Annotated in this window: 47 protein-coding genes and 1 pseudogene; 24 read left to right on the top strand and 24 right to left on the bottom strand. The window is 68.4% G+C overall.

Annotated elements, in window-relative coordinates; genetic code table 11:
- Positions 1-235: 235 nt before the first annotated feature.
- The 5 genes from ACZ3HL_RS43735 to ACZ3HL_RS43715 form a co-directional block, all read right to left on the bottom strand.
- The gene (locus tag ACZ3HL_RS43735) at positions 236-1,567 is read right to left on the bottom strand and encodes a GH1 family beta-glucosidase (protein ID WP_465537824.1); all 1,332 of its coding nucleotides are present in this window, start codon (positions 1,565-1,567) and stop codon (positions 236-238) included.
- Positions 1,568-1,599: 32 nt separating this feature from the next.
- The gene (locus tag ACZ3HL_RS43730; RefSeq protein ID WP_465411516.1) at positions 1,600-2,439 is read right to left on the bottom strand and encodes a carbohydrate ABC transporter permease; all 840 of its coding nucleotides are present in this window, start codon (positions 2,437-2,439) and stop codon (positions 1,600-1,602) included.
- Positions 2,432-3,388, bottom strand: coding sequence for a carbohydrate ABC transporter permease (locus tag ACZ3HL_RS43725; protein ID WP_465537822.1), 957 nt, complete (start codon positions 3,386-3,388; stop codon positions 2,432-2,434). The genes ACZ3HL_RS43730 and ACZ3HL_RS43725 overlap by 8 nt, the downstream gene beginning before the upstream one ends.
- Positions 3,388-4,698, bottom strand: a complete 1,311-nt coding sequence (locus ACZ3HL_RS43720) for a sugar ABC transporter substrate-binding protein (RefSeq protein ID WP_465537821.1) — start codon at positions 4,696-4,698, stop codon at positions 3,388-3,390. Before ACZ3HL_RS43720 ends, ACZ3HL_RS43725 begins: the two co-directional genes overlap by 1 nt.
- Positions 4,699-4,830: 132 nt before the next feature.
- On the bottom strand, positions 4,831-5,487 hold the full coding sequence (locus ACZ3HL_RS43715) for a GntR family transcriptional regulator (protein ID WP_465537819.1): 657 nt from the start codon (positions 5,485-5,487) through the stop codon (positions 4,831-4,833).
- Positions 5,488-5,589: 102 nt separating this feature from the next.
- Here ACZ3HL_RS43715 and ACZ3HL_RS43710 point away from each other — a divergent pair, with 102 nt between their 5' ends.
- Both ACZ3HL_RS43710 and ACZ3HL_RS43705 read left to right on the top strand, forming a co-directional pair.
- The gene (locus ACZ3HL_RS43710; protein WP_465537817.1) at positions 5,590-6,021 is read left to right on the top strand and encodes a VOC family protein; all 432 of its coding nucleotides are present in this window, start codon (positions 5,590-5,592) and stop codon (positions 6,019-6,021) included.
- A gap of 179 nt (positions 6,022-6,200) precedes the next feature.
- Positions 6,201-6,680, top strand: a complete 480-nt coding sequence (locus tag ACZ3HL_RS43705; RefSeq protein ID WP_125695168.1) for a cupin domain-containing protein — start codon at positions 6,201-6,203, stop codon at positions 6,678-6,680.
- A 4-nt stretch (positions 6,681-6,684) separates the two neighbouring features.
- Here ACZ3HL_RS43705 and ACZ3HL_RS43700 read toward each other — a convergent pair whose 3' ends face one another.
- A complete protein-coding gene (locus ACZ3HL_RS43700; RefSeq protein WP_465537815.1) occupies positions 6,685-7,092 on the bottom strand; it encodes a RidA family protein in 408 nt (135 codons plus the stop codon).
- Positions 7,093-7,190: 98 nt separating this feature from the next.
- Between ACZ3HL_RS43700 and ACZ3HL_RS43695 the strand changes: the two genes are divergently transcribed.
- The 3 genes from ACZ3HL_RS43695 to ACZ3HL_RS43685 all read left to right on the top strand — a co-directional run bounded on the left by ACZ3HL_RS43695 (position 7,191) and on the right by ACZ3HL_RS43685 (position 10,470).
- Entirely contained in the window at positions 7,191-7,580 is a 390-nt protein-coding gene (locus tag ACZ3HL_RS43695) for a winged helix-turn-helix transcriptional regulator (RefSeq protein WP_465411522.1), read from the top strand.
- 59 nt (positions 7,581-7,639) lie between these two features.
- Positions 7,640-8,569: a helix-turn-helix domain-containing protein gene (locus ACZ3HL_RS43690; protein ID WP_465411523.1), complete on the top strand. Its 930-nt coding sequence runs from the start codon at positions 7,640-7,642 to the stop codon at positions 8,567-8,569.
- A gap of 122 nt (positions 8,570-8,691) precedes the next feature.
- Positions 8,692-10,470 carry a fibronectin type III domain-containing protein gene (locus ACZ3HL_RS43685; RefSeq protein WP_465537813.1) on the top strand — a complete coding sequence of 593 codons (1,779 nt, stop codon included), beginning with the start codon at positions 8,692-8,694 and terminating at the stop codon, positions 10,468-10,470.
- A gap of 139 nt (positions 10,471-10,609) precedes the next feature.
- Here ACZ3HL_RS43685 and ACZ3HL_RS43680 read toward each other — a convergent pair whose 3' ends face one another.
- Entirely contained in the window at positions 10,610-11,461 is an 852-nt protein-coding gene (locus ACZ3HL_RS43680) for a maleylpyruvate isomerase N-terminal domain-containing protein (RefSeq protein ID WP_465537811.1), read from the bottom strand.
- A gap of 208 nt (positions 11,462-11,669) precedes the next feature.
- Here ACZ3HL_RS43680 and ACZ3HL_RS43675 point away from each other — a divergent pair, with 208 nt between their 5' ends.
- Entirely contained in the window at positions 11,670-13,118 is a 1,449-nt protein-coding gene (locus ACZ3HL_RS43675; protein WP_465411526.1) for a DHA2 family efflux MFS transporter permease subunit, read from the top strand.
- 117 nt (positions 13,119-13,235) lie between these two features.
- Here the strand turns inward: ACZ3HL_RS43675 and ACZ3HL_RS43670 are convergent.
- The 3 genes and pseudogenes from ACZ3HL_RS43670 to ACZ3HL_RS43660 all read right to left on the bottom strand — a co-directional run.
- Positions 13,236-14,249, bottom strand: a pseudogene (locus ACZ3HL_RS43670) (acyltransferase family protein); the annotation flags it as partial.
- 57 nt (positions 14,250-14,306) lie between these two features.
- On the bottom strand, positions 14,307-15,701 hold the full coding sequence (locus ACZ3HL_RS43665) for a sensor histidine kinase (protein ID WP_465537809.1): 1,395 nt from the start codon (positions 15,699-15,701) through the stop codon (positions 14,307-14,309).
- Positions 15,694-16,371 carry a response regulator transcription factor gene (locus ACZ3HL_RS43660; protein WP_465537807.1) on the bottom strand — a complete coding sequence of 226 codons (678 nt, stop codon included), beginning with the start codon at positions 16,369-16,371 and terminating at the stop codon, positions 15,694-15,696. Before ACZ3HL_RS43660 ends, ACZ3HL_RS43665 begins: the two co-directional genes overlap by 8 nt.
- Positions 16,372-16,573: 202 nt before the next feature.
- Between ACZ3HL_RS43660 and ACZ3HL_RS43655 the strand changes: the two genes are divergently transcribed.
- Positions 16,574-18,298, top strand: coding sequence for a glycoside hydrolase family 6 protein (locus tag ACZ3HL_RS43655; RefSeq protein ID WP_465537806.1), 1,725 nt, complete (start codon positions 16,574-16,576; stop codon positions 18,296-18,298).
- Between the two features lie 48 nt (positions 18,299-18,346).
- Here the strand turns inward: ACZ3HL_RS43655 and ACZ3HL_RS43650 are convergent, their stop codons facing one another.
- Positions 18,347-19,807, bottom strand: coding sequence for an SDR family oxidoreductase (locus tag ACZ3HL_RS43650; protein WP_465537804.1), 1,461 nt, complete (start codon positions 19,805-19,807; stop codon positions 18,347-18,349).
- 12 nt (positions 19,808-19,819) lie between these two features.
- Entirely contained in the window at positions 19,820-20,293 is a 474-nt protein-coding gene (locus tag ACZ3HL_RS43645; RefSeq protein ID WP_465537802.1) for a MarR family winged helix-turn-helix transcriptional regulator, read from the bottom strand.
- 106 nt (positions 20,294-20,399) lie between these two features.
- Between ACZ3HL_RS43645 and ACZ3HL_RS43640 the strand changes: the two genes are divergently transcribed.
- The 5 genes from ACZ3HL_RS43640 to ACZ3HL_RS43620 all read left to right on the top strand — a co-directional run bounded on the left by ACZ3HL_RS43640 (position 20,400) and on the right by ACZ3HL_RS43620 (position 24,955).
- Positions 20,400-22,442 carry an MMPL family transporter gene (locus ACZ3HL_RS43640; RefSeq protein ID WP_465537800.1) on the top strand — a complete coding sequence of 681 codons (2,043 nt, stop codon included), beginning with the start codon at positions 20,400-20,402 and terminating at the stop codon, positions 22,440-22,442.
- Positions 22,443-22,520: 78 nt separating this feature from the next.
- Entirely contained in the window at positions 22,521-23,744 is a 1,224-nt protein-coding gene (locus tag ACZ3HL_RS43635) for a cytochrome P450 (RefSeq protein ID WP_465537798.1), read from the top strand.
- A 5-nt stretch (positions 23,745-23,749) separates the two neighbouring features.
- Complete coding sequence (locus ACZ3HL_RS43630; protein ID WP_465537796.1) at positions 23,750-24,424, top strand: TetR/AcrR family transcriptional regulator; 675 nt, start codon at positions 23,750-23,752, stop codon at positions 24,422-24,424.
- Positions 24,421-24,636, top strand: coding sequence for a ferredoxin (locus ACZ3HL_RS43625; RefSeq protein ID WP_465537794.1), 216 nt, complete (start codon positions 24,421-24,423; stop codon positions 24,634-24,636). Before ACZ3HL_RS43630 ends, ACZ3HL_RS43625 begins: the two co-directional genes overlap by 4 nt.
- An 85-nt stretch (positions 24,637-24,721) precedes the next feature.
- A complete protein-coding gene (locus tag ACZ3HL_RS43620) occupies positions 24,722-24,955 on the top strand; it encodes a hypothetical protein (protein ID WP_465537792.1) in 234 nt (77 codons plus the stop codon).
- Here the strand turns inward: ACZ3HL_RS43620 and ACZ3HL_RS43615 are convergent.
- Positions 24,924-26,189 (bottom strand): MFS transporter, encoded by a 1,266-nt coding sequence (locus ACZ3HL_RS43615; protein ID WP_465537790.1) that lies wholly within the window; start codon positions 26,187-26,189, stop codon positions 24,924-24,926. The two genes, ACZ3HL_RS43620 and ACZ3HL_RS43615, sit on opposite strands and share 32 nt — an antisense overlap.
- Before the next feature lie 66 nt (positions 26,190-26,255).
- On the opposite strand from ACZ3HL_RS43615, the gene ACZ3HL_RS43610 reads away from it, so the two are divergent.
- Positions 26,256-27,236: an ArsR/SmtB family transcription factor gene (locus tag ACZ3HL_RS43610; protein WP_465537789.1), complete on the top strand. Its 981-nt coding sequence runs from the start codon at positions 26,256-26,258 to the stop codon at positions 27,234-27,236.
- 4 nt (positions 27,237-27,240) lie between these two features.
- On the opposite strand, the gene ACZ3HL_RS43605 is transcribed toward ACZ3HL_RS43610, so the two are convergent.
- The 5 genes from ACZ3HL_RS43605 to ACZ3HL_RS43585 form a co-directional block, all read right to left on the bottom strand.
- Positions 27,241-27,543 (bottom strand): DUF1905 domain-containing protein, encoded by a 303-nt coding sequence (locus tag ACZ3HL_RS43605; RefSeq protein ID WP_378442664.1) that lies wholly within the window; start codon positions 27,541-27,543, stop codon positions 27,241-27,243.
- Between the two features lie 238 nt (positions 27,544-27,781).
- Positions 27,782-28,408 (bottom strand): TetR/AcrR family transcriptional regulator, encoded by a 627-nt coding sequence (locus tag ACZ3HL_RS43600; protein WP_465537787.1) that lies wholly within the window; start codon positions 28,406-28,408, stop codon positions 27,782-27,784.
- A 1-nt stretch (position 28,409) separates the two neighbouring features.
- The gene (locus ACZ3HL_RS43595; RefSeq protein ID WP_465537785.1) at positions 28,410-29,618 is read right to left on the bottom strand and encodes an NAD(P)/FAD-dependent oxidoreductase; all 1,209 of its coding nucleotides are present in this window, start codon (positions 29,616-29,618) and stop codon (positions 28,410-28,412) included.
- 2 nt (positions 29,619-29,620) lie between these two features.
- The gene (locus ACZ3HL_RS43590; protein WP_125782839.1) at positions 29,621-29,815 is read right to left on the bottom strand and encodes a ferredoxin; all 195 of its coding nucleotides are present in this window, start codon (positions 29,813-29,815) and stop codon (positions 29,621-29,623) included.
- Positions 29,812-31,212 carry a fatty acid desaturase gene (locus ACZ3HL_RS43585; protein WP_465411541.1) on the bottom strand — a complete coding sequence of 467 codons (1,401 nt, stop codon included), beginning with the start codon at positions 31,210-31,212 and terminating at the stop codon, positions 29,812-29,814. The genes ACZ3HL_RS43590 and ACZ3HL_RS43585 overlap by 4 nt, the downstream gene beginning before the upstream one ends.
- A 192-nt stretch (positions 31,213-31,404) precedes the next feature.
- Between ACZ3HL_RS43585 and ACZ3HL_RS43580 the strand changes: the two genes are divergently transcribed.
- The 3 genes from ACZ3HL_RS43580 (at position 31,405) to ACZ3HL_RS43570 (ending at position 33,856) form a co-directional block, all read left to right on the top strand.
- Complete coding sequence (locus tag ACZ3HL_RS43580) at positions 31,405-32,415, top strand: SdiA-regulated/phytase-like domain-containing protein (protein WP_465537783.1); 1,011 nt, start codon at positions 31,405-31,407, stop codon at positions 32,413-32,415.
- A gap of 92 nt (positions 32,416-32,507) precedes the next feature.
- A complete protein-coding gene (locus tag ACZ3HL_RS43575) occupies positions 32,508-33,404 on the top strand; it encodes a hypothetical protein (RefSeq protein ID WP_465537781.1) in 897 nt (298 codons plus the stop codon).
- A complete protein-coding gene (locus tag ACZ3HL_RS43570) occupies positions 33,401-33,856 on the top strand; it encodes an ester cyclase (protein WP_465537780.1) in 456 nt (151 codons plus the stop codon). The genes ACZ3HL_RS43575 and ACZ3HL_RS43570 overlap by 4 nt, the downstream gene beginning before the upstream one ends.
- Before the next feature lie 101 nt (positions 33,857-33,957).
- Here the strand turns inward: ACZ3HL_RS43570 and katG are convergent, their stop codons facing one another.
- From katG to ACZ3HL_RS43550, 4 genes are all read right to left on the bottom strand, one after another.
- The gene (gene katG / locus ACZ3HL_RS43565; RefSeq protein WP_465537778.1) at positions 33,958-36,192 is read right to left on the bottom strand and encodes a catalase/peroxidase HPI; all 2,235 of its coding nucleotides are present in this window, start codon (positions 36,190-36,192) and stop codon (positions 33,958-33,960) included.
- 32 nt (positions 36,193-36,224) lie between these two features.
- Positions 36,225-36,656 carry a Fur family transcriptional regulator gene (locus ACZ3HL_RS43560; RefSeq protein WP_465411546.1) on the bottom strand — a complete coding sequence of 144 codons (432 nt, stop codon included), beginning with the start codon at positions 36,654-36,656 and terminating at the stop codon, positions 36,225-36,227.
- A gap of 127 nt (positions 36,657-36,783) precedes the next feature.
- Entirely contained in the window at positions 36,784-38,241 is a 1,458-nt protein-coding gene (gene hpaB, locus ACZ3HL_RS43555; RefSeq protein ID WP_465537776.1) for a 4-hydroxyphenylacetate 3-monooxygenase, oxygenase component, read from the bottom strand.
- A 31-nt stretch (positions 38,242-38,272) separates the two neighbouring features.
- Entirely contained in the window at positions 38,273-38,803 is a 531-nt protein-coding gene (locus ACZ3HL_RS43550) for a flavin reductase family protein (RefSeq protein ID WP_465537774.1), read from the bottom strand.
- A gap of 62 nt (positions 38,804-38,865) precedes the next feature.
- On the opposite strand from ACZ3HL_RS43550, the gene ACZ3HL_RS43545 reads away from it, so the two are divergent.
- Positions 38,866-39,555 carry an IclR family transcriptional regulator gene (locus tag ACZ3HL_RS43545; protein WP_465411549.1) on the top strand — a complete coding sequence of 230 codons (690 nt, stop codon included), beginning with the start codon at positions 38,866-38,868 and terminating at the stop codon, positions 39,553-39,555.
- A 212-nt stretch (positions 39,556-39,767) separates the two neighbouring features.
- Here the strand turns inward: ACZ3HL_RS43545 and ACZ3HL_RS43540 are convergent, their stop codons facing one another.
- The gene (locus ACZ3HL_RS43540; protein WP_465537772.1) at positions 39,768-41,141 is read right to left on the bottom strand and encodes an MFS transporter; all 1,374 of its coding nucleotides are present in this window, start codon (positions 41,139-41,141) and stop codon (positions 39,768-39,770) included.
- Positions 41,142-41,290: 149 nt separating this feature from the next.
- Here ACZ3HL_RS43540 and ACZ3HL_RS43535 point away from each other — a divergent pair, with 149 nt between their 5' ends.
- From ACZ3HL_RS43535 to ACZ3HL_RS43505, 7 genes are all read left to right on the top strand, one after another.
- Positions 41,291-42,772 (top strand): fumarylacetoacetate hydrolase family protein, encoded by a 1,482-nt coding sequence (locus tag ACZ3HL_RS43535; RefSeq protein ID WP_465537771.1) that lies wholly within the window; start codon positions 41,291-41,293, stop codon positions 42,770-42,772.
- Entirely contained in the window at positions 42,754-43,425 is a 672-nt protein-coding gene (locus ACZ3HL_RS43530) for a GntR family transcriptional regulator (protein WP_465411552.1), read from the top strand. The genes ACZ3HL_RS43535 and ACZ3HL_RS43530 overlap by 19 nt, the downstream gene beginning before the upstream one ends.
- A 13-nt stretch (positions 43,426-43,438) precedes the next feature.
- On the top strand, positions 43,439-44,944 hold the full coding sequence (hpaE, locus tag ACZ3HL_RS43525) for a 5-carboxymethyl-2-hydroxymuconate semialdehyde dehydrogenase (protein WP_465411553.1): 1,506 nt from the start codon (positions 43,439-43,441) through the stop codon (positions 44,942-44,944).
- A 32-nt stretch (positions 44,945-44,976) separates the two neighbouring features.
- On the top strand, positions 44,977-46,071 hold the full coding sequence (gene hpaD / locus ACZ3HL_RS43520) for a 3,4-dihydroxyphenylacetate 2,3-dioxygenase (RefSeq protein WP_465537769.1): 1,095 nt from the start codon (positions 44,977-44,979) through the stop codon (positions 46,069-46,071).
- A gap of 100 nt (positions 46,072-46,171) precedes the next feature.
- Complete coding sequence (gene hpaH, locus ACZ3HL_RS43515) at positions 46,172-46,957, top strand: 2-oxo-hept-4-ene-1,7-dioate hydratase (protein WP_465537767.1); 786 nt, start codon at positions 46,172-46,174, stop codon at positions 46,955-46,957.
- Positions 46,942-47,709, top strand: a complete 768-nt coding sequence (locus ACZ3HL_RS43510; RefSeq protein WP_465537765.1) for an HpcH/HpaI aldolase family protein — start codon at positions 46,942-46,944, stop codon at positions 47,707-47,709. The genes hpaH and ACZ3HL_RS43510 overlap by 16 nt, the downstream gene beginning before the upstream one ends.
- Positions 47,710-47,718: 9 nt before the next feature.
- Complete coding sequence (locus ACZ3HL_RS43505) at positions 47,719-48,657, top strand: prenyltransferase/squalene oxidase repeat-containing protein (RefSeq protein WP_465537763.1); 939 nt, start codon at positions 47,719-47,721, stop codon at positions 48,655-48,657.
- Between the two features lie 201 nt (positions 48,658-48,858).
- Here ACZ3HL_RS43505 and ACZ3HL_RS43500 read toward each other — a convergent pair.
- Positions 48,859-50,000 (bottom strand): HNH endonuclease signature motif containing protein (locus ACZ3HL_RS43500; protein ID WP_465537761.1); only part of this gene is annotated, 1,142 nt, incomplete at its 5' end.

Raw genomic sequence — 50,000 nt, 5'->3', positions numbered from 1 at the left:
CCGGCCGCCCTGATGCCGGGCCCGGCCACGGCCGACGTTGCGAAAGCCACTTTCGCAACGTTGAAGGTTGCGAAAGTGGCTTTCGCAACCCGCCGCCCCAAGCCCAGCACCCAGCAGAACCCCGGTACCGAGTGGGGCACGTCTCGTGAGTGTTTAGGACGGTTAGAACCGTCCTAAACACTCACGAGCCCGCTGGCGGTCCGGGCCCGCGGAGCCACGTCGCGAAGGACCGGCGTCAGCGACCGCGGTGCTCGGCGATGATCTCCGCGTACCGGTGCCCGCTCGCCTTGACCGTGCGGACCTGCGTCTCGTAGTCGACTCGCACGAGCCCGAACCGCTTGCTCAGCCCGCTGTCCCATTCGAAGTTGTCGAGCAGCGACCAGGCGAAGTAGCCCTTCACCGGAGCGCCCGCTTCGGCGGCGCCCGCCACAGCACCCAGATGTTCTTCCAGGTAGGCGATGCGGTCCACGTCGTGGATCGATCCGTCCTCGCCGACCTTGTCGTCGAAGGCGGCGCCGCTCTCGGTGACGTAGATGGCGCGGGCGCCGTAGTCGTTGGCGAGCCGGTGGATCAGGTCCGCCAGCCCCTGCCCGTGGATCTCCCAGCCCATCGCGGTGGTGGCCGCCCCCTCGACCGGCACCTGCCGGGCACGCGGGACCGGACCGTCCGGATCGTCCTCGACGATCTGCCGGAAGTAGTAGTTCAGCCCGTGGAAGCCGACCGGCGCCGAGATCACCTCCAGGTCGTCCCCGACCACCGGCGGTTCGACGCCGTAGACCTCGATCATGTCCGCGGGGTAGCCGCGGCCGTTCGACGGGTCGAGCCACCAGCGGTTGACGTGACCGTCCATCCGCGCCGCCGCCTCGACGTCCGCGGTGGAGTCCGACGCCGGCTCGATCCCGCTGAGATTGACCACCAGGCCGACGTTGGCGGGCTGGACGGCGTTCGCGGTGATCGCCTGTACGCCGAGGCCGTGCGCGAGCAGGAGATGGTGTGACGCGTGGACGGCCTGCTTGAGATCCTTGACGCCGGGGGCGAAGCGACCTTCGAGGTAACCGAGCCAGGCCGAGCACAGCGGTTCGTTGACCGTGTTCCAGTCCTTCACCCGGTCCCCCAGCCGGGCCGCCACGACGGCGGCGTAGTCGGCGTAGGCGTACGCCGTGTCACGCTCGGGCCAGCCGCCCTTCAACGCGGAAGGCAAGTCCCAGTGGAACAGCGTGGCGAACGGCCGGATCCCGGCTTCGAGCAACGCGTCGACCAGCCGGTCGTAGAAGTCGAGACCGGCCGCGTTGACCGCGCCCCGCCCGGTCGGGATCACCCGCGGCCACGCGACCGAAAAGCGGTAGGCGTCCAGGCCCAGCCGCTTCATGATGGCGAGATCCTCCGGCCAGCGCCGGTAGTGGTCACACGCGACGTCGGCGGTGTCGCCGTTCAGGACGGCACCCGGGACCCGGACGAAGTCGTCCCAGATGGACGGGAGGCGGCCGTCGGCGTCGACGGCGCCTTCGACCTGGTACGCGGCGGTGGCCGCACCCCACAGGAAATCGGCGGGCAGGTGCAGATTCAAGGCGGACCTCTCTGTACGGAGCGGCGGGCGGGTCATTTCACGGCACCGGCGGTGAGCCCGGCGACGAGATACCGCTGGAGCAGCAGGAATCCGGCGACGACCGGGACGGAGACGATCAGGGACGCGGCCATGACCTGGTTCCAGTACACCTGGACCTGGGTGGAGTACTCCTGGAGGCCGACCGCGAGGGTCCGGGTGCCCGAATCGGTCATCACCGACGCGAACAGGACCTCGCCCCAGGCCGTCATGAACGAGTAGATCCCCACCGCGACGATGCCCGGCATGGCCGCGGGGATGACCACCCTGATCAGCGCGCCGAGCGGCCCGGTGCCGTCGACCATCGCGGCCTCGTCGAGTTCCTTGGGGATCGAGTCGATGTAACCGGCGAGCATCCAGATCGCGAATGGCAGCGAGAAGGTCAGGTAGGTGATGATCAGCCCGAGCCGCGAGCCGTACAGGACGATGCCGGTGGTGTTGCCGATGTTGACGAAGATGAGGAACAGCGGCAGCAGGAACAGGATGCCGGGGAACATCTGCGTGGACAGCACGGTCATCTTGAAGAAGTTCTTGCCCCGGAACCGGAAGCGGCTCAGCGCGTACGCCGCGAAGATCGCGATCACCACCGAGAGGATCGCCGCCGAGCCGGAGATGACCAGGCTGTTCACGAAGTATTCGGCGAGCGGGATGGTCTCCCAGATGTCGAAGAACGGCTGGATGGTCAGTGTCGTCGGTATCCATTCCCAGGTGCCCTGCACGTCCCCGAGCGGCTTCAACGACGACGAAACCATCGCGTACAACGGCACCAGCGTGAACAGGGCGAGGAAGCCGAGGACGAATCGGCGGGCCCACGGGACCCAGCGGGGCTCAGACAACGGCGTTCCTCCTCCGCGCGGTCAGTCCCAAGTAGACGGTGCTGACGATGAGCAGGAACAGCAGCAACAGCACCGACATCGCCGAGCCGAGGCCGAAGTTCCAGGTCACGAAGGAACTCTGGTAGATGTGGATCGAGATCAGCGACGCCTCCTTCGGCGCGGACGCTCCGAAAAGGACATACGGCGTGTTGAAATCGTTGAAGGTCCACAGGAACAGCACCAGCAGCAGCACCTGGTTGACCGGCCGCAGCATCGGCTGGGTGATCGCCTGGAACTGCCGCCACCAGCCCGCGCCGTCGATGGCCGCCGCTTCGTACAGTTCGCCGGGGATGTTCTGCAGCCCGGCCATCACGATCAGGAACGCGAACGGCCAGTTCCGCCAGACCGAGACCACCACCAGCGACCAGAAGCTGTTGTCCCCGATGAGCCAGAAGGAATCGGTGCCCAGCAGGTCGTTCACCAGGCCGGTGTCCTTCTGGAACATGAACGACCAGGTGATGACCGCGGCGTACATCGGCAGCGCGTACGGCACCAGGAACAGCGTCCTCAGCAGGCCGCGTCCCCGGAAGTTCTTCTGCATCAGCACGGCGGCCGACGTTCCGAAGAGCCAGCAGCACCCCACCGAGAGAACGGTGTAGAGGACGGTGATCCAGAACGAGCCGAGCAGCGACATCCCCGCCGCCGAATCGAAGTCCAGGACGAACTTGTAGTTGTCCAGCCCGGCCGCCGGGGCGGACGAGAAGTCCCGGATATAGAACTGCGTCAGCTTGAAGAAGCTCATCACGAGCCCGGCGAGCATCGGGATCAGGTGGACGAGCAGTTCGAGCAGGATCGCGGGCAGCAGGAGCAGATACGGCAGCGCGACCATCCGCCGTTTGCGCCGGACACGCCGCGGCCGGGGCGCCCCGGCCGCCTTCACGGCCGGGGCGTCGTCGAGAGCGGTCGGCATCAACTACCGGCCGCGATCTGCTGGTCCGCCTGGTTCAGCTGGTCACGGATCTTGGCCCCGTCGACCGGCTTGCCCGCGGCGACGTCGGCGAACATCGCCTTCATCGCGGTGCCGATCAGGGTCTCGAACTGCGACTCCTGCGGGACCTGCGGCATCGGCTCGGCCGAATTCGCGAGCACGTTCTGGAAGACCTTGACGTCCTCGGTCTGGAACGCCGCGTCGCTGTAGGCGTCCTGGACGGTCGGCAGCGAGCCGTAGGTCTTGTTGAGCAGCGCCTGCTCGGGCGCCGAGACCATGAACTTCACGAAGTCCAACGCCGCGTCGCGGTTCTTGGTGTTCTTGAAGACCGCCATGTTGATGCCCGCGACGAAGCTGGTGACCTTGCGGCCGTTCGGCGGCGCGGCGGCGGGCAGCGGGATCGGCGCGACGCCGAGGTTCGCCATGTCCATCCCGATGTTCTTGAACGACCCCGCGGAGGCCTGGTTCATGAACATCGCGGCCTTGCCGTCCGACAGGTCCTTGAGGGATTTGGCGGTGTCGGCGTACTCGGCGTTGGCCGGATCGACGATCTTGTCCTTCTGCATCAGGTCGACGAACTGCTGCACGGCCGCGACCGACGGGTCCGAGGCCAGCTGCGGTTTGCCCTCGGACGTGAAGAACTGCGCACCGTGCTGGGCGCCGAGGATCGCCGCGTGGTGGCTGTTCTCGGTGACCTGACCCGCCTGGAGCGAGAGCCCCCACTGGCCCTTGTCGGGTTTCGTGAGCTTCTTGCCGTCCTCGACGAGTTCCTCCCAGGTGGCGGGCGGCTTGGTGATGCCAGCCTCCGAGAAGAGCTTCTTGTTGTAGTACAGGCCGTACGCCTGGCCGTAGAGCGGTACGCCGACCGGCGGCTGCCCGCTCGCCCCGGTGGCCGCAAGTGACGGGCCGAGGAAGCGCGACTTGCCGCCGACCTTGTCCAGCGCGGCGTCGTCGAACGGCAGGAACGCCCCGGTCGCCTGCAACGAGGCCGACCAGGTGTTGCCGATGTTGAGCACGTCCGGCCCCTTGCCGGAGGTGGTGGCGGCGAGGATCCGGTTGAGCAGATCCGTCCACGGGACGACTTCGAGCTTGACCTTGATCCCGGAGGCCTTCTCGAACTTGTCCAGTTCGGGCTGCAGGACGGCTTTGTCGTTGTCGAGACTGGTGCCCTGGTTGGATGCCCAGTACACGAGCTCCTTGGGAGCACTGGACGACGTGTCGCCGCCGCACGCTGTCGTGGCGGCGGCCGCCAGCGCCAGGACGAGCGCGGGAGCGATCTTTCCGATTCGCATCGATGGTCCTCGGGGTGAGTGGCCAAGCCGCGCCCGGAGCCTGTGACCCGGGACACGTCTTATTTCAGGGCTTGAGTTAAGCCTTGGCCAACCTTGCCGTCAAGACCTTGGACGCCAATTCGTCCGGCTCGTTCACTCCCCCGTCAGAACGGCGAAGGCCTCGCCGCGGTGGACGGCGAACAGTTCGAGCGCCTTCTCGCCGTCACGGGCACGAAGGGCGGCCGCAAGCCGGCGATGCTCGGCCGGGATGCTCGCGAGATAGCCGTCGGAGCTCACGCCGATCCGGGTCAGCAGGAACAGGTGCACCTGCGACCGGATCGCCTGCCACGCCTCGACGAGCCGCCGATGACCGGACGCCGCGTAGACCGCGTCGTGGAAGTCGATGTCACAGCGGACCATCTCGTGCTCGTCGCGCGCCCGGTCCATCCGGTCGACGACCTCGTCGATCACGGCCAGGTCCGCTTCCGGCGCGTTCGCGACCACGAGCCGGACGGCCAGCTGCTCCAGCGCCGACCGCAGGCTGTCGAGTTCCGCGACGTCCACATCGGACAGCGTGGTGACGATCGCGCCGCGATGCCATTCGCTGCGGACCAGCCCCTCCCGCTCCAGTTTCAGCAGCGCTTCGCGCACCGGGCCGCGGCTGACGCCGAGCGCCTCCGAAAGCTCGACCTCGCGCAACTGCGCACCAGGCGGATAGGCGCCGCCGAAGATGGCGTCCCTGACCCTGTCGGCGACCTCGTCCGCCAGCCCGCGACGACGTGCCGGCACCACCCTGCCGGGTTCGCTCATCCTCATCCTTCCGACCGGAACGCCCGATACTAGCGACCCCGCACTTTGTCCTAATGTTAACATTGCGACAACTGTAGTCCCGCCGGAAAGGATCCACTGGGCATGACCGTCCTCGACTCCCCCATCCCCCGCTTCCATCTGGCCATGCCGGTCGACGACCTCGCCGCCGCGCGCACCTTCTACGGCGAAGTCCTCGGCCTCGAACAGGGCCGCAGCTCCGGCACGTGGATCGACTGGAACCTCCACGGCCACCAGTTCGTCACGCATCTCGCGCCGGAGCGGCCCCGGCAGATCCACAACCCCGTCGACGGGCACGAGGTCCCCGTGCCCCACTTCGGCTTGATCCTCACCGTGCCGGAGTTCCGGAAGCTCGCGGACCGGCTGCGCGCGGCGAACACCTCGTTCGTCATCGAGCCTTACGTCCGCTTCGAGGGCCAGACCGGGGAGCAGTGGACGATGTTCCTGCTGGACCCCGCGGGCAATGCCTTGGAGTTCAAGGCTTTCGCCGACGACTCGCAGGTCTTCGCCGCCTGATCGCCACCGAAGTCCGTGAAGGCCTCCTTGAGGGACCCTGGGTCCCTGAAGGAGGCCTTCACGGACAACTGATCGATAACCTGGAGATTATCGATCAGTGCGGCTTTCCGCATTGATCAAGACCTGGCGCCAGGAGAGAGTGGTCCTGTCAGATCACGAAGGACCAAGGAGATGCCGCCATGTTCGACCCCATCCTGCTCCGAGCCGCCGACGCCGAGATCGTCAGCGACGCGCCGGGCAGCGAAATCACGCTGCTGGCCGACTCGGACACCACCGACGGGGGCTTCACCGCGAACCGCGCGACCTTGAAAGACGGCGTCTTCGGCACCCCGGCGCACTTCCACACCCGCGCGACCGAATTCTTCTTCGTGCTCGAAGGGAAACTCCAGGTCCTCGTCGAGGAAACCTTGCACACGCTGGAGAAGGGCGACTTCCTCGCCGTGCCGCCCAAGGTGCCGCACGCGTTCGGGCCCGCCGCCGGATCGGACGCCGACGTCCTGGTCACCTTCACCCCGGGGATGGCCCGCTTCGACTACTACCGGCTCCTCGACCGGGTCGCGCGCGGTGAAGCCGACCCGGCGGAGATCGCCGCGTCCTCGAAGCAGTACGACAACCACTACGTCGACAGCCCGGTCTGGCGCGCCGCGCGCGGTCAGTGAGCGCTCAGCCGACGACCGCGGTCGCCTCCACCTCGACGAGGTGCTCGGGCACGTCGAGGGCCGCGACCCCGATCAGTGTTCCCGGCGGGGCCGGGGTGCCGCCCAGCTTGGCGGCCGCCCGGTCCACGCCTTCGAGGAACAGCGCGAGTTTGTCCGGCGTCCAGTCGACGACGTAGACGGTCATCTTCGCGACGTCGTCGAAGGTGGCGCCGACCTCGGCGAGCGCGGTGCCGATGTTCAGGTAGCACTGTTCGACCTGTGCGGCGAGGTCACCCTCGCCGACAAGGACACCGTCGGCGTCCCAGGACACCTGCCCCGCGACGAAGACCAGCTTCGACCCGGTCGCGATCGAAACCTGCCGGTAGGCGGGGATCTCCGGCAGCCCCGCGGGATTCACCAGGGTGATGCTCATCCGTGCTCCTCGTTCATGGTCACTTGTGGTTACCCAGGAACTGTAGGAGAGTGTGCGACGACCTGGAAGAACGCACTTTTTCGTGACTGGGGAACCTCATGGTGACCAAGCAGCTCGACGGTTCGGACGACGCCGACGTGATGCGGGCCGACTCGCTGGCGCGGGAGATCTTCTCCGACGTCGCCAACAAATGGGCGCTCCTGATCATCGAGACGATCGGTGACCACACCCGGCGGTTCACCGAGCTGCGGAACGACATCGAGGGCATCAGCCACAAGATGCTCACCCAGAATCTGCGCATGCTGGAGCGCAACGGCCTGATCGAGCGAACGGTGCACCCGACGGTGCCACCGCGCGTCGACTACACCCTCACCGAGGCGGGGCACGGCCTGCGCGCGACCGTCGACGCGATGTGCGACTGGACTCATCGGTTCCTCGGCGACATCGAAGACTCGCGACGGCGGTTCGACGCACCTGTTAACGGTTAACGGCCTGGTCAGGGTTTCGCCCCGTTCATTTCGCCGAGGTACGGACCTATGCTCGTCGCGTGACGTCCGGCGAAGCGGCTCCCGGGCTCGAGCGGTTGCTCCGTGACGGGCCCTTCGCCGACGCGCTGCGCGAGGCGATCCGGGCACGCGGCCTCAGCCTGGAACGCCTGCGCGACCACCTGCGCGCTCGCGGTGTTTCGATAACGGCGGCGACGCTCAGCTATTGGCAGTCCGGGCGAAGCCGCCCGCAACGCCGGGATTCGGTACTCGGACTCCGCCACCTCGAACAGGTACTCGAGGTGGCACCGGGCAGTTTGACCGCGCTGCTCGGCCCACCGCGGGCACGAGGCCGGTGGTCCGCCCGGGCCGACGGGCTGCCGGAGATCGGCCGGTACTGGCCGGACCGGACGCCGATCGACGCGGCCGTCAGTGAGGTCGACACCCGGTGGGACGAACGGCTGACCAGGATCAGCCAGCACGATGTCGTCTCCGTCGGCCCTGGCAAGGAGGAACTCTCGTTCCGGTCGCGGCAGGTGCTCCGCGCCGAAGCCGACGGCCCGGACCGGTGGGTGGTGATCGTCCACATCGACGAACACGACCGTCCGTTGCCCGAGGTGACCTCGCTGCGGGGCTGCCACCCCGGCCGGAGCGTGCACCGGCCCGAAGACGGCCTTCTCGTGATGGAACTGCTCTTCGAACGGCCGCTCGCGAAGGGCGAAACCGTCATCACCGAGCACACGCTGGTGAACAGCGCACCGTTCCCGCAGGCGACGAACTACGAACGCAAATTCCGGCTGCCCACCCGGGAATACGTCCTCGAGATCCGATTCTCGCCCGGCGTTCTTCCGACCCGGTGCGGCCGTTGTTCCGAACAGGACGGACAACCCGCCCAGTGGACGGAAGTCCTGCCTTGCGGCGACTCCGTGCACGGCGTCGCGTTGAGTTTCGGCCCCGGCAGGTTCGGCTTCGAGTGGGACTGGGACTCTTAATTGTTAACGACTCGCGGGCCTACGATTCCGCGAGGCGCGGGAATTACCGTCGGCGCATCTGCTTTTCGATTCGAGGAGTACGCATGCGACGACATCGCAGAATGCTTTCCTGCCTCAGTGTCATGGCATTGGCCACGGCGGGATTCACCCCGGTGGCACAAGCCGCTTCACCACCGGCTCCCGTCCACCCCGACGCCGAGGTGAACGGCGTGGCCGCCGCGTTCGGTCTGACCGTGTCCCAAGCGAAATCCCAGCTGGCCGCGCAGGACGAGGCCCACCGGCTGGCCGCGTCACTCCCCGCCGGGCTGCGCACCCGGTCCGCCGGGCACTGGTTCGACGCTGCCACGGGCAAGCTGGCCCTGGCCGTCACCACCGCGGCGGACGCCGACGCGGCACGGACCGCCGGCGCGGAACCGCGGCTGGTTTCCCGGTCCCAGGCGGAACTGGACCGGATCGCCGACGACGTCCGCGCGCTCGTCGGCGACGGCGTTCCCGGCGTGTTCGGCTGGGGTGTCGACGTCCGGAACAACGAGGTCGGCGTCTCGGTCGACAACTCCCGCAAAACCGCCGAGACCGAGAGTTTTCTTTCCCGGGCAAGAGCTCTCGGCGTGCGGATCACCGAAACCGGGTCCTCGCCGCGACAGCAGGCCGGCACGGTCCAGACCGGGAACCCGTGGTGGCCGGGCGGGGAGAGCAACTGTTCGGTCGGTTTCGGCGCGACGGATTCCACCGGCGCCAAGCACTTTCTCACCGCCGGCCACTGCACGAACGATCGGGACCAGGCCGCCTACGGCGCGCAAGGCCAGCAGAATCGGATCGGCACTTCGAACGTCGGCGGGACCCGCAGCGTCAACGCCCGCGAGGGCGACATGGGTGTGGTGGCGGTGACGCAGCCCGGCTGGGAGCTCTCCGCCGCCGTCAACACGTGGGGCGAGCCCGCCATCACCGTCACCGGCGCGGCCGAGGCCATGGTCGGCGACCGGGTCTGTCACTCCGGCAACACCTCGAAGTGGAAATGCGGCGAAGTGAAGTACACGCACAAGGCCGTCGACTACGGCGGCGGGCTGATCATCGAGGACCTGACCTGGACGACGGCGTGCTCGCTCGGCGGCGACTCGGGCGGAGGCTGGCTGCTCGGCACCAAGGCGGTCGGCCTGCACGACGGCGGCCCGTCGCAGTGCGTGGAGAACCCCGACGACGGGGAAATGTCCATCTTCCAGCCGGTGATCGAGGCACTGACCAAGTGGAACCTCACGCTGGTGACCGGCGGCGGCGACACCACCGCGCCGAGCGCGCCCGGAAACGCGCGGTCCACCGGCACGACGCCGGACAGTGTCTCGCTGGCTTGGGACGCGGCCACGGACAACGTGGGCGTCGCCGGTTACGACATCTACAACGGTTCGACACTGGCGACGTCCGCGACGGGAACGAGTGTGACCGTGACCGGCCTCAGCCCGGACACCTCGTACGGTTTCACCGTGAAGGCCCGCGACGCGGCGGGCAACGTCTCGCCGGCGAGCGGGGTCGTGTCCGCCAGGACACAGCCCGGCACCGGCGGCCGGACGCTGAGCAACGGCACCGACTTCGCGATCCACGACTACCGGCAGGTGTTCAGCCCCGTGACCTCGGCCTTCACCGGACGGGCCGCGGCGACGCTCGGGATTTCCGTGACGATCCGGCACACCTGTGCCGAAGACCTCGGCGTGACGGTCCTGGACCCGAACGGCAAGGCGTATCCGCTCAAGTACAGCGGCGGTTCGGCGTGCACCGCGTGGAGCGGCGCCCGGACGTTCTCGGTGCCCGGCGCGTCGTCCCCGGCGGGCGGGAAATGGCAGCTCCGTGTCACCGACTACGGGCCCGGTGACACGGGAGTGCTCGACACCTGGTCGCTGACGCTTTAAGAGCCGGTGATCTTGCCCGCCAAGTCCGTGAAGGCCTCCTTGACGGTCCATCCATGCCCCCGCCACCACCCTCAACGGGGGCGCTCCGCGCCGCAGCGCAGATTCAAGTCCCTCAAGGAGGCCTTCACGGACCGGGGCCCTACGGCAAACGCACGACCCGCAGGAAGGCGGGCAACAGCCACGGTCGCGGACCGCCGACGACGATCTTGCGCGTCAACGCGGAACGCACCTTGCCGACCCGGTGGAACAGCATCAGGTTCAGCGTCGGCGGGTCGAAGGAGATCCGCACGTCGACCGGCCCGCCGGGCTCCTCGACCGTCACCCGTCCCCGGTGCAGCGCCAGCACGACCGGGGACGTGTACGCCGACCGGAACGCCACGGCGATCCGCCGATCCCGCGGCGGCTCGTCGGTGTCGAGAAGGTGCCCGACGTCGTAGCTCAACACGCCCACCAGGAACAGGTCGAAGAACAACGCGGCGTCACCCGGGTCGATCGTCCACGGCAGCTTCAGCGCCTTGGCGATGTCCCAGCCGTGGATCTGCAGTTCGTCGACGAGGTGCGCGAGGACGCCGGCCAGCGGAACCTTCGAGTCTCCGAGCCAGTCCACCGGGGCGCCCGGATCCGCGTCCTCGGTCACCCGTAGTACTTCCTCGATGTCCGCGAGTAGTCCGGTGACGAGCACCTGGGTGTCGCGTTCGGGAAAATCGCGCAACACCAAGGTGTTCAGCACGGAAACGGTGTCCACAGTGGTCTTCTCGACCTGGTTCTGCCCGCGGGCGTCCAAAATCGACGCACCGTCCGGCCGGACCAGGGAGGTGTACATCTTCGCGATCATCGCGACGTGGGCGACCGTTTCGGCCACCGTCCACTCCGCGGTGACCATCGCGTCCGGATCCGGAGCGCGGGCGACGAGTTCCGCGAATCGCGCGCCCGTCACCCGATAGGCTCGCCGCACCGAACGCCATCGATCCGCCGTGATCGCTCTGGTCACCCGCCGATTTTATCGTGCTGCCACCGGAAACCGTTCCGCTCGCGTGCGGTCCGGCACTGCCAGGAAGCGCAGTGACCGTACTCACTACGGAAATTCACGTGACACACATCGACCAGCACAGGCAGACTGGACGAAAGACTCAGCCTCGCCTTCGCTGTCACCGAAGGCGGCCAACGCGGACCCGCGCCCTTCCAGGAGCCCTTCACTGATGACCGAGACCCTGCCCGAAACCACCCACGACCAGCAAAAGGCACCGGCGAAAGCCGGGCTCTTGATCGGGGTCCTGGTCCTTTCCGCGTTCGTGATGATCCTCAACGAGACCATCCTGAGCGTCGCGCTGCGCGACCTGACCGTCGACCTCCAGGTCCCGACCACCACCGTCCAGTGGTTGACCAGCGGCTTCCTGCTCACCATGGCGGTCGTCATCCCGACCACCGGGTTCCTGCTCGAGCGGTTCACGCCGCGCCAGGTGTTCCTCGCCTCGCTCACCCTGTTCAGCACCGGCACCCTGGTCAGCGCGCTCGCCCCGGGCTTCGCCCTCCTGCTGACCGGCCGGGTCATCCAGGCCTGCGGTACCGCGGTGATGCTGCCGCTGCTGATGACCACGGTGATGCGCCTGGTCCCGGTCGAGAAGCGCGGCGCCACGATGGGCACGATCACCATCGTCATCGCGGTCGCCCCGGCGATCGGCCCGACCATCGGCGGCGCCGTGCTGTCGTCGCTGGGCTGGCGCTGGATGTTCTGGATCGTGCTGCCGCTCTCGCTCGCCGCCCTGGTGGTCGGCATGCTGCAACTGCGGCTGGACAGCGACACCCGCAAGGTGCCGCTCGACGTGCTGTCGGTGGTCCTGTCCGCGCTCGGTTTCGGTGGCGTGCTGTACGGCCTGTCGGTGTCCGGCGAATCCGCCGGCGGGCATCAGCCCGTGCCGCCGTGGGCGCCGATCGCCGTCGGTGCCGTGGCGCTCGTGGTGTTCACCTGGCGCCAGTTGCGCCTCCAGAAGGAAGACCGCGCGCTGCTGGACCTGCGTCCGTTCACCCATCGCAGTTTCGTCGTCTCCCTGGTGCTGACGGCCCTGCTGTTCATGTGCCTGCTCGGCGCCGCGGCGATCCTGCTCCCGCTGTACCTGCAGACCGTCCTGCACACCACCACGTTCGTCAGCGGGCTCGCGGTGCTTCCCGGCGGCCTGGCCCTCGGGCTGCTCGGCCGCCCGGTCGGCGCGCTGTACGACCGCTTCGGCCCCCGGCCCTTGGTCATCCCCGGCGCGGCCGCGATGGCGATCTCGCTGTGGCTGTTCGCCCTGCTCGGCCCGGGATCACCCCTGATCGCGGTCATCGCCATCCACGTCCTGCTGATGGGCGGGCTCGGCCTCATGATGACGCCGCTGATGACCGAGTCCCTCGGCTCGCTGCCCGAACACCTCTATTCACACGGCAGCGCGATCCTCGCCACCCTTCAGCAGCTCGCCGGCGCGCTCGGCACCGCCATGTTCATCGCGGTGGCCACGGCCGGCACGACCACGGCCGGGGCGGTCAGCCCCGACGCGGGCGGTATCCGCACGACGTTCATGGTCGCCGGTTGCGTCGGCCTCGCCGCGTTCGTCGGGTCGCTCTTCGTCAAGAAGAGCGCCGGCACCGGCGCGGTGGCCGCGCACCACTGATGTTCGCCTCGCGCCCGCCGTCGCCTCCGCCGGAGGTACGGCGGGCGCGCGTCGTCCGATCACCTTCCGGCCGTAGGCGATGGCGGGCTGTTCGACCCAGCGGCGCAGCGCGCAGGCGAACACCAACGCGACGCCGGTGGTCGCGGCGGCCTTGGCGAGCCCGCTGGGCAGCAGCCATCCCGTGACGCCGGCCGCGCCGGTCTGGGCGAGGTAGAGCGCGTACGAACGGTCTCCGACGAAGGTCAGCGGCCTGCTCGAGAGCAGCGTCCGAACCGGACCCGGCGACACGACGGCCACGAGCAGCAGTGCCGAGCCCGCCGCGTAGACCGGCACCACGGATTGCCAGTGTCCGCCGAGCGCCTTCGCCAGCGGGCCGACGGAGAACTGCAGCACGACGAACCCGCAGCCGATCGCCGTGGCGACGGCCGGGCTGGTCAGCGGCCGGACGAGGGCGAACCCGCGCGGATGGTGGAGCGTCATCGCCAGCAGGCAGCCGATGACCAGCGAGCAGTAGTGCACCGAAAGGCTCGCCCACGTGTGCGAGGGCGCCAGCGGCAGGGCGAACAGCACGACACCCAGGACGGCCGAGACGCCCAGCAGCAGGCGTAGCGCCGTCTTCCCGCTTCGCGCGAACGAAGTCAGCACCAGCAGGGCGGGCCAGACCAGGTAGAACTTCTCCTCCACCCCCAGTGACCACGACGTCGGATAGGGCGTGTTGAAGTCGACGAGTTCGTTGCCGAAGACGAGGTAGTAAGGCATGGCGTCGGCGAGCCTGCTGCTCTGGTACGTCCCGCCGAGCAGGACCGCGACCGTGGTCAGCGCCAGGAGCAGGAAGTACACCGGCATGATCCGGAAAACCCGGCGAAGGTAGAACCCGCGCAGCGAGATCCGGCCGTCACGGTCTTCCTCGCGCAGGGCCAGTGTCGTGATGAGGAAGCCGGACAACACGAAGAACAGCTGCACGGCGATCCAGCCTTGGAGACGGTCGACGACCGGGCCTCCGTAGTGGAAGAACACGACGGCCACGGCGGCGAGCGCGCGTACGCCGGTGAGGCCGGGGAACCACGACGAGGCCAGGTAGTCGGCGTGGCCGAGCGGGCGCCACCAGAAGCGGCGTGCAAGAGCGAACATGCCCCGGAGGTTCGCGCGCGGACGCTGAACCGAAGCTTAAGGAAGCTGAAGACGTCTTCAGCTTCGCGGTTTCGCCAAGGGCAGGCGGACGACGAGCCGGGCACCGCCGACGTGGTCGGCGACTTCGACGGTGCCGCCGTGTGCTTGCGCGATCTCGGCGACGATCGCCAGCCCCAGACCCGCGCCGCCGTCGTCGCGCGCTCGTCCGTCGTCGAGACGCACGAAGCGATCGAACACCCGCTCACGGTCCGCGACGGGAATGCCCGGCCCGTCGTCGGTCACCGCGAGCACGGCGAATCCATCCACAGTGGACACCCTCACTTCGACACCGGTGCGGGTATGGCGTTGCGCGTTGTCCACCAGGTTGCGCAGCAACCGCTCCAGCCTGCCGCGGTCGCCGAGGACCAGCGGATCCTCGTCGAGCCCGGCCCGGACACCCTGCCGCCCGGAGAGACAGGATTCGACCACTTCGGACAGCCGCACCGGTGTGGCTCGTTCCGGTTCCGCGTTGTCCAGCTTGCCGAGCAGCACGAGGTCGCCGACGAGGTCCTGCAGCCGGGTGATGTCGAGGAGCGCGTTGCGGCAGGCGTCGCGCCAGTCCAGCCGGTCCGGATGCGCGAGCAGCACTTCCAGCTGGGTCCGCAGGGAGGCGAGCGGGGTGCGCAGTTCGTGTGACGCGTCCGAGGTGAAGCGGCTTTGCCGGGTGACCGCCGTGTCCAGGCGGGCGAGCATCGTGTTCATCGTTTCGGCGAGCTTCGCGATCTCGTCGGCGCTGTCCGGGGCCGGGACCCGGCGGGAGAGGTCGTGCGCGCCGATCTCCGCGACCTCCGAGCGGATCGCCTCGACCGGCCGCAGCGAACGGCGTACGGCGAGCCACGCGACCGCCCCGATCAGCAGCGCGATCACCGGGACACCCACCAGTAGCGTCACACGCACCGCGTCGAGCGCCGCCTGTCCCGACTCGTCGACCACGGCGGCGCCGTAGATCCGGTATTTGCTGTCGCCGCTCGTCTCGGCCGCGACGTGCACGCGGGTCTCGGTGGTCTCGACATCCCGCCCGAGCACTCCCCGGCAGCCGACCGATCCCGCCATCGACTCGTCGACCGCACCCGCATCGAGAACCGACACGGAATCACCGCGCTGATAATCGTCCGCCTGGACCAGCAGACCGTGCCGCAGACCAGGGCAGCCGACGACACGCCGGCCGGACTGGTCGACCACCTCGTAGGCCGAATCCCGGACGAGCAGGAGCAGATCGGCCGGTGCGGCGCCGGTGTTCAGCAGCTGCACGATCGCCGCCGCACGCGCCCTGGCCACCTGCGCCGCTCCCTGCCCCAGCCGGTTCTCGGCGTCGACCACGAGCCAGGCGGAAACGACGCCGAGCGCGAGGAGTGACGTCACGAACGACGTCAGCGCGACCCGGAAACGGGTCGTCCGCAGGAACTCACGCACCGGAGCCCACCACGTGATAGCCGGCGCCGCGCACCGTGCGGATCGTCTCGACCCCGAACGGCAGATCGATCTTGCGCCGCAGCGCGCTCACGTGGACCTCGACGAGGTTCACGGTCGCCGACGCGGCGAAATCCCAGAGGTTCTCCAGCAGTTCGGCCTTGGTGACCACCTCGCCCTGCCGTTTCACCAGATACGCCAGCAGAGCGAACTCCTTGGTGGTCAACGGGATCTCGGCCGTGCCGCGACGGCAGACGCGGCTCGCCTGGTCGAGTTCGAGGTCACCGAGCCGCAGCGTGCCCGGCCGGGTCGCTCCCCCGCGCCGGATCAGCGCCCGGAGCCGGGAGAGCAGGACGCCGTAGGAGAACGGCTTCGGGAGGAAGTCGTCGGCGCCGGTGTCCAGCGCCTCGATCTCGTCGTCCTCGCCGTCCTTCGCGGTCAGCATGAGGATCGGCGTGGTGTCGCCCCGTTCGCGCAGCCTCCGGCAAACGCGGTAGCCGTTGAGCCCCGGCAGCATGATGTCGAGGATCATCGCGGAGTAGGGGTGTTCGGCGGCGTACCACAAGGCGTCGCGGCCGTTGTGCGCGACGTCCACGGCGTAGCCCTCGGCACTCAGGCCGGCGCGCAGCGATTCGGCCAGCCGTCGCTCGTCCTCCACGAGCAAGATCCTCATCCGCTCACGATCCCATACGGCCCGGCCACATCCGGTCACCGCCCGACCGCTGTCCGGGTGAAGGCTTCGCCGCCGTCAGGACGTATTCCGGGAGCGATCCAGGGTTTCGGATCGCCCGGCCTTGTCACGACCCGGCCGCCCCTTTACGGTCCTCGATGGGAGCGCTCCCATAAATCGGATTCCGGTCGCAAGGAGGCGACGTATGAGATTCCGCAGAAAGGGTGTTTCGGCACCATCGGCCGTCTGCGCGGTACTCGCGATGGTGGCGGTGCCGGTGGTGCTGGGCTCGAGCGCCGAAGCGGCGCCGGGCTGCAAGGTCGACTACACGATCACCAACCAATGGGACACCGGTTTCGGGGCCACCGTCACCGTCACCAACCTCGGCGACCCGATCAGCGGCGGCTGGACGCTGAGCTGGGACTTTCCAGGAAACCAGCAGGTGCAACAGGGCTGGAACGGCACCTTCGGCCAACAGGGCACCCGGGTGACGGTGCGAGACGCGGGATGGAACGGCTCGCTCGGCACCGGCGCCACCGCTTCCCCCGGCTTCAACGGCAGCTACTCCGGCACCAACGCCGAACCCACCGTCTTCACCTTGAACGGCACCACCTGCACCGGTTCCACCGTCCCCACGACCACCACGCCGACCACCACAACGACACCCGGCCCCGGCGGCCCCAAGGCGGACAACCCCTACGCCGGCGCCGGGGTGTACGTGAACCCGGAATGGTCGGCGAAGGCCGCGGCCGAACCGGGCGGCGCCCGGATCGCGAACCAGCCGACCGGCGTCTGGCTCGACCGGATCGCCGCCATCGAGGGCACGGGCACGAGCCGCGGGCTGCGCGCCCATCTCGACGGAGCGCTCCAGCAGGCCGCCGGGAAACCGCTGGTCGTCCAGCTGGTGATCTACAACCTGCCCGGCCGTGACTGTGCCGCCCTCGCGTCGAACGGCGAGCTCAAGGCGGACGAACTCCCGCGCTACCAAGCCGAGTACATCGACCCGATCGCCACGATCCTCGCCGATCCGAAGTACGCCGCGCTACGGGTGGTGACCGTGATCGAGATCGACTCCCTGCCGAACCTCGTCACCAACGTGACACCCCGGCCGACGGCCACACCCCAATGCGACGTCATGAAGGCCAACGGGAACTACGTCGCCGGTGTCGGCTACGCGCTGGCGAAGCTCGGCGCGATCCCCAACGTGTACAACTACATCGACGCCGGGCACCACGGCTGGCTCGGCTGGGACGACAACCTCGGCCCGTCCGCCGCGCTGTTCGCGCAGGCCGCGAAGAGTTCCGGCAGCACACTGGCCAATGTGCACGGCTTCATCGCGAACACCGCGAACTACGGGGCGCTCAAGGAGCCGTACTTCACCGTGAACGACAGTGTCGGCGGCACTTCGGTGCGGACGTCGAAGTGGGTGGACTGGAACCGCTACGTCGACGAACTGTCCTACGCGCAGGCGTTCCGGCAGGAGGCCGTCCGGGCGGGCTTCCCGGCCGGCGTCGGCATGCTCATCGACACCTCCCGCAACGGCTGGGGCGGCACCGCGCGGCCGGCCGGGCCCGGGCCGTCCACCACGGTCGACGCCTACGTGAACGGGAGCAGGACGGATCGCCGCATCCATCTCGGGAACTGGTGCAACCAGGCGGGCGCGGGACTCGGCGAACGCCCCAAGGCGGCGCCGGAAGCCGGGATCGACGCCTACGTCTGGATCAAGCCGCCGGGGGAATCCGACGGCGCCAGCAAGGAGATCCCGAACACCGAGGGCAAGGGATTCGACCGGATGTGCGACCCGACGTACACCGGCAACCCGCGGAACCAGAACAACATGTCCGGCGCGCTGCCCGACGCGCCGCTCTCCGGGCACTGGTTCTCCGCCCAGTTCCAGGAGTTGCTGAAGAACGCTTACCCGGCTCTGTAGGTCGTCGGTCTCGTGAGTGGTAAGGACGGTTCTAACCGTCCTTACCACTCACGAAGCTTCTCCTTGCGCAGCACCGGTGATGTTGCGGACCATGCCACCGAAGACGACACCGTGGAACGGCGCGATCCCCTTCCAGTACGCGTGCCCCGCCAGCCCGTGCGGCTCGAACACCGCCCGCTGCCGGTACACGGTCCGGCCGTCCTCATCGGACTCGACGCCGAGTTCGAGCCAGGCGCGTCCCGGCAGTTTCATCTCCGCCCGCAGCCGCAGGAGGCGCGGCCGGTCGAGATGTTCGACGCGCCACCAGTCCAGTGCCTCGCCGAGATGCAGCCGCCGCGGGTCCCGCCGTCCGCGCCGCAACCCGACGCCGCCGACGAGCCGGTCGGCCCAGCCGCGGACCGACCAGGCCAGCGGGAACGAGTACCACCCGTGTTCCCCGCCGATGGATTCGATGACATCCCACAGCGCTTCCGGCGAGGCGTCGGTCCGCTGCGCCCGCTCGTCCTCGTAGACGGTCCCGCCCGCCCACTCCGGATCACTCGGCAGCGGGTCCGAAGGCGCCGCGGCGCTCGACGCGTCCGACCAGCGGGTCGGCACGTCGGCGTTGCGGATCCGGGTCAGCGCCAGTTCGACGGCGTGCTCGTAGTGCGTCAGGCCTGCGTCGGGGTCGGGGATGTGCTCGGCGATCGAGTGGTCGTGGCAGACCACCTCGTGCACCAGCGATTCGATCAACGGTACGGCGATCGACTTCGGCACGGGTGTGACCAGGTTGACCCATTGCGCGGACAGCCACGGAGTGAGCACCGGAACCGGTACGACGGCGCGCCTCGGCAGACCGGCGACGACGGCGTACCGGCGCATCATGTCCAAATAGGTCAGCACATCGGGCCCGCCGATGTCGAAGGCGCCGTTCACCTCGGACGGCAGATCGGCCGCGTGCACGAGATAGTGCAGCACGTCCCGGATCGCGATCGGCTGGATGCGGTTGCGCACCCAGCGCGGGGTCACCATCGCCGGGAGCCGCTCGGTCAGGTAGCGCAGCATCTCGAAGCTCGCCGAACCCGAACCGATGATCACCGCGGCCTGCAGGACGACGGCGGGCACCCCGGACTCCAGCAGGACCCGGCCCACTTCGGCACGGGACGCCAGGTGCGGCGACAACTCCTCGTCATCCGGCACGATGCCGCCCAGGTACACCAGCCGCCGCGCGCCCGCCGCCTTGGCCGCCTCGGCGACCGTCCGCGCCCCTTCCCGGTCTACGTCGACGAAGTCCTTGCGCGCCAACGAATGCACCAGGTAATAGACGACCTCACAGTCGGTCAGCGCCGTTTTGATGGAGGCCGGATCGGTGACATCGCCGCGTTCGACCTCGACGCGGTCACGCCACGGCTCCTCGGCGACCTTCTCCGGCGAGCGCGCCACCACGCGCACCTCGTGCCCCGCGTCCAGCAGTTGCGGTACCAGCCGTCCGCCGACATACCCCGTCGCTCCCAGCACCACACATCTCATGTCCCCGAGTGTTCACGGTGCCAGGCGACCGCGCACTTCGACGGTCGCGGCGATACTGCCCCGGAGAAACCGGGCGACCGTCCGCCGCTCTTCCTCTCCCATGTCCCGCCACGCTTCGGCGTAGCGCCGCCCGAGGGGCTGGAAGAATTCGGAGCCGATCTCCCGCGCCTTCTCGTGCATCCGCAGTTCGACCTTGCGCCGGTCGGTCGCGCTCCGGTCCCGGTAGAGATGCCCGGCCCGCTCCAGCCGGTCCAGCACCGCCGTCGTCGCCGACGCGCTGAGGTGCAGGGCGTTCGCGAGTCTGCTCGGGCTCATCGGGTCCCCCATGCGGGCGGCGTCCATGATCACCGCGAGCGCGTTGAGGTCGGTCCGGTGCAGGCCGTGTGCCTCGCCGAACATCTCCGCGAACCGGTCCGACTCGACCGTCAGCTGTCGCAGCAGGAGAACGAGCAAGTCGTCCGTGACGGGCTCCGTGTCCTCAGCCACGCCCGGAACCTCCCCTCACGCTGCCCCGTCCGGATGACCACTCTACTATTTCGATGGTCAAACTATTCACTCGTCGAAGTAGCGCTGTCACGGGAGCCATCCGTCCATGATCTCGGAAGTCGAACGCCCCGCCCGCACGCGGTCACGTCTGCGGTGGCTGCTCCCCGCCCTGATCGCGGTCGCATGGCTGATCTTCGGCGCGTTCAGCGGCCCGTACGCGGGCAAGCTGAGCCAAGTCACGGAGAACGACAGCAGCAGTTTCCTGCCGGCGTCCGCCGAGGCGACCGAGGTCGCTGAACTCCAGAAGCGGTTCTCCAGCGGCGCCGTCATCCCGGCGATCGTCGTCGCCGAACGACCCTCCGGCCTGACCGAGGGCGACAAGCGGTTCCTCGCCGACCGGACCTCGAACGCCCGGCTCGTCCCGGCTCCGCGGAGCGACGCGGGCGCGCAGGTCGTCGTGCTCCTGGACGCCACGGGTGACCCCGGGGACGGCGTCGAGGCGCTCCGAGAGGCGCTCGCCCGTGACACCCCGGACGGGTTGAAAGTGCTCGTCACCGGCCCTGCCGCACAGGTCGCCGATCTGAAGGAGGCGTTCGGCGGGATCGACGGCCTGCTGCTCCTGGTCGCGGGCGCGGTGGTCGCGGTCATCCTGGTCGTCGTCTACCGGAGCCCGCTGCTTCCCCTGCTCGTCCTGCTGTCGGCCGTCTTCGCGCTGGGAACGGCGAGTCTCGCGGTGTACCTGCTCGCGGATCACGACGTGCTGGCGCTGAACGGACAGAGCCAGGGCATCCTGTTCATCCTCGTCTTCGGCGCCGCCACCGACTACGCGCTCCTGATGGTCTCGCGGTATCGCGAAGAACTCAGGACGACCGACGACGCGCGCCTCGCGCTCCGCACGGCCTGGCGCTCGACCATCGAACCGATCGCGGCGTCGGCCGGGACCGTGATCCTCGGCGTGCTCTGCCTGCTGTTCAGCGATCTGAACTCCAACAAGGGACTCGGCCCGGTCGCCGCCATCGGCATCGGCGCCGCCTTCCTCACGACGATCACGTTCCTTCCCGCGGTGCTGGCCTTGTGCGGCCGCAACGCCTTCTGGCCCTTCCGGCCGACGGTGACCCGGCCGCGCGAAGAGACCGGCGGGATTTGGGCACGTGTGTCGAGCTGGGTCGCCAGGGCTCCGCGCACGATCTGGATCGTCACCACGGTCGTCCTGCTCGCGGGCGGCGCGTTCCTCCCTCAGCTCAAGGCCTCCGGAACCGCGCAGTCCGACGTCTTCCTCACGCCGGTCGATTCCGTGGCGGGACAGGAAGTCCTCTCGCGGTACTACCCCGGCGGCTCCGGTTCACCCACGGTGATCATCACCCCGGCCGGCCAGGCCCCAGCGGTCACCGCGTTGGCGCGCGTCCCCGGCGTTTCGGACATCCGTCACAGCGGCGATGCGGGCGGACTCGCGAAGATCGACGCGGTCCTCGCGGATCCCCCGGACTCCGACGCGGCCGTCGCGACGGTCCAGCGGATCCGCGAAGCCGTGCACACCGTCGACGGCACGAAGGTCGGCGGCCCCACCGCCACCCTGCTCGACACGAGGGAGACCTCCGAGCACGACCGGTTGCTGATCATCCCGATCGTCCTGGTCGTGATCTTCCTCGTGCTCGCCCTCCTGCTGCGGTCGCTTCTCGCACCGCTGCTGCTGATCGGCACGGTGGTGCTGTCCTTCGCCGCGACGATGGGCGTCTCGGCGCTGGTGTTCAACCACGTCTTCGACTTCCCCGGCGCCGATCCGGTCGTCCCGCTGTTCGGCTTCGTCTTCCTTGTCGCACTGGGGATCGACTACAACATCTTCCTGATGACCAGGGTCCGCGAAGAGGCGGGCGGGATCGGCACGCGGGACGGGACGCTGCGCGGCCTCCGCGTCACCGGCGGCGTGATCACGTCCGCGGGAGTCGTGCTCGCCGCCACCTTCGCCGCACTGGCCGTCCTGCCGATTCTCTTCCTGGCTCAGCTGGCGTTCATCGTCGCGTTCGGCGTCCTGCTCGACACGCTCCTGGTGCGCTCACTGCTGGTACCTGCTCTGGCGGTGGACGTCGGACGGAAGATCTGGTGGCCGTCGAAGCTGGCGAAGCCCGGCTCCGCGAGATCAGCGGGATGACCAGTGCCAGAACTTAAGTCAGTCGATTGACTTATGCCAACGAGCCGGGCACTGTGTGAATCACCGAACCCCGCCACGATGAAGGAGCCTTCGATGACGGAGCGTCCGCCGAGCTTCCCGTTCCCGACCGAGGCCGCCCTGGCACCGCCCGCCGAATGGGCCGAATTCCGCGCGAAGTGCCCGGTCGCCAAGGTCTCTCTCGCGAGCGGTGACGAGGCGACGCTGATCACCCGCTACGACGACGTCAAACGTGTCCTTTCCGACCCCCGGTTCACCAGGCCGACTCCCGCCGACAAGGCGGCGCGGGTCGCGGACACCGAATCGGGCGGGGTCTTCAACAGCGAGATGGCGGGCGTGATCCCGCAACACGGCGAAGCGCACCTGAAATGGCGCCGGATGCTCGGGAAATGGTTCACCGCCAAGCGGATGAACGCCCTGCGGCCGGGGATGGAGGCGATGGCAGTCCAGCTGATCGACGAGATGGTCGCGAAGGGCGGGCCCGCGGACCTCAAGGCCGGGCTGGCCTTCCCGCTTCCGGTCTGGGTCATCTGCGACATGCTCGGCGTCCCGGACACCGACCGGGAACGATTCGCCCACTGGTCCGACGTCATGCTCAGCATGACCCGCTACACCCAGGCCGAATTCGACGTCGCGCAGGCGGAGTTCGGCCGGTACATGGGCGGGCACATCGCGGCCAAGCGGGCGGAGCCGGGCGAAGACATCCTGAGCGCGCTCATCACCGACACCGACGTCGACGGCGAGCACTGGTCGGACGCGCTGCTCGTCGCGACCGGGATCGGCCTGCTCATCGCCGGGCACGAGACCACCGCGAACATGATCGCGAAGATGGTGGCGATGCTGCTGGAGGACCGGAGCCGCTGGGAAGCGCTGCTCGCGGACCGGTCGCTGATCCGCACCGCCGTCGAGGAATCCCTGCGCATGGACGCCAACGCGGGTATCGGCATGTCGCGCTACCTCACCGAGGATTTCGAGGTCGGCGGGACGATCCTGCCGCCGGGCACCACCGCGATGTGCAGCATGGCCGCGGCGAATCGCGACGAGAGCGCGTTCGAGGGCGCCGCCGACATGACGCTCGACCGCAGCCCGAACCCGCATCTGGCGTTCGGCGCCGGAGCGCACGCGTGCTTGGGACAGCCACTCGCCCGTACCGAACTTCAGGTCGTCCTCGGTGTCCTGCTGGAGAAACTGCCCACGCTGGAACTCGCCGTGGCGGCGGCGGACCTGCGCAAGGTCGAAGGGCTCGCCGTCGGCGGACTGCGGGAACTGCCCGTGCGATGGTGATGCCCATGACGAGTGAGATCACCGGTGCCCGCGCCGAACGGGCGCACGCGACGCGGGAACTGATCCTGACCGCGGCGGAGCGGCTGTTCGCCGAACACGGCGTGTTCGCGGTGTCCAACCGCCAGGTCAGCGAAGCGGCGGGGCAGGGCAACAACACCGCGGTCGGCTACCACTTCGGCACCAAGGCCGATCTGGTGCGCGCCATCGCCCGGCGGCATTCGGGGCAGATCGAACAGATCCGCCGCCGGATGCTCGCCGATATCGGCGAGAGCCCGGAGCTGCGGGACTGGATCGGTTGCCTGGTCACGCCGGTGGCCGAGCATCTGGCCACGCTCGGGAGCCCGACCTGGTTCGCGAGGTTCGGCGCGCAGGTGATGACCGACCCCGCGCTCCGCCCGATCATGGTCGAGGAATCGCTGACCTCGCCGTCGCTGGTGCGAATCGTCGAAGGGCTCCACCGGTGCCTGCCCGATCTGCCGGCCGAAGTCCGCGCCGAACGCGGCGACATGGCCCGCCAGCTGCTGGTCCACATGGTCGCCGAACGCGAACGCGCCCTCGCCGAGGGCACCCCCACTCCCCGGTCCACCTGGCACGACGCCGCGACCGGGCTCATCGACGCACTCGCCGGGATCTGGCTCGCACCGGTCACCCCCGGCCCGGACGAAGGAAAGGGACCATGAAGATCACCGTCGACCAGGACAGGTGCTGCGGCGCCGGAACCTGCGTGCTGCTCGCTCCCGACGTGTTCGACCAGCGGGAGGAGGACGGCATCGTGCTCCTTCTCCAGGAAACTCCCGGCCCCGGCTCCCATGACATCGTCCGCGAGGCCGCCGGTGTCTGCCCCGGCGCCGCGATCACAGTGCTGGGCGCGGAGCGCGCATCTCCCCTATGACCGGCCCTCACTGTCCAAAAAGGTCCTTTCCGGACAGTGGGAACCTGCTCGAACCCAGCTCCGTCCCACCGAACGTTTGTCCACCTTGGACACCGAGTTCCTGCTCGGGCACGGCGACGAGCGGCCCTGCAACCCGGTCCCCTGCTTCTGGACCGACCAGTTCGTCACCAAGATCCACGTCCACGGCACCCTGTGCTCGGACGCCGAAGTGTCCCTTGTGGAGGGTTCGGTGACCGGTGTCCTCGGCTGGAACATGCCCAAATATGCCCGCCTGCGCCGTCCAGTACTCACCGGGGCTCTCGTTGGAGGAAAGCCCTGACCGCCACACCGTCGTTTCCCGCCGCCAGGGCGGCGAGCTGCCCCTTCGACCCGCCTCCGGCCATCCGGCTCGCCGGAATCAGCACCGGAAGCGCGGCCAAGAGCGCGAGGCCTCGCACGACTCCCGCGACGGGATAGGGAACGCGAAGCCCGAACCTGTGCGCGAGCAGTCCGCCGGTCAGCGCGCCGAGCGGCATCAGCCCCCAGCCGAGCAGCCGGTACACGCTGTTGACACGGCCGAGCAGCGACGCGGGTACCACTCGCTGCCGGACGCTGACCGTGACTACGTTCCAGATCGTCGTCACGAAACCGCTCATCGCCAGGAGCCCGCCGAGCACGGTGACGTTCGGGCTGAACCCCATACCGACGAAGATGACGGCGTTCAGAGCGAGCGAGACGAGGAGCGCGCGAAGCTCGCCGAGCCGAGCGACCAGCCGCGCGATCAGCAGCCCTCCCGCGACTCCGCCGACCGCCGCGCCGGCGAGCAGCAGTCCGAACACCCCCGCGCCGAGATGCAGCACGTCGGTCACGAACAACACTAGAGTCGCGTTCCCGAACTGACCGCAGAACGTATTGACACCCAGCAACAAAGCAAGAGTACGAAGTAAGCGGTGTTTGCTCAGCCAGCGAAGTCCGTCGAGAACCTTCACTCGTTCCGAGGGCGCAGGTCGCCGTTTGGGCAGCCCAGCAAGAAGCAGGGCGGCGAGGACGAAGGACGCGGCGTCGACGGCGAACGGGAGCGTCCAGGCGAGCGCGAAGAACAGGCTCCCCAGAGGCGGGCCCACGAACTGCCTGCCGACGACCAGCGCCACCTGCTGGCTGCCGTTCGCCTGGTGCAGCAGGCTTTCCGGGACGAGGTAAGGGAGCGCCGTCTGGGCCGCGTTGTCGTAGAAGACGTCGCACGACCCCAGAGCGAACGCGAGTACGACAAGCACCGGCACGGTGACGGCGTCGGCCGCGACGAGCGCGGTGAGCACGCCGACGATCACGGCTTGGAGCACCTGTGTTCGCCACATGAGGGTGGTCCGGTCGACCCTGTCGACGACGGAGCCGGCGGTGAGGGACAGCAGAAGCCACGGCAGGTACGTCGCGGCGGAGACCAGGGCCATGTCCCTCGCGTCATGGCTCACCGTCACGGTCAGCATGGGCAGCGCCGCGGTGAAGACACCGTTTCCGAGACTGTCGATCCCGGTGGCCCACCAGAGTCGCCGGTAGGCGCGGGGCAGCTTGGGCATGATCGGATCGTGGCGTCGTCCGGCGTTCCCGAGACACCATTTAGCTCGTGCCTACATACTCGGACGATGCCGATGACCCTCGAACTCGGGGTGGCCGAACTGGCCGCGACCCGGTTCGCGATCTCGCCGCTGTCCGAAACCGTGGCCGGCGTGCAGCAGCTCGCCGGGATCGACCGGAACGCGGTCAACCTGCCGTGGCTTCGGTGGGCGCGCGAAGAACTCGATCGCGAGCCACTCGACCTTTCGCGGACCTGGCCGTTGCTCGTGACCGGCAGGCTCGGCTGGCCGGAGTTCCTCGTCCCCGCTCCCCGTGACTCAGGAGCCTCCCTCGACAACGACCTGGACGCGCTACGGCGGACCCCCGAAGCTCGGGTGCGAGCGAGTCTCGGCCGGATCTTCGGGGCAAGGCTTCCCAACAACGTCGCGGCACTCGCCGACGACCCCACGTCCGGTCTGCGAGAGATCGCCGACGAACTACGGGAAGCGCACGACCGCCTCGTCGCACCGCATTGGCCGCGGATCCGGGCGGTACTGGACGCCGATGTCGGGTACCACGCCCGTGCGCTGACCGCGGGCGGTGCCGAGCGGCTGTTCGCGGACCTGCATCCGGATCTGCGCTGGCACGACGACCGGGTGATTCTGGCCGGCGAGCGGTGGCGCGATCAGCATCGTGTCGTCGCGCGCGGGCCGGGTGGTCTCGTGCTGATACCGGTCGTCCTCGGGTCGGCGTATGTCCTGATCAAGGAGAACACCTCGACCCAGACCACGATCCGCTATCCGGCGCGAGGAACCGGCACCCTGTGGACCGCCGGAACCCGGTCGCCCGGATCCGCCACGGTCCGGCTGCTGGGCCGGACGCGGGCCGACCTCCTCTCGGCGCTGTCCTCCCCCGCGACCACGACCGATCTGGCCCGGGCGCTCGGCGTGACACCGAGCGCCGTTTCCCAGCACCTCAAGGTCCTGCGGGACAGCGGCCTGGTCGCACGGGAACGCTCCGGCCGCAGCGTTCTCTATCTCACGACACCGCTCGGTGAACGCCTGCTCTGACGGGTCAGAGGTCGATCAGCTCGACGGTCACCTTCGCCACATCACCCTCCTCGATCCCCTCGGCTTTACGGACCGCTTTCTTCACCGGCAGCACGTACGCGCCTCGTTTGGCGTCCGGGAAGATCGACGTCTTCCATTTGCTGCCACCGATACCGACCTGCACCCGGACCGCGCCGAACCCCCGGCGCGGTCCGTCGGTGATCTCGCGGATCTCCTCGGAGATGTCCTGGGGCAGGCTGACGAAGGTCCAGGTCTCCCCGCGGCGGGCGTCCCAGACCCAGAGCTCGGCATCGAACACGACGATCATCGGTGGAGCCTCGCACACGGGTCCGACAATTCCCGCGCCGTGACCCCTGTGCCTGTCCACAAGAGACAGCAGACGTGGTTGCAGCGCCCGATTTGCCCACTTTGTACGATCTTGCACTTGAGTCGTGAGTGGCAAAGAGGGTTAGAACGACCATTACCGGACTTCGGATACCGGCCGTCGCTGAAGGAATTGGGGCACTCGACGTCCCAATTCCTTCATCAACGCCAACCGGCGGGCCCTAATCCTGCGAAGGATGCCTCAGTGAGCGAGCCTTCGTTGCGCCCAGCAGACGCGAAGCCATCCACGCCAGCGCGTCGGCCGTGCGCGCCGGAGTGTCCGACGGCTGCATGACGTGGCTCAGCACGGTCCGGACGACGACGTCGATCGCCACATCGAGCTGCTCTGCGTCCAGCGGTGGGCAGTAGGCGCGGACACGGCCACGCAGCATGACCGTCGCTTCGCTCAGAAGGCTCCCGGCCCGCGACGTCAGCAGCGGCAGCAACTCGGTGTCGGCGCCGTGTGTCGCCGAAACGATGGCGCGCAGGAGGAGGTTGTCGTCGGCGAGTTCGAGGACGCCGCGGACGGCGTCGTGGATCGCCTCGACGAGGTCGTCGGGGTGCCGCTCGAACGCATCACGGACCACCGAGAGGAACCGGGCGAGCTCGTGCGAGATCATCGCTTCGGCCAGCCGGCTCTTCGAGCCGAGTTCGTTGTAGACCGTCTGACGGCTGACGCCGACGATCTCCGCGAGTTTGCTCATCGTCACCGAGGACCAGCCGGAACGCACGGTCAGCTCGATCGCCGCCGCGACGATCGGTTGACGGTACGGACCTCCCGTGACCGGCGCCTCACTCATGATCGTCATTCTAGGCGGCCGTTCCCGCTGCGAACGCCAGCGCCTCGGGCCACGGCGCCCGTCCCGCGATATGGCGGCGGTACTTCATGATCTCGCGCGGCCGGTCGATCGTCAGTGCCCCGACGACCCGGTCCCCGCGCCGGTACAGCGCGGTGAATCCGCCGGCCTCCGGGACGGCGGCCACCACCTCGTCCGCCCGCGGGGTGCCGACGAATTGGATCCGGTGGTCGTACCAGTCCGACCAGAAATACGGCACCGGCGCCAGCGCGCGGGCCGACTCCGGGTCGAGCGCGTGACGAGCGGCCGCGGCACCCTGCTCCGCGGCGTTCGTCCAGTGTTCCAGCCGCATCAGCTCGCCGTCGAACAACGGATTCGAGGCGTGCGCGACGTCCCCGGCGGCGTACACACCGGGGATCCCGGTCCAAAGCGTCGCATCGCACACCACACCACCGTCGTGCTCGTGCAGCGGGACGCCGCTCCCCGCCAGCCAGCCGGTGGCCGGAACGACGCCGATGCCGGTGACCACCAGATCCGCGGGCAGCACCTCACCGGTCGAGAGCCGGACGCCGGTCACCGCACGGCCGTCCGATTCCAGGCCGGTGACCGTCGTGGACAACCGCAGTTCCGTACCCGCGTCGCGGTGCAGTGAAGCGCACACCGCACCCGCCTCGGCCCCGACGGCACGGACGAGCGGGACGTCGAGCGCCTCGACGATCGTCGACGACAGCCCGCGTTTCCGGGCCGCGGCGGCGACCTCCGAGCCGATGAAACCCGCCCCGACAACGACCGTGCGCGCGCCGTCGTCGAGTGCGGCACGGACGGCGAGGGCGTCCTCGGCGGTCCGCAGCGGGTGAACCCCGGCGATCCCGTCGCTGCCGGGGAGCCGCCGCGCGGTGGCGCCGGTCGCGATCACCAGTGCGTCGTAGGGAACCGTCCTCCCGCCGACCGACACCTCGCGGGTGGCGGTGTCGAGGCCGTCCGCCGGCGCGCCCAGCAACAGCTCGACGCCGAACTCCTCGCGCAGCGCGGCCTCGGTGTGGAAGGGGTCGACCCGCCCGGGACCGTCTGCGGCCAGGAAGGACTTCGACAGCGGGAGCCGGTCGTAGGGCGGGTGCTCCTCCGCGCCGATCAGCACGATCCGTCCCCGGTACCCGTTCCGGCGCGCGGCCTCGACCGCCCGCAGACCGGCCAGCGACGCTCCCACGACGACCAGTGTCATGGTCAGTCCCGCAGCTTCAGGGCGAGGACCGGGCAGGCGTCGACGGCGGCCGACAGGTCCTGGCGGTATTCCTCACCGGGCCGCTCGTCGAGTACGACGACCGTCCCGTCGTCGCCCACCTCGAAGAAGTCGGGCGCCATCGCCTCGCACATGCCGAGCCCGTCGCATTTCGCGCGGTCCGCCTCGATCTTCATCATGCTCCGACCCTTCCCGGTGCCACGAAATCGACCTTCTCCCGCACCCCGCAGTCCGGACAGCACCACGAATCCGGGATCGCCGACCACGGGGTTCCGGCAGGGAAGCCCTCCCGCGGGTCGCCGAGTTCCTCGTCGTAGACGTAGCCGCAGCCCGGGCACATCCCGCCTTCGGTCGCGTCGCCGTGCGTGTCGGCGACGACCCGGGAGTGCGTGGTGACGCGCGTTCCGTAGCGCGCCAGGACCTTGGCCCGCTTCGACGGCTGGATGTTGGCGCGCGAGATGTCGCCGTCGAAATGCGCGAGGACCCGCGGATCCATCACGCGGCGCCACACCGGCGGGAACAGTGCCAGCACGATCATCCCGGCGTAGCCCGTCGGCAGAACCGGCGATTCCGCGAAATCACGCAGCGTCTGGTAGCGGCGGGTCGGGTTGGCGTGGTGATCACTGTGCCGTTGCAGGTGGTAGAGCAGCACGTTGGTGGCGATGTTGTTGGAGTTCCAGCTGTGGCTGGGATCCACCCGTTCGTAGCGGCGCCGGTTCGGCGGGCCGACCTTCTGCCGCCGCATGCCGTAGTGCTCCATGTAGTTCACGACCTCCAGCAGCGAGAAGCCGATCACGGCCTGGATCACCAGATACGGCAGGATCCCCGGCCCCAGCCACACTGTCATCGCGGCCCACAGCACCGCCGACATCAGCCAGGCGTTGAGCACGTCGTTGCCGATGCGGAACGGATGCCGGTCGCGGCGGGCGTACCGCTTGCGCTCCAGGCCCCACGCCGATTTCAGCGAGCCGAAGACCGTGCGCGGCCAGAACCGGTAGAAGCTCTCCCCCACGCGGCTGCTGGCCGGATCCTCCGGAGTCGCCACCCGGACGTGGTGGCCACGGTTGTGTTCGATGTAGAAGTGGCCGTAGAAGCTCTGCGCCAGCGCGATCTTCGACAGCCAGCGCTCGTGGCTCTCCTTCTTGTGCCCGAGTTCGTGCGCGGTGTTGATGCCGATACCGCCGATGCAGCCGATCGAGATGGCCAGCCCGATCTTGTCCGCCACCGAAAGATCGCCGCGGGCGATGAGCCAGAACGCGACCACGAAACCCGCGTACTGGATGGGCAGGAAGGCGAAGGTGATCCACCGGTAGTAGCGGTCCTGCTCCAGCCGTTCGATCACGTCGTCCGGCGGATTGCTGCGGTCCAGCCCGGCGAGCAGGTCGATCAGCGGCACGATCACCAGGATCACGATCGGCCCGATCCAGAACCACACCCCCCATCCGGTGGCCGCGTGCAGCCCGATGGCCAGGAAGGCGAGCGAGGGGACCACCAGTCCGATCAGCCAGAGATACCGCTTGCGGTCGGTCCACCGTTCGGTCGAGCCCGCCGGGATCGTGCCCGTCATCTCGCTCATCGCACCCTCCTCCGTTGGCTGGGTTTACAAAACTGTAGGTGATGTACACCGGGTTTGACAAGTGGACACTATTTGTAAATCCCGTGTTGCTTCATTTCGTGAGAATCTGGCGATATCTTGTATTCGTAAGGAAACTTACTTAACTTGTGTCCACACGCCGCGACCCACTTCGTCCGCCCCGAAGGAGCGCGAATGCCCCGAACACCCCGCCGGATCCGGCCCGCCGCCGCGGCCACCGTCGCCACCGCCCTGCTGGTCCTGCCCGCCACGACCGCCGCCGCGAGCACGGTGGCGAACAGCCCTTGGCCGGGCGCTTCGGCCGTCGCGAACGCCGACGGCTCGGACGTCCTCGGCGGCAACATGAGCGGCCTTTCGTTCGGTGGCCCGGACGTCCTCTGGGCGGTCAAGAACGGCCCCGGCACGCTGTACCGCCTCGTGCGCAACGGCTCGAAGTGGCAGCCGGACACCGCCAACGGCTGGTCGTCGGGCAAGCAGTTGCGCTACCGCGACGGCAAGGGCGACCCCGACGCCGAAGCCGTCGTCGCCACCCCGGACGGCGTGGTCGCGGCCACCGAACGCGACGGCGACAACAGCAAGACGAGCGCCCTCAAAGTGCTCCGGTACGACGTCTCCGGTTCGGCCAAGACCCTCAGCGCCAAGGCCGAATGGAACCTGACGGCGGACCTGCCGAAGGTTTCGGCGAACGACGGCCTCGAAGCCGTCTCGTGGATCCCGGACAGCGCCCTCACCGCCAAGGGGTTCGTGGACCAGCGCACGAAGGCGCCGTACAACCCGAGCAGCTATCCCGGCCACGGAACCGGCCTCTACCTCGTCGGCCTCGAAAGCAACGGGATGATCTACGCGTACGCGCTCGACCAGGCGGGCGGGAAGTACACCCGGGTCGCCAGTTTCGCGAGCGGGCTCGGCTCGATCATGGAACTCGAATACGAGGCTTCGACCGGCAAGCTGTGGGCGGTCTGCGACGACACCTGTGGCGGTGACTCGACGACACTGACCGTCGGCGCGCAGGGCAAGTTCGCCGTCACGGCCACCTACGACCGTCCGGCCGGAATGCCGGACTACAACAACGAAGGGTTCGCGATTTCGGCGACGTGCGCCTCCGGGAGCAAGCAGGTCGTCTGGGCCGACGACGGCAACGAAGACGGCCACGCGCTCCGTGCCGGCACCCTGTCCTGCGGCTGAACCGGTACTCCATTCCGGCGCGAATCCGTGCCGGAATGGAGTGCACCGATTCCAGCCTTTCTCCCGCCTGCTTCTTCAACTAGCTTGTCGGCATGAAATTCGCCTACTTCGCGATTCTTCCCGCATTGACCATTCCCCTGCTCCTGCCGTCCGCCGCACTGGCGGACGACGGCTGGCAGTCCATCGGCGCCGGTATGACGTCCGGCGCCAGCGGCATCGCCGTCCTCGACCGGGACGACGACCGGATCGACGCACTTGTCCTACGGGACAACAAGAAGCCCGGAGAGAATCGGGCGGTCCGGGTCCGCGTCGACCACGGCAAGGTGTCCAAGGTGGACTCCGTCGACTGGCCGGGCGAGCTCCCGGTCGATCTCGAAGCGGCGGAACCCGTGCCGGGGAAGAAAGGCGAATTCATCGCACTGTCCAGCGACGGCAAAGGCTTCCACTTCACACTGAAGGACCGGCGCCTGAAAGTCCTCGGCACTTTCCAGGTGCCGAAAGGCGACCCGGACGACAATTACGAGGGTTTCGCGCTGAAAAAGGTGAATGACCGCTTGTTCGCGGTCTGGGCGGACCGCGGCCAGGACGCCCGTCCGGCCACGCTCTACTCCGCGGAGTTCTCGGTCTCGAAGCTCTCCTTCAAGAAGCCGAAGTCGGTCCCGTTCCGGGTCACGTACCCGGCCACCCACGTCCGGCACACCTCGGACGTCGAGATCACCGCGGACGACCGCGTCCTGGTGTCGGCCGCCTCCGATCCCGGCGACGAAGGACCCTTCGATTCGGCCGTGTACGAGGCGGGCGCCCTCCGTTCCGACGGTTCGATCGCCCTCTTCCCCGTCCCGGTGAAGATCGGCGACTTCCCCGGCCACAAGATCGAGGCCATGACCTGCCTGTCACGCTCCTGCGGCAGCCTGCTCTACGGAACCGACGACGAGGCCGCGGGCGGTAGCCTCCGGATCGCGACCAGGAACGAACCGGAGGGCCAGTGATCAGCGAAGACCTGCGCGAACGCCGCCTCAAGATCATCGAAGAGCACATGGACACCGAGGTGGCCCACGAGTTCGACCGCACGCTGGGCACCTTCAACGGCCATCCGCGCTACGAGATCATGGCGACCGGGCAGATCTTCGACGGCGACGAAGAGGTCATGGCGTACTACCGCATGACCCGGACGGCGTTCCCGGACCAGCGGCACGACAACGTGCGGTACCACTTCGCCGACGAGTCGGTCATCGTCGAATTCGACCTGCTCGGCACCAATCTCGGCGAGTTCTACGGCCGCCCGCCCACCGGCAAGGCATTCCGGGTGCCGATCATCGCGGTCTTCTTCTTCGACGAGGACAGGATCACCAACGAGCGCATCTACTTCGACGCCGCCAGCCTGATCACCCAGGCCGGGCACGCCGAACTGCTGACCCTCCTGGCGTCCGGCGAGGCCTGAACCGACGCCGGCCGAGGCTCATCCCGGAACCAGGCATGCGGCACCGGTGAAAACGTCCGGGCCCGCCGCGGTCGCGACGGACCCGGACGTCCGAATCAGCTTCAGACCAGGTCGAACCGGTCGAGGTTCATGACCTTGTCCCACGCGGAGACGAAGTCACGGACGAACTTCTCCTTGGCGTCGTCGCTGGCGTAGACCTCCGCCACCGCGCGAAGCTCGGAGTTGGACCCGAACACGAGGTCGGCACGGGTACCGGTCCACTTCACCTCGCCGGTCGCGGAATCGCGGCCCTCGAAGGTCTCCGCGTCCTCCGACGTGGCGGTCCACTGGACCCCCATGTCGAGCAGGTTCACGAAGAAGTCGTTGGTCAGCGACCCCGGCTTCTCGGTGAACACGCCGTGCTTGGACTGCTGGGCGTTGGCGCCAAGGACACGCAGACCGCCGACGAGGACGGTCATCTCGGGCGCGCTCAGGTTCAGCAGGTTCGCGCGGTCGAGGAGCAGGTACTCCGTCGGGAGACGGTGTCCCTTGCCACGGTAGTTGCGGAACCCGTCGACGGTCGGCTCCAGCGGGGCGAACGACTCGGCGTCGGTCTGCTCCTCCGTCGCGTCGGTGCGGCCCGGGGTGAACGGCACGGTGACCTCGAAGCCGCCTTCCTTCGCGGCCTGCTCGACGGCGGCGACGCCGCCCAGCACGATCAGATCGGCGAGCGAGACCTTCTTGCCACCGGTCTGCGCGCCGTTGAACGCCTCCTGGACACCCTCGAGGGTCCGCAACACCTGGGACAGCGTCTGCGGGTCGTTGACCTCCCAGTCGCGCTGCGGCTCGAGGCGGATGCGGGCACCGTTCGCGCCACCGCGCTTGTCGCTGCCGCGGAAGGTCGAGGCCGACGCCCAAGCGGTGGAGACCAGCTGCGAGACCGAAAGGCCCGAAGCGAGCAGCTTCTCCTTGAGGGAGGCGATGTCCGCGTCGTCGATCAGCTCGTGGTCGACGGCGGGCACCGGGTCCTGCCAGATCAGCGTCTCCTGCGGCACCAGCGGGCCGAGGTAGCGCTGGATCGGGCCCATGTCACGGTGGGTCAGCTTGAACCAGGCGCGGGCGAAGGCGTCCGCGAACTGGTCCGGGTTCTCGTAGAACCGGCGCGAGATCTGCTCGTAGACCGGGTCGAAACGCAGCGCCAGGTCGGTGGTGAGCATGCCGGGCGCGCGGTTGAGCTTGCCGTCCTCGGGGTCCGGCACGGTGTTCTTCGCCTTGCCGTCCTTCGGAGTCCACTGGTGGGCGCCCGCCGGGCTCTTGGTCAGCTCCCACTCGTACTCGAAGAGGTTGTGGAAGAACCAGTTGCTCCACTGGGTCGGGGTCGGCGTCCAGGTGACCTCGAGACCACTGGTGATCGCGTCGCGGCCCTTGCCGCTGCCGAAGGTGTTCTTCCAGCCCAGGCCCTGCTCCTCGATCGAGGCGCCTTCGGGCTCGGGGCCGACGTACTTGTCCGGGTCGGCCGCGCCGTGCGTCTTGCCGAAGCTGTGGCCACCGGCGATCAGCGCGACGGTCTCCTCGTCGTTCATCGCCATCCGGCCGAAGGTCTCGCGGATGTCGCGTGCCGCGGCCAGCGGGTCCGGGTTGCCGTTCGGGCCTTCCGGGTTCACGTAGATGAGACCCATCTGCACGGCGGCGAGCGGGTTCTCCAGCTCACGGTCACCGGTGTAGCGCTCGTCGCCGAGCCACGTGCGCTCGGGACCCCAGTACACGTCCTCGTCCGGCTCCCAGACGTCCGCGCGGCCACCGGCGAAGCCGAAGGTCTTGAAACCCATGGTCTCCAGGGCGCGGTTGCCGGTGAAGATCATCAGGTCGGCCCACGAGATCTTGCGGCCGTACTTCTTCTTGACCGGCCAGAGCAGGCGGCGGGCCTTGTCCAGGTTGCCGTTGTCCGGCCAGCTGTTGAGCGGGGCGAACCGCTGCATGCCCGCGCCCGCGCCGCCGCGGCCGTCCTCGATGCGGTAGGTGCCCGCGCTGTGCCACGCCATGCGGATCATGAAGCCGCCGTAGTGGCCGAAGTCCGCGGGCCACCAGTCCTGCGACGTCGTGAGAACCGCGTCGACGTCCTTGGCGAGCTCGGTGAGGTCGACGGTCTTGAACTCGGCGGCGTAGTCGAACCCGGCGTCCATCGGGTCGGAAGCGGCCGAGTGCTTCCGGAGGATCTTCAGGTTGAGCTGGTTCGGCCACCAGTCGCGGTTGCCCGCGCCTTCGGTGGGGTGATTGCGGCGGCCCGACGAGACGGGGCAGCCGCCCGCGCTCTCTTCGTTCATTTCGCCGATGACGGCGTCCGGGCTGTCAGACACGGGAATCCTTCCGGGAATCAGAACTGCAGGGCTCAGGAACGGGGTTCATTGGCACAGTCGGGACACAGGCCCCAGTAGATGACCTCGGCCTCTTCGATCACGAAGCCTTGGTCGTTCGACGCGGTCAAACAGGGTGCGGGACCGACGGCGCAGTCGACGTCGGCGATGGCACCACAGGTCCGGCACACGACGTGGTGGTGGTTGTCCCCTACCCGGGACTCGTACCGTGCCACGGACCCCGACGGCTGGATCCGCCGCACGAGACCCGCGGCGGTCAGTGCCCGCAACACGTCGTAGATGGCCTGGTGAGAGACCTCGCCGAGTTCCGTACGCACGGCACCGATGATCGAGTCGGTGTCGGCGTGCGGGTGGTCGCGTACCGCTGTCAGCACGGCCACCCTGGGACGCGTCACGCGCAGGGAGGCCCCGCGCAGCATCCGCTCGAAGTCCGGGGTCGTGGGCACGGCCGCAGTCTGGCCCATTTTCTGGAATGAATCAAGTTCTTGGATCCCGGGCGTGTCCCCGCCCACGACGGCCTCGTGAGTGGCAAGGACGGTTCTAACCGTCCTTGCCACTCACGAGGAGACCGGGTCACTCGTCGCGCGCCAGCAGCTCCCGGACCCGTTCCTGCAGTGCCTCCCGCGGGTACGCGTTCACCTGGGCGCCCGCCATCCGCACCGGGTCGCCGAAGAAGAAGTACTCGTACAGCGACTCCCGCCCGGCGAAGCTCGAGACCGACGCGTCGAACGCCAGCTTGAACAGCCGCGCACGGTCCTTGGCGGGCAGCGTGGCCGACTGGAGGTACGTGTCGATGTCGGGACGTCCTTCGGCCTCGAAGTCCGCTTCGCCCGGCAGGGCCATGAGCCCGGAGGCGGAGAACTTGCGGATGATCTCGGTCAGCCGCGGCGACACCTTCGTGGGGTACCAGTTCCGGGCGGCGTTGAGGACTTCCCACTTGGGCAGGAAGACGCCGTCCTCGCTCGGTTTCCCGTCGGCCTCCGCCGCGCGCAGCACGGCCTTCTCGATCTCGACGTAGGAGATCAGCTCGGACAGGTCCTGCTGGATGTGCTGGAAGCCGCCGATGCCGATCGCGGCGGCGATCTCACTGGCGAGGCCGAGGTAGAACTCCGTCTTGGCCAGCGTGCGCGTGACGACCTGGTGGGTCATGAGCGCGCCGGCGCCGGTCTCGGAGTACCAGGCGTTGCACAGCTCCGGGTGTCCCAGCAGGAAGACCCGCTCGTTCGGGACGAACACGTCGTCGAACACCACGACCGCGTCCATTTCCTCGAACCGGGAGGCGAGCGGTTCGTCGAAACGCGAGCGACCGTGGTCGAGCCCGGCCCGACAGAAGTACTTGAGGCCGGGCGCGTCGTTCGGGACGGCGAAAGCGTACGAGTACGGCGCGTCCTCGGGAGTGCCGCGCAGGACCGTCGACGGGAACACCAGGAGTTCGTCCGCGATCGGCGCGATGGTGGCGAGCATCCGGGCGCCGCGGACGACGATCCCGTCTTCCCGTTCCTCGACCACCTTCGCCGACAGGTTGCCGCCGCCCTGCTGGCTGCCCGACACCGAACGGTTGACCTGCGGCGGAATCAGGGTGTGCGTCGCGAGGAGGTCGTTCTCGCGCGCCATCTCGTAGTACTTCGCGATGCGCTCGCCGTAGACGGGATCGGCCTGGGAAAAGAACTTCTTCGCGGTCGAGAGCGCGGTGAGCGACGAATTCATGTAATCGCCGGTGCGACCGAGGAAACCGTTGGAGTACTGGGCCCACACGGAGAAGGCGGCACGACGGCGCTTGAGGTCTTCCTCGCTGCGCGGCACCAGGAACGACGTTCCGACCCGCTCCCCCGTGGTCGGCGATTCGTAGGTCAGGACGTCACGGTGCGCCGGATCGTGCTGGAGGTCGAACAGCTTCGCATAGGTCAACGCGTTGTTGCGGAAAGCCGGGTGCTCGGCGACCTTCGAGGTCACCTTCTCGCCGTCGACGTACAACTCCGGCGTCATCGCGTTGAGCTTGTCGAGGTACTGCTGTCCGGTGCGGGCTCCCATGTCGTACTCCTTCTCGGGGTGGACGTCGTTGTCAGAACAGGGATTCGTGGCCTTGCGCGGATTCGTGGATGGTCGAGAACTGCCCGTCGACGAAGCCGAGCGCGTCACCCGAGCGGTAGTCGAACTCCCGCACCTCGCCGAGGAACAGGGTGTGGTCGCCACCGTCGTAGGCGGCCCATGGCGTGCAGTCGAACCAGCTCAGGACGCCGCCGAGCCGCGGCGCGTGCCCGCCTTCGACCCACGTCGGCGCTCCTTCGGGAGTCGGGCGGCCGGCGAAGTTCATCGCCAGTGCCTCCTGCTCGGCGCCGAGGACGTTGACCGCGAACGGGCGGCCGGCGAGCAGGTCGTGGCTTTTCACGGTGCGCTGGATCGAGACGAGCACGAGCGGCGGATCCATCGAGACCGCGGTGAAGGAGTTCACCGTCAGGCCGTGCCGTTTCGTGGCGGCGTCGAAGGTCACGACGGCCACTCCTGTCGCGAATCGGCCGAGACAGCCTCGGAAGAACTGCGCGGGTGGCCGGTACAGGCTCGAACCCGGCGGAAAACTGGTCTCACGTGACATCATCGTCTGCCTCTGTTCTATAATCGAACAGCCAGTTCAACTATCGAAATGGATCGTATACGATGATTTCGGAGTCCCGCAAGACCGCGAGCACGTCCCAGACGCTCAGCCGCGGCATCCGTGTCCTCGAAGTCCTTGCCGACGCCCAGGAACCGCTCAGTGTCGACCGGATCGCCGAACGACTCGGCGTGCACCGGTCGATCGCGTACCGGCTCATCCGCACCCTCGAAGAGCACGGTCTCCTCACCCGGGAACCCGCCGGGAAATACGAACTCGGCGCACGGCTGGCCGCACTCGCGGCGGGGATCAAACACGACTTGCAGGCGGCGGCCTTGCCCGAACTGACCGCGGTCGCGAACGAACTCGGCATGACGTGTTTCGTGGCGGTGATGGACCGTGAGGAATGCGTGACCCTGGTCAGCGTGGAACCCCGGCACGCCGTCGCGTCCGTCGCGCAGCGCCCGGGGTCCAGGCATCCGTTCACCGCGGGCGCTCCCGGCCGCGCGATTCTTTCCCAGCTACCGGAGGAGGACTGGCCGGAGGGGATCAAGGAAGTCACCGAACGCGGTTACGCGGACAGCCACGGCGAGGTGATCGAGAACCTCAGCTCGGTGGCCGTTCCGCTCCCCCTGCGCGGGCACGATCCCGCCGCGCTCGCGGTCGTCTACCTGTCCAGCACGCGCACCCCCGCCGAGCTCGCGGAGCGGCTCAAGGCGGCGGCGAAGGCCGTCCGTGACGCTCTCGGCGGGTGAGCGTCGCGGACAACCCGCGCTACTTGTTACCTGATTTGGTCTGTCCGTGAAGGCCTCCTTGAGGGACCCAGAGTCCCTCAAGGAGGCCTTCACGGACTTCACGGCCGGCCGCGGACGGCACGACTGTCTCGGTGTCACCAGGGATCACACCGGAGTGAAGGGCCCCTTCCCTACTCTCAGGGTAGGCAAGGAGGCCTTCACGGACGGCGGGATCACTTCGTGAAGCGCAGCGGGCTGACCGCCTGCTCGGCCTCGTGGTCCGGCCCGAGCGGGATTCCCGACCGGTCCCGCAGCAGCAAGGTGGCGATGAGGCCGATGACGGTCATCCCGCCCAGATAGACGGCCACGGACACCGAAGTCCCCGTCGCGTCGACCAGCGCGGTGGCGATCGTCGGCGCGAACGCGCCACCGAGAATCGCGCCGAGCGCGTACGAGATCGAAACGCCGGAGAAGCGGATCGACGCGGGGAACAGCTCCGCGTAGAACGCCGCCTGCGGGCCGTAGGTGAACCCGAGCCCGACGCTGAGGATGATCAGCCCCAGCGCCAGCAACACGATATTCCCGGTTTCCACCAAGGGAAAGAGCAGCGCGACGCCGGCGAGCTGCGCGATCCAGCCGACCACGTAGGTGCGCCGCCTGCCGATCCGGTCGGACACCGCGCCCGCGGCCCACGTCGAGAGCAGCCAGGTCGCCGCCGACGCCGTCACCGCCCACAGCACCGGGCCCCGTTCGAGGCCGAGCGGGCCCTTCGGGTTGGTCGCGTAGTTCTGGATGTAGCCCCCGGTGGTCATGTAGCCGACGGCGTTGTTGCCCGCGAACACCAGCGCGGCCACCAGAACGAGCACGGCGTGCTTGCGGAACAGCTGGACGATCGGGGTCCGGGTCTGCTCGCGGCGTTCGGCGATCTCGCGGAAGACCGGGCTCTCCTCGACCCTGCGCCGCACGTAGTGGCCGACGAGGATCAGCCCGACGCTGAGCAGGAACGGGATCCGCCAGCCCCAGTCCAGGAACGCCTGGCCGGGGACGAGCAGGCTGGTCAGCGCCAGGACTCCGGAGGCCAGCAACAGCCCGAGCGGGACACCGATCTGCGGCGAGGCGCCGAAGAGTCCCCTGCGCTTCGACGGCGCGTGCTCGACGGCCATCAGGACTGCGCCGCCCCATTCACCACCAGCCGAAACGCCCTGCAGGATCCGCAGCAGGATCAGCAGCACCGGCGCGAGGACACCGATCTGATCGAACGTCGGGAGCACGCCGATCAGCGTGGTCGCGGCGCCCATCAGGATCAGGGTGAGCACCAGGACCACCCGACGGCCGTACTTGTCGCCGAAATGTCCGGCGAGGAACGCCCCGAGCGGGCGGAACAGGAAGCTCACGCCCACCGTGGCGAAGGAGACGAGCGTGCTGTTGGCACCGAGGCCGGAGAAGAACAGCTTGCCGAAGACGAGACCGGCGGCGGACGCGTAAACGAAGAAGTCGTACCACTCGACCGTGGTTCCGACGACGGTCGCGAACGCGACCCGGCGCCGATCGGAAGACGGTGGAGCGGACCGGCCGGGCGTGCGTGCATCCTGCGCTGGATTCGACACCTTGACTCCTTTGACATAGGCCTGACGCGAGTGGCGGCCCGCAGGGATCCCCGGGCGAGGCGAAGGCCACTCGGTGACCGCCTTGCCACTGTGGCACGGAATCATATACGTTATTAGATACGAAGCAAGGGTCGAGGATTCAGGGGAACATGGGCACTTACGAGGCAGCATCGCCTTCCGGCCGCGCGTCCGGTCCGCTGGACACCCGGCCGGGCAAGATCATCGCCGTCCATCTCAGCTACGCGTCCCGCGCGGCGCAGCGCGGGCGGCGTCCGGCGAACCCGTCGTACTTCTTCAAACCGTCGAGCTCGATCGGCCAGTCTGGCGGCACGGTCGAACGTCCGGCAGGCACTGAACTGCTGGCCTTCGAAGGCGAGATCGCGCTGGTCATCGGCACCGCGGCCCGGTGGGTGAAACCGGACCAGGCGTGGGCCCACGTCGCCGCGGTCACCGCCGCCAACGACTTCGGCCTCTACGACCTGCGCGCCGCGGACAAGGGCTCCAACGTCCGGTCCAAGGGCGGCGACGGCTACACCCCGCTCGGCCCCGGCCTCATCGACGCGCGCGACGTCGACCCCTCGTCGTTGCGCGTCCGCACCTGGGTGAACGGCGACCTGGTGCAGGAGGACACCACGGCCGGGCTGCTGTTCCCGTTGCGGCAGTTCGTTTCCGACCTCTCCCAGCACTTCACCCTCGAACCGGGCGACGTCATCCTCACCGGCACTCCCGCCGGCTCGACGGTGGTCTCCCCCGGTGACGTCGTCGTGGTCGAAGTGGACGTCGCCGGCACCTCCCTCAGCAGCGGGCGGCTCCACACCACCGTCACCCAGGGCATCCGGTCCTTTTCGGACATCGGCAGCCTGCCGGAAGCCGACGACAAGCAGCGCGCCGAGGCCTGGGGCACGCCCGTCGAACAGGTCGAAGCGGACACTCCCGCACTCAGTGAAGGACTTCGCGCCAAGCTGCTGCGCGCACCGGTCGCGGGCTTGTCCGCCCAGCTGCGCAAACGCGGGCTGAACAACGTCGCGATCGACGGCGTGCGCCCCAATCTGCCCGGTTCGAAGGTCGTCGGCACGGCGAGGACCTTGCGCTTCGTCCCGAACCGCGAGGATCTGTTCAAGTCCCACGGCGGCGGTTACAACGCGCAGAAGCGCCTCTTCGACTCGGTCGGCGCCGGCGAGGTGATCGTCATCGAAGCCCGCGGTGACAAGGGTTCCGGCACGCTCGGCGACATCCTGGCCTTGCGGGCGCGTTACCTCGGCGCGGCAGGCGTGATCACCGACGGCGGGGTCCGCGACTTCGAGGCCGTCGCCGCGACCGGTCTCCCGGTGTTCTCGCAAGGCCCCCATCCGGCGGTCCTCGGGCGCAAGCACGTCCCGTGGGACACCGACGTCGCGGTCGCCTGCGGCGGGGCCACCGTGCTGCCCGGCGACATCATCGTCGGTGACGACGACGGCGTGGTCGTCATCCCGCCGTCGCTGGCCGAAGAGATCGTCGACGCGGCGCTCGTCCAGGAGGACGAAGACGCTTGGATCGCCGAGCAGGTCGGACAGGGCCGCCCGATCGAGGGGCTCTTCCCGCTGAACCCGTTGTGGCGGGAAAGGTATGAGGCATGGCAGAAGAAGCAGTGAAGACGACCAGCAAATCCGAACTCGCCTACGAGTGGCTGCGTGAGCGGATCGCCCGGCACGAGTACGGACCCGGCTACCGGCTGGTGCTCGCCGAGATCGCCGGCGCGCTCGACATGAGCGTCGTCCCGGTGCGCGAGGCGATCCGGCGGCTGGAGGCCGAACGGCTGGTGACCTTCGAGCGCAACGTCGGCGCGCGCGTGGCGATGGTGGACCAGAACGAGTACGTCCACGCGATGCAGACCCTCGGCGTCGTCGAAGGTGTCGCCACCGCGCTGTCCGCGCCGCAACTGTCCGAAGAGAACATCGCGCGGGCACGACGGGTGAACGAGCGCATGATCGCGCTGCTGGACCACTTCGACGCGCACGAGTTCACCGCGCTGAACCAGCAGTTCCACTCGCTGCTCTTCGCATGCTGCCCGAATCCGCAGATCCTCGATCTCGTGCACCAGGGCTGGACCCGGCTGTCCGGACTGCGCGACTCCACGTTCGCGTTCGTCCCCGACCGCGCGCACCGGTCGGTCGAGGAACACGAAGAGATCCTCCGGCTGATCATCGAGAAGGCCGACCCGCTCGACATCGAATTCGCCGCGCGCAATCACCGCTGGGCCACCATGCAGGCCTTTTTGGACGCTCGAGAGCGCGCGAACCGCTGACTGAGGAGGAATCTTGACCAGCACGACTCCCCGGCCGATCCCGGACGGTGTCCCGGAGCGGATCCGGCACTACATCGGCGGCGAACTCGCCGATTCGGCCGACGGCGCCGTCTTCGACGTGCTCGACCCGGTCACCAACGAGGTCTACGTCCAGGCCGCCGCGGGGAAGAAGGCCGACATCGACCGCGCCGTCGCCGCCGCGCGCAAGGCGTTCACCGAGGGGCCTTGGCCGAAGCTGCTGCCGCGCGAGCGCTCGCGCGTGCTGAACCGCATCGCCGATCTCGTCGAGTCGCGGGACAAGCGGCTGGCCGCGCTGGAGAGCTTCGACTCGGGTCTGCCGATCTCGCAGGCGCTGGGCCAGGCGCGCCGGGCGGCGGAGAACTTCCGGTTCTTCGCCGACCTGATCGTCGCGCAGGCCGACGACACGTACAAGGTGCCGGGCCGCCAGATCAATTACGTCAACCGCAAGCCGATCGGCGTCGCCGGCCTGATCACGCCGTGGAACACGCCGTTCATGCTGGAGTCGTGGAAGCTCGCGCCCGCGCTCGCGACCGGCAACACCGTCGTCCTCAAGCCCGCGGAGTTCACCCCGCTTTCCGCTTCGCTGTGGGCGGAGATCTTCGAGGAGGCCGGGCTGCCGCCGGGCGTGTTCAACCTCGTCAACGGCTTCGGTGAGGACGCCGGCGACGCGCTGGTGAAGCATCCGGACGTCCCGCTGATCTCGTTCACCGGCGAGAGCGGCACCGGGAGCCTGATCTTCGGCAACGCCGCGCCGTTCCTCAAAGGACTGTCGATGGAACTGGGCGGCAAGTCGCCCGCCATCGTCTTCGCCGACGCCGATCTGGAGACCGCGATCGACGCGACGATCTTCGGCGTGTTCTCCCTCAACGGCGAACGCTGCACGGCGGGCAGTCGGATCCTGGTCGAGCGCGCGATCTACGACGAGTTCGTCGAGCGTTACGCCGCGCAGGCCAAGCGGGTCAAGGTGGGTGACCCGAGCGACCCCGCGACCGAGGTCGGCGCCCTGGTGCACCCCGAGCACTACGACAAGGTCATGAAGTACATCGAGATCGGCAAGACCGAGGCCACGCTGGTCGCCGGCGGCGGCCGCCCGGACGGCTTCCCGACCGGGAACTACGTGGCACCGACGGTATTCGCCGACGTCAAACCGGACGCCCGGATCTTCCAGGAGGAGATCTTCGGCCCGGTCGTAGCGATCACGCCGTTCGACAGCGAAGAAGAGGCGCTCGAACTCGCGAACAACACGAAGTACGGCCTCGCGGCCTACGTCTGGACCAACGATCTCAAGCGGGCGCACAACTTCGCGCAGTCCGTCGAGGCGGGCATGGTCTGGCTCAACTCGAACAACGTCCGCGATCTGCGCACGCCCTTCGGTGGGGTGAAGGCGTCCGGGCTGGGGCACGAGGGCGGCTACCGCTCGATCGATTTCTACACCGACCAGCAGGCGGTGCACATCAATCTCGGCGAGGTGCACAACCCCGCCTTCGGCAAGGGCTGACCCTCACTCCACCGTCCACGAAGGATGACGCAATGAAGCCGATCCCCACCCCGAAATCGCCGCCGCCGGACGTCCTGCGTTGCGCGTACATGGAACTCGTCGTCACCGATCTGGCGCGTTCGCGCGCGTTCTACGCCGACGTCCTCGGCCTGACGGTGACCGAGGAGGACGAGACCACGGTCAGTCTCCGCACGATCGACGAGTTCATCCACCACAACCTCGTGCTGCGCCAGGGGCCGGTCGCGGCGGTCGCGGCGTTCTCGTACCGGGTGCGGTCACCGGAGGATCTGGACAAGGCCGTCGCGTTCTACACGGAGCTGGGCTGCCGCGTCGAACGCCGTGCGGACGGCTACACCAAGGGCATCGGCGACTCGGTGCGCGTGCAGGATCCCCTCGGCTTCCCGCTCGAGTTCTTCCACGACGTCCAGCACGTCGACAGGCTCAGCTGGCGCTACGACCTGCACGTCCCGGGCGCGCTGGTCCGGCTCGACCACTTCAACCAGGTCACGCCGGACGTCCCGCTCGCGGTCAAGCACATGGAAGACCTCAACTTCCGGGTCACCGAAGACATCCAGGACGACCAGGGCGTCACGTACGCGGCCTGGATGCGCCGCAAGCCGACCGTGCACGACACCGCGATGACCGGCGGCGACGGGCCGCGGATGCACCACGTCGCCTTCGCCACGCACGAGAAACACAACATCCTGTCCATTTGCGACAAACTCGGCTCGCTGCGGATGTCGGACCACATCGAACGCGGCCCCGGCAGGCATGGCGTCTCGAACGCGTTCTACCTGTACCTGCGTGACCCGGACGGGCACCGCGTCGAGATCTACACGCAGGACTACTACACCGGCGACCCGGACAACCCGGTCGTGACCTGGGACGTGCACGACAACCAGCGCCGCGACTGGTGGGGCACGCCGGTGGTCCCGTCCTGGTACACCGACGCCTCGCTCGTGCTCGACCTCGACGGCAAGCCGCAGCCGGTGGCCGCGAGAACCGAGGACAGCGAACTGGAGGTCACCATCGGCGCCGACGGCTTCTCCTACACCCGCAAGGGTGACGACGAAGGCGAACTGCCGGCGTGGAAACAGGGCGAGTACAAACTCGGCAACCAGCTCTGAGTGCCGGTTGGCGGAGCTGCGGATGTATCTGAAAGGCGACCGAACGCGTGAACCCGCTCGATCGCAGTGACGGGTCACCAGCAGACGATAGGGCGGGGACATGCTCGAACAGGAAACGATCACCGCGATCGCCGACGAACTGGCGGCCGCTGAGGAGGCACGGGAGACGATCCCGCTGCTGACGACCCGCTATCCGGACATGACCGTCGAGGACTCGTACGCCGTGCAGAACGAATGGCGGCGCCGGGGAATCGCGGCGGGACGACGTCCGGTCGGCCGAAAGATCGGGCTCACCTCGAAGGTCATGCAGGCCGCGACCGGGATCACCGAACCCGACTACGGCGCCATCTTCGCGGACATGGTGTTCGAGAACGGTTCCGTGATCGAGCACAGCCGGTTCTCGAACGTACGCATCGAAGTCGAGCTGGCCTTCGTCCTTCGTGACTCCCTCTCGGGGCCGGACGCCACGGTGTTCGACGTGCTGCGGGCGACCGAGTACGTGGTGCCCGCGCTGGAGATCCTGTCGTCGCGGATCGAGATGGCGGGCCGGACCATCGTCGACACGATCAGCGACAACGCGGCCATGGGCGGGATGGTCTACGGCGGCAACCCGGTCGCCGTGGACGCCGTGGATCTGCGGTGGGTTTCGGCGCTGTTGTACCGCAACGAGACCATCGAGGAATCCGGCGTCGCCGCCGCGGTGCTGAACCATCCCGCGAACGGCGTCGCCTGGCTGGCGAACAAACTCGCCCAGCACGGTGACAAGCTCGACCCGGGCGACATCGTGCTGGCCGGATCGTTCACCCGGCCGATGTGGGTGCACGCCGGCGACACCGTGACCGCCGACTACCGGGATCTGGGGGCGATCACATGCCGCTTCGTCTAGATCCGCCGTTCCGGGATCAGCTGGGCGAGCGGCCGCGGATCGGCATGTGGGTCACGTCGGGCAGCCCCGTCGTCGCCGAGATCTGCGCGGGCTCCGGGCTCGACTGGCTGCTCGTCGACACCGAGCACTCCCCCGCCGGGCTCGAAACGGTGCAGTCGTTGCTGCAGACGATCGCCGCGTATCCCATCACGCCGATGGTGCGCGCTCCGTCCGGCGACGCGGTCGCGTTGAAGCAGTTGCTCGACCTGGGCGCGCAGAACCTGCTGGTGCCCATGGTCGACAGCGCGGAGGAGGCGGAAGCCGTGGTGCGGGCCGTCCGCTATCCGCCGCGCGGCGTGCGCGGTGTCGGCAGCGCCCTGTCGCGGTCGGCGCGCTGGAACCGGGTCGAGGACTACCTCGCGAAGGCCGAGGAGTTCACGTCGCTGTTCGTCCAGATCGAGTCGACGGCGGGAGTCTCGGCGGCGGCCGAAATAGCTGCTGTCGACGGCGTCGACGGGGTGTTCGTCGGACCGTCCGATCTGGCGGCCTCGATGGGGCTGCTCGGCAAGCAGACGCACCCCGACGTCACCGCGGCCGTCTTGAGCACCTTCGAGGCGGTCCGTTCTCGGGGAAAACCTGTCGGCGTCAACGCGTTCGACCCTGCGCAGGCTCAGCGCTATCTCGACGCCGGCGCTTCCTTCGTGCTGGTCGGCGCCGATGTCACCCTCCTCGTACAAGGCTCGGAGGCGCTCGCGCGGCGGCATCAGGCTTAAGGTCTTGGCATGCTCCAGTGGCTACTCGACTCCGACCCCGCTCTGCGCTGGCAGGTGGAGCGCGACCTCGCGCACGAGCCGCCCGAGGTCTGGGAGGCGACGCGGGCGCGGATCGCGACCGAAGGTTTCGGAGCGCGTCTGCTCGCCCACCAGGACCCGGACGGCCAGTGGGCGGGCGGAGCGTTCTTTCCCACAGGGTTCACCGGTGCGGAAGGCGAGCAGCCCTGGACCGCGACGACGTGGTCGCTGAACACCCTGCGCGAGTGGGGTATGGACGCCGAGGTCCTCTCCGGGACGGCCGAACTCCTCGCTCGGAACAGCCGGTGGGAGTACGACGATCTCCCGTACTGGGGTGGCGAGGTCGACTGCTGCATCAACGCGTGGACCCTCGCGAACGGCCTGTGGCTCGGCGCCGACGTCGCCCCGCTCGTCTCGTGGTTCTCGGAGCATCAGCAACCCGACGGTGGCTGGAACTGCGAGTGGGTCTCGGGTTCCCGGCGCTCATCGGTGCACTCGACGCTGAACTCGCTCAAGGGCCTGCTCTCCTTCGAGACCGCAACCGGTGGCACCCCGGCTTCGCGGGCCGCGCGGCGCTCGGGTGAGGAGTATCTGCTGGAGCGAGGCCTGTTCCGGCGGCTGTCGACCGGTGCGGAGATCGCGCCGTGGATCACCGTCTTCGCGTATCCGTTCCGCTGGTTCTACGACGTGCTGAACGCGGCCGACTACTTCCGCGAGGCGTCGCTGTACGACGGCACCGCACCGGATCCGCGAATGGCCGAAGCCGTCGAACGCCTCCGTGCCGCACGGCAGCCGGACGGGACTTGGCTCCAGGCCCACCGGCACGCCGGAGAGGTGTGGTTCGAGGTCGACGTCGCGGCGGGTGAGCCTTCGAAGTGGCTGACGCTGTACGGCACTCGGGTGCTGAACTGGTGGGATTCCGCGGCGTAGGTCGGAGTTCGTGGGTTTGGTGGCCGACTGAGGTTGCTTCTGGGTTTGGCCGCGGCCGGCCGCCGCTCCGACCAGGCGGGAGCTTCACAGCATCGATGATCGCCAGCATCCTCAGCGATTCGGGTTGGAAGACGCATGCCGTTCTGCCCGTGGGCATGCCGAAGGGCCCGTCGCCGGGTGGCTGGCGGGCTCCTCGGGGGTTCAGCGGTGGTGCAGGGTGTTGCGCCGGGGTTGTCGGAGCGGATCCCGGTACTGAGGTGGGATGAACTCCGGTAACCCGTCGGCCGCCATCCGTACTTCCCAGTCACCGTGATGAATCAACCGATGGTGGAAACCGCACAGCAGCACCAGATTCCGAAGATCCGTCGGCCCGCCGTCTGCCCAGTGCTCAATATGATGAGCGTGACAGTTCTTCGGCTTCCGATGACATCCGGGGAACGCGCAGCCGCCGTCGCGGATGTTGAGTGCCCGTCTCTGGCCCGGTGTGACGAACCGTCTCAGGCGTCCCATGTCCAACGGTTCACCCGAGGCGCTCATGACGACGGGGAGCATCAGGCAGTCGCAGGCGGCGAGCCGGGCTTCCCGAGCGGTCATCGTCCCGACGAAGTCCAGGCACGCGGTCCCGAGGCCGGATTTGAGTTCCTCCAGGCCGATGGTCACGTGCACGAGGGTGCGGTAGCCGCTGGTGCCCGGCTGGTCGGGGCAGGCGATCGCCAGATCGAGGAGGTCGACCCAGGCATCGCCCATGCGTTCACACTTCATCCGCAGATCCGCCTGCCCGAACTCGTCCACCGGGCGCGGTTGGGCATACGCCTCCAACGCCGCCGCCGTCCGGGCCCCGGTCTCGTCATCGAGCAGACCCGTCAGCTTCCAGAACCCGTCCCTGCGGCGCTCCAGCGTGATCTCGCGGCGCGGTTCCTTCGGCTCGGGGTCTTTCGGTTCCTTGCCGTCGGGGTCCAGCCAGCCCAGCAGGTTCGCCTCGGCGTCCACCAACTGCTGCGGACCCGCCTCCCGGGCAAGGTTCGCGAGGATCTTCTCCGCGACCGCCTTGTCTTCGGCGGAGGTGTCGGCGGGGAGTCTTTTCAAGATCTCCAGGATCTGATCGATCCGCTCATCCCCGACCAACCCCTCGGCGGCGACCGCAGCCGTCGCGGGAGCGATCGGCGGAACCTCCGTGCCATCCAAAGCCCGCGTCGGGTTCAACGCGAGGGCACGGTTCACCACCGCACGCGCCTCACCCACCGACAACCCCGCCATATCCGCGAACCACTTATCCGTACGACCATACCCATACAAGTCTTTGGGGCCCCGATTCTCGATCTCCGCCAAAAACTGCCCCAAAC

The organism is Amycolatopsis sp. NPDC000009, from assembly GCF_055563465.1.
Note: the sequence above shows the minus strand (reverse complement) of the source record. Positions and strands in the feature narration are given on the sequence as shown.

What these genes read in the sequence shown, in the direction of transcription:
- ACZ3HL_RS43725 (WP_465537822.1), bottom strand. Translation starts at nt 3,388, where the DNA reads ATGCCGACCGCTCTCGACGACGCCCCGGCCGTGAAGGCGGCCGGGGCG.
- ACZ3HL_RS43720 (WP_465537821.1), bottom strand. Translation starts at nt 4,698, where the DNA reads ATGCGAATCGGAAAGATCGCTCCCGCGCTCGTCCTGGCGCTGGCGGCC.
- ACZ3HL_RS43715 (WP_465537819.1), bottom strand. Translation starts at nt 5,487, where the DNA reads ATGAGCGAACCCGGCAGGGTGGTGCCGGCACGTCGTCGCGGGCTGGCG.
- ACZ3HL_RS43710 (WP_465537817.1), top strand. Translation starts at nt 5,590, where the DNA reads ATGACCGTCCTCGACTCCCCCATCCCCCGCTTCCATCTGGCCATGCCG.
- ACZ3HL_RS43705 (WP_125695168.1), top strand. Translation starts at nt 6,201, where the DNA reads ATGTTCGACCCCATCCTGCTCCGAGCCGCCGACGCCGAGATCGTCAGC.
- ACZ3HL_RS43700 (WP_465537815.1), bottom strand. Translation starts at nt 7,092, where the DNA reads ATGAGCATCACCCTGGTGAATCCCGCGGGGCTGCCGGAGATCCCCGCC.
- ACZ3HL_RS43695 (WP_465411522.1), top strand. Translation starts at nt 7,191, where the DNA reads ATGGTGACCAAGCAGCTCGACGGTTCGGACGACGCCGACGTGATGCGG.
- ACZ3HL_RS43685 (WP_465537813.1), top strand. Translation starts at nt 8,692, where the DNA reads ATGGCATTGGCCACGGCGGGATTCACCCCGGTGGCACAAGCCGCTTCA.
- ACZ3HL_RS43675 (WP_465411526.1), top strand. Translation starts at nt 11,670, where the DNA reads ATGACCGAGACCCTGCCCGAAACCACCCACGACCAGCAAAAGGCACCG.
- ACZ3HL_RS43660 (WP_465537807.1), bottom strand. Translation starts at nt 16,371, where the DNA reads ATGAGGATCTTGCTCGTGGAGGACGAGCGACGGCTGGCCGAATCGCTG.
- ACZ3HL_RS43655 (WP_465537806.1), top strand. Translation starts at nt 16,574, where the DNA reads ATGAGATTCCGCAGAAAGGGTGTTTCGGCACCATCGGCCGTCTGCGCG.
- ACZ3HL_RS43650 (WP_465537804.1), bottom strand. Translation starts at nt 19,807, where the DNA reads ATGAGATGTGTGGTGCTGGGAGCGACGGGGTATGTCGGCGGACGGCTG.
- ACZ3HL_RS43640 (WP_465537800.1), top strand. Translation starts at nt 20,400, where the DNA reads ATGATCTCGGAAGTCGAACGCCCCGCCCGCACGCGGTCACGTCTGCGG.
- ACZ3HL_RS43635 (WP_465537798.1), top strand. Translation starts at nt 22,521, where the DNA reads ATGAAGGAGCCTTCGATGACGGAGCGTCCGCCGAGCTTCCCGTTCCCG.
- ACZ3HL_RS43630 (WP_465537796.1), top strand. Translation starts at nt 23,750, where the DNA reads ATGACGAGTGAGATCACCGGTGCCCGCGCCGAACGGGCGCACGCGACG.
- ACZ3HL_RS43625 (WP_465537794.1), top strand. Translation starts at nt 24,421, where the DNA reads ATGAAGATCACCGTCGACCAGGACAGGTGCTGCGGCGCCGGAACCTGC.
- ACZ3HL_RS43615 (WP_465537790.1), bottom strand. Translation starts at nt 26,189, where the DNA reads ATGCCCAAGCTGCCCCGCGCCTACCGGCGACTCTGGTGGGCCACCGGG.
- ACZ3HL_RS43610 (WP_465537789.1), top strand. Translation starts at nt 26,256, where the DNA reads ATGCCGATGACCCTCGAACTCGGGGTGGCCGAACTGGCCGCGACCCGG.
- ACZ3HL_RS43605 (WP_378442664.1), bottom strand. Translation starts at nt 27,543, where the DNA reads ATGATCGTCGTGTTCGATGCCGAGCTCTGGGTCTGGGACGCCCGCCGC.
- ACZ3HL_RS43600 (WP_465537787.1), bottom strand. Translation starts at nt 28,408, where the DNA reads ATGACGATCATGAGTGAGGCGCCGGTCACGGGAGGTCCGTACCGTCAA.
- ACZ3HL_RS43595 (WP_465537785.1), bottom strand. Translation starts at nt 29,618, where the DNA reads ATGACACTGGTCGTCGTGGGAGCGTCGCTGGCCGGTCTGCGGGCGGTC.
- ACZ3HL_RS43590 (WP_125782839.1), bottom strand. Translation starts at nt 29,815, where the DNA reads ATGATGAAGATCGAGGCGGACCGCGCGAAATGCGACGGGCTCGGCATG.
- ACZ3HL_RS43585 (WP_465411541.1), bottom strand. Translation starts at nt 31,212, where the DNA reads ATGAGCGAGATGACGGGCACGATCCCGGCGGGCTCGACCGAACGGTGG.
- ACZ3HL_RS43580 (WP_465537783.1), top strand. Translation starts at nt 31,405, where the DNA reads ATGCCCCGAACACCCCGCCGGATCCGGCCCGCCGCCGCGGCCACCGTC.
- ACZ3HL_RS43575 (WP_465537781.1), top strand. Translation starts at nt 32,508, where the DNA reads ATGAAATTCGCCTACTTCGCGATTCTTCCCGCATTGACCATTCCCCTG.
- hpaB (WP_465537776.1), bottom strand. Translation starts at nt 38,241, where the DNA reads ATGGGAGCCCGCACCGGACAGCAGTACCTCGACAAGCTCAACGCGATG.
- ACZ3HL_RS43550 (WP_465537774.1), bottom strand. Translation starts at nt 38,803, where the DNA reads ATGTCACGTGAGACCAGTTTTCCGCCGGGTTCGAGCCTGTACCGGCCA.
- ACZ3HL_RS43545 (WP_465411549.1), top strand. Translation starts at nt 38,866, where the DNA reads ATGATTTCGGAGTCCCGCAAGACCGCGAGCACGTCCCAGACGCTCAGC.
- ACZ3HL_RS43535 (WP_465537771.1), top strand. Translation starts at nt 41,291, where the DNA reads ATGGGCACTTACGAGGCAGCATCGCCTTCCGGCCGCGCGTCCGGTCCG.
- ACZ3HL_RS43530 (WP_465411552.1), top strand. Translation starts at nt 42,754, where the DNA reads ATGGCAGAAGAAGCAGTGAAGACGACCAGCAAATCCGAACTCGCCTAC.
- hpaD (WP_465537769.1), top strand. Translation starts at nt 44,977, where the DNA reads ATGAAGCCGATCCCCACCCCGAAATCGCCGCCGCCGGACGTCCTGCGT.
- hpaH (WP_465537767.1), top strand. Translation starts at nt 46,172, where the DNA reads ATGCTCGAACAGGAAACGATCACCGCGATCGCCGACGAACTGGCGGCC.
- ACZ3HL_RS43510 (WP_465537765.1), top strand. Translation starts at nt 46,942, where the DNA reads ATGCCGCTTCGTCTAGATCCGCCGTTCCGGGATCAGCTGGGCGAGCGG.
- ACZ3HL_RS43505 (WP_465537763.1), top strand. Translation starts at nt 47,719, where the DNA reads ATGCTCCAGTGGCTACTCGACTCCGACCCCGCTCTGCGCTGGCAGGTG.